This is a genomic window from Bacillus sp. 3255, assembly GCF_031456485.1.
Lineage (GTDB): Bacteria > Bacillota > Bacilli > Paenibacillales > NBRC-103111 > Paenibacillus_E.
On record NZ_JAVDUS010000020.1, the window covers coordinates 1 to 57,671 of the forward strand.

Sequence of the window (57,671 nt, forward strand, 5' to 3'; positions counted from 1 at the left end):
ACGGACACCAGCGCCGTTACTTGCATGTTTCAGCGCCAATTCGCGCCGAAATCGGCAAAATAGGCGCCCCTGTGTCCGTTAGAATCGCATCGGGCCGTTTTTCGCGCCAGTAGCTGCCGTGGTGTCCGTTAGATGTTGCGTAATGACGATACGGCTCGCAAAGTCCTTTTTTGCGCAGCCTCACCATCAAAAAATCGCCACTCACCTTGCCTGAAAGCAAAGTAAATGGCGATTTCTATGACCAGCACGCTGCCTCCACATGGATTCGAGTCAACGTTATGGTTTACGGTTTACGGTTTACGGTTTACGGTTTACGGTTTACGGTTTACGCCCTACACTCCACGCTCTACGCTCTTCGCTTCTCTACGTCACCTTCACCCTTAGCTCTCCTCCGTCCGCTCCTCGTCCCGCATTTCCTCGTAATCCGGAAACTCCAGAAATCCGATGCTTTTGAGCTCGTTCATATGGATCTCCGACAAATCCTCCAAAATGCGCATCCCGGACTCCGACAGCCGAATGAAGATGCTCCGCCCATCGTCCGGGTTAGGCACGCGGTATACGAGCTCAAGCTGCTCGCAGCGCTTAATCAATTCCACACAGGCATGCGGTGTAATCCGCAGACGTTCTGCAAGCTCCTTCGGGGTTGCGTAATCGCGTCCCGGGAACCCCATGATCGCCAGCATCAGCTGATGATACTGCGGAGTAAGCCCTTTCGCCCGCGCCGCCGACTCACTGAAATGTATAAATTTACGGAGTTGATACCGAAATAACGCTAACTTCTCATAGACCGCCTTGGGTAATCGCTCTTGTGACATACGCTGCTCCTTGTAGATCATGATATTCCATTCTATCATACGAAACGGATCGAAAGGTACGCTCTATTCAAGCATTGACAAATAGCGAGGGAACTATGAAAATGTTGAAGAACTGCACTTAGGAGGAACATATGGTCTATTTAGCCGTCTTTATCTTTATTCTTACGATTACGTTCGTAATCTGGCAGCCTAGAGGTCTTAACATCGCCTGGTCTGCCTCGGCCGGCGCCGTGCTGGCACTGCTGTGCCAGGTTGTGTCCCTGCAGGATGTCGTCACGGTGACGGGCATCGTCTGGAACGCCACGCTGGCCTTTGTCGGGATCATCCTGATCTCGCTCGTTCTCGACAGCATCGGATTTTTTGAATGGGCGGCCCTCCACATGGCGCGTATGGCCGCAGGCGACGGCAAACGCATGTTCATCTATGTCATCGTGCTCGGGGCGGCCGTTTCCGCCTTCTTCGCCAACGACGGTGCCGCGCTCATCTTAACGCCGATCGTGCTCGCCATGGTTCGCGCGCTGAAATTTCCGGACCGCATGGTCCTGCCTTTCGTCATGGCAAGCGGATTTATCGCCGATACGACGTCCATTCCGTTCGTTGTCAGCAACCTGGTTAACATCGTATCCGCCGATTTCTTCGGCATTGATTTCGCGACCTATGCCAGCCGGATGTTCGTCACAAGTCTCTTCTCGCTAGGCGCGAGCTTACTTGTGCTGTATCTGTATTTCCGCAAAGACATTCCAAGGGATTACGATAGGACTCATCTGAAAATACCCGCTACAGCCATCAAGGACATGCGGCTTTTCCGGTTATCGTGGATCATCCTGGGCATCCTGCTCGCCTCTTACTTGGCCAGCGGATTCACCCATACGCCCGTCTCCTTCATCGTCGGCTCCGCTGCCCTCGTATTTATGCTGATGGCCCGCACCAGCAAAGCCGTTCAGGCGAAGCAAATCATCAAAGACGCTCCCTGGGGGATCGTCATCTTCTCGATCGGGATGTACGTGGTCGTCTACGGTTTGAAAAATGCCGGTTTAACCGCTGCGCTCGGCGAACTGATTGATGTGATCTCGAAGCATGGCTTATGGGCCGCTTCGCTGGGGATGGGCTTCCTCGCCGCCGTTCTTTCCTCGGTGATGAACAATTTGCCGACCGTAATGATCGGTGCACTGGCGATTCATGGCACCGATACCTCTGGCATCGTACGCGAAGCGCTCATCTATGCCAATGTGATCGGCTCCGATCTGGGACCGAAAATGACGCCGATCGGATCTCTCGCGACACTGCTGTGGCTCCATGTTTTGGCCAAAAAAGGCGTGAGAATCACTTGGGGAACGTATTTCAGAATCGGCATCGTGCTGACGATCCCTACTTTGCTGATCACCCTGCTGGGATTAGCCCTGTGGTTGGAGATTATTGCCTGAGCGGCGCATGATGTTTACATTTATGTCCACACTATGAAAACCGGCTCCTTTGTTTTTCATTGCTGCATGCAGAAAGGTGGACTTTATGGTTAAGCAATTGCAAGTCATGCTCTTTATTTTTGCCGTGTACTGGGCCGTCCTGGCGATCTCGCCGACCAACCGGATCCAGTGGCTGATGGAGAACCTGCTGCTCGTCGCCGCCGTGACGCTTCTTCTATGCACATACCGAAGATTTCAATTCTCGATGATTTCCTATTGGTTTATCTTCGTGTTCCTCTGCTTCCATGCCTATGGAGCACACTATACGTACCAAGGCACGCCGTTTGACGCATGGCTGAAGGGAACTTTTCATACGCACAGAAGCTATTACGACAGAGTCGTGCATTTCTTGTTCGGCCTGTTCTGGACCTATCCGGCCCGCGAGTGGCTGACCCGCGTGACGGCGGTACGAAAGGGGATCTGGTCCTACGTCTTACCCGTGACCATCGTCTTTGGCTTCAGTTCACTCTTCGAAATCATTGAAATGATAGCGGCACTCGTTGCGGGACAAGCGGGGCAAGAGTATGTAGGCATGCAGGGCGACCCTTTCGACTCAGAAAAGGATATGGGGCTCGGTCTGGCCGGAGCCGCCCTAAGCATGTGCATACTGGGCTGGAAGCGGCACCGGGAGCCCGCGGCGGATTAGCATCAGCTTCTTGGCGCCCACAGCATGATTGAGACACCTATGACACAGACGACGGCACCGGTCCAGTCGTAAATGTCGGGTGTTTTTTTGTCGACCACCCACCCCCACAGCACGGCCAGAACGATGAATACGCCGCCATAAGCTGCATACACCCTTCCGAACGATGGGAAGGTCTGCAAGGTCGGGATGATACCGTACAGGATGAGCACGATGCTGCCCGCAATCCCATACCATAACGGCTTGGATTCCCGCAGCCAGAGCCAGACCAAATATCCTCCGCCGATTTCGGCAAGTCCGGCAGCTATGAAAATCAATATTGAAAACAACACTTGCTCGGACTCAGCTCCTTCCTTATTTCAATCTCAAGATGTCCCCAAGATCTTCTTCCCGCGCGGCTGCTGCCCGTTCGCATCCGGTTCTAGTGTAACGCCGAAGGAATCGACCTGGAAGTCGCTTCCTTTCACCGGAATACTGTACGTGAGTACGCCCGTTCCTTTCTCATCCACGCGAAGGGTTCCGCAATTATATCGCTTCCCGTTCCGGTTGAACCAGACCTGGTAAGCGGACTCTCCTTCCGTTTCATTGAGACCTTGCAAATTGATGACGACATTATGTACGTCTCCGTTCTGCAGAATCCACGCCGTACCCGAAGCGCTTGGCATCGAGCTTTCAACGGACTTTAATTGATAAGTATGCTTGATTTCAGCGGGACTGCCGAGCCCCGGATTTGCCGAAAGCACGGAATCCTTCGACCCCTGGCTCCACCAAATGCCGACGGCTAAGCCTGCGACAATCGCCGCCGTCCAGCCATATATCCACTTGTTGGAACGCTTCTTCTTCATCTTGACCGCCTCAGCCTCAGGGCGTGGCGGCACGATTGCATCCTTGACGGCCTCAGCCTTAGGGTGCGGCGCCACGATCGCATCCATCACCTGCTGCTTCAAGTCCGGCGGAACATCCACTTCTTCCATTTGGAAAGGCAGCGCCTGCCAGACCGCCTGCAATTCGCTCCATTCTTCGCGGCAGTTGACGCAAGTTCGCAGATGCCGTTCGAAAGCCGCGCGCTCAAGCTCCGTGCAGTCGCCGGTCACATAGTTGACCAAGTAACCGCAGTCTATGGTTTCATGTTCTTTCATGACGTCATCCCTCCCTCAACGATGTCAGATGCTTGCGAAGTATTTTCAAACATTGATGCAACCTGCTCTTGATCGTACCGACCGGTTCGTTCGTGCGGGTTGCGATTTCGCTCAGTGAATAGCCCTGCCAATACATCATATCGATCAACTGAATCTGACTTTCCGATAAATGCACATACGCCTCGTGAATCTGTTCCCCGATCCATTTGCGCGATAGGACCGAATCCGGATCCGGGTCATCGGAGACAAGTGCATGCTCCCACTCCCTAGGCTCATAGCGAACGACTTGCTCGAGCCGGCGCTTTTTACGCAAATAATCAATGGTCATGTTGCGCGTAACGGTGATGATCCAGTTGACGAACCCGCCCTTGCCGGGATCATAGCCTTTCTCCGTCGTCCACAGACGCGTGAACACAAGCTGAACGATTTCCCTGGCAGCCTGTTCTTCCTTCAATGATTTCAGCGCGAATGAATACACAAGCTTCGCATAACGATCATAAAGCTCTTCCAAAGCGGGCTGATGCTTACCGAGAACCAGCTTCATGAGTTCCGCGTCTGTTCGATTACGCATATTCGGCACACTCCGAGTCGTCATTAAGTTTATACGTTTACCATATCGCTCGGAGGATGTATTGGCAATAGATTTATAGAAAAACAAAGCCCCGGAAGCTGAACGTGCCAGCTCGCCGGAGCGAAGTTAGGAACTATTGCGAAGCTTTCGTTCCGCTGAATGCCGCAGGATCAACTACATACCAGACATGACCGACGTCCTGCCCAGTCGTGTCGCCCATCTTCTTATCGTCTACCCAATAGTACAGCGGGAAGCCTTTGTATGTCGTTTGCAAGCTGCCGTCCGCTCGAGTCAGCGTGCCGAAATCAGCGGAATTGACGCCGGTCGGCGCGGAGATCGCATCCGAGTAGAAGGCAGGCCATTTCTCCAGGCATTTGCCGGAACAATTGCTCACGCCCTTCGTATCCTTATCGTAATAATACAGCGTCATCCCGTTCGCATCGGTCAAATAGTTGCCAAGATCCGGCTTCGTGCCGATGGCAATCCCGCCGTTCCCCGGCTTAATGACGAACCATACTTTGCCGACGTTATCACCCGTCGTGTCTCCAGGCTGCTTATCCTTCGCAAAATAATAGAGCGGCCATCCCTTATATGTAAGCTGATCCTTACCGTCGGTACGCGTAAACTTCCCGAAGTCGGCGGCGCTGAATTCAGCCGGAACGGTAAAGCTGCTGTCATTGAAGATCGGCCATGCGCTCAAGCACGCTCCAACGCAGGAATTCACATCCGCAGCATCCTTCGTAAAATAGTACAGGGTCATGCCTTTGGTATCCGTCAAGAAGCTGCCCAGCTGATCGCTCTGCTTCAACCCCAGCGCCGGATCATCCAGCTCGCTCAGCTTGCTGGCGCTGATCCTGCCCTTGCCGCTCAAATCCGCAGCCAACGTGCGGGTCGATCCCTTCACTTGCGCCTTCAAGGCTTCAAGCGTGGCTGACGCGATATGCAGGTTCTTGAACGTCTTCACACCGGCGATCCGGGTTAACCCTTTAGTACCGGCGAAAGGAATGGTCTCGGCATATTGGAAATCAGTGCCCTGCGCGTAACCTAGCGATTCCAGCAATACTTTATAGTACTGCTGAGCCGTTATCGCAGCTAGCGGTTCGAAGGCATCGCTCCCCGTCCCTTGCCAGCCCAGATCAGGATGCGCTTTCAAATAACCGAGAACCGCTTGATTCTGCTTGGAGACCGTACCGGCATCCGCGAAATTCGCAGTACCCTGGAACGCCAGCGCCTCCGCTTCCAGCCCTTTCAACCGGAGAGACATCACGGCCGCTTGCAGTCTCGTCGTTGACTTATTCAAGTATTCCGCGGTCAGTCCGCTGCCTTCGCCTTGCAGAATGCCCAAATCGCCCGCAATATCCGCTTCGGACTTCACATTCAGCGGTTCGGCCGCAGCGGCCGACCATGCCGCTGTAGCTGCTGCGATACCCGCTAATAACAGGGATGAGATGAGTGCTTTTTTAACATTGATCATATTTATCTACGCCTCCTTCATTTTCTACTTAAGGTAACGAAGGGAACGAGCGGGCGGTTTGCCGCTTTGTGAAAAAAGTTTGAGACGCCCTCCGGCAGGGAATACTACTGAACGAATATGACGTTCGGAGGCGTATCCATATGGCCGTTTCAACCAAAGGAACATTGCTCGTGGAAGGACATGAGCTGTCGATCACTAACCCTAATAAGCTGTTGTGGCCGGAGGCCGGGATTACCAAAGCGGATTACCTCGCCAAGCTGTCCGAGCTCTCCCCTTACCTGCTGCGCTATTGCCGCAACCGGCATTTGACGACCATCCGTTTCCCGAACGGGTACGATCAGAAATCCTTTTATCAGAAGAACGCTCCTGATCCGCTTCCCGACTTCGTGAAGCTGGCGCCGCTCGACGGGATCAACTATGTCCACCTGGACTCCTTGCCAACCTTGCTGTGGCTGGGCAATTTGGCCTGCCTGGAATTCCATCCTTCCTTCCACCGGATCGGCGAGACGCTGCCTGCGGAATGGATCATCGATATCGATCCCAGCTTGGAAGAAGAGCCGCGCATTATGGAAGCTGCGCATATCATCGGTGAAGTGCTGGACTCCCTGCGCATCCAATCGATTGCCAAGACCTCCGGAGCTACCGGCGTGCAAATTTACATCCCGATCCAACACGGCTACACGTTCGAGCAGCTGCGAAAGATCGGTCATTTCATTGCGTCCTATGCCGTGAAGATGTACCCGAAGCTGTTCACCATCGAGCGGTTCAAGAAGAATCGCGGCGATAACATTTACATCGATTACCTCCAGCACTGGTACGGCAAAACGCTGTCCGCACCTTATACGCCCCGCGCCAGAAAAGACGCCTCGGTCTCCACTCCCCTGTTATGGAAAGAGGTCGAGCTGCGTCCCAGTCCGCGTGAATTCAATTTGCATACCGTCATGGACCGGCTGCGCCGGCACGGCGATCTCATCGAAGGCGTTCCTCTTCAGAATCTGGACGCTATCCTAGCCCGGCTGCAATAGCATACCGTTGTAGTAGTACCCACGACACTCCGTTAAATCAGAACAAAGGGGAGAGCAGCCGCGCGATCACTTCCTTCCCTTTCTCCAGCCTGGATCTCTGTTCAAACTCGGATAGCTTCAGCTCGTCGCAATCCTTAAGGTCCATCAGGAAGTCGGCCTCCAGCCGTTCAATCACATCTTGATTAAACATGACGGCATTCAGTTCGAAATTGCTGAAGAAGCTTCTCATATCCACATTCGCCGTCCCCACCGTCGCCATCGTGTGATCGATGAGCATGACCTTGGCGTGCATGAAGCCTTTGCGGTACAGGTAAAACTGGACCCCCGCCTGCATCAGCTCCAACAAATAGGAGCGCGAAGCGTATTGAACAATACGGGAGTCCGCCTTGTAGGGCAGGATGATGCGGACATCCACGCCGGAGATGACGGCCGTTTTGAGTGCCATCATGATGCTCGCGTCCGGAATGAAATAGGGTGTCGTCATATACACCCGCTTCTTGGCGGCAATGATCCCTGCGAAAAACATCTCCTGAATCGCATCCCAATACGCGTCAGGACCGCTTGAAATGACCTGCACCAAAGACCCTTTGGGCACATGGTGCTCGGGAAACATGGATGCGTCAACAATTCGCTGCCCGCTAACGAACAGCCAGTCGGTCATGAATGTCTGCTGCAAATAATAAACGGAGTCGCCGCACAGCTTCAAGTGCGTATCCCGCCAGAAGCCCAGCTTCGGATCGGCTCCCACATATTCGTCACCGATATTGATGCCCCCGACAAAGCCGACCAAGCCGTCGATGACGACGATTTTACGGTGATTGCGGTAGTTCATCCGTTTATCGAAGAAGGCGATCAGCGGTCTCAGGAACGGGTATACCTCAATGCCCGCTTCTTTAAATCTGTTTATGTATGCATTTGAGAGCGTATAGGAACCGATTCCATCATAAATGACTCTGACCTTGACGCCTTCTTGCGCTTTGCGGATCAATGCCTCTTGAAATCTTTTCCCCGTTTCATCATGCCTGATCGTATAAAACTCGAAGTGGATATGCCGCTTCGCCTTCTCTATCGCTTCCAGCATAGCTGTATAGGTCACATCCGCGTTGGTCAGCACTTCGACCCGGTTGTGCGGCGAAATGGACGATCCCGGAATATTGTGCAGCAGCCCGAACAAGCGGGAATCCTCGTAGAGCGGATAGACGAGCTCATTCCGAGCCTCATCTTGCCGGCTCCAGCCAACCCATTGATGCTTGATTTCCGTTACTCTACGCCGCCCTTTGCGCCGTACGATTTTGCGCTGCGTGTATTCCTTCGCCAAGAAATAGTACATGATGAATCCGATAATCGGAAAAATAAATAGAACGAACAGCCACGCCACCGTCTTGGCCGGTCGTTTGTATTCCCCAATCAGGATCGTGGCCGTCTGAAATATGAAAAGCAGCAGTATACATACAACCCAAATCATGGTTCCATCCCCTCTACCGCCACAAGGTGCGTATCGTCCCTTGTGCCTTGTCCCGTTAGCTTTTGCCAACGCCTTCTCCGCTATACTCACACGCCGCCGACAGAGGAGCGGAATAAAATTTTCCAAGTTTCGTAATAAAATCCTTCATTTCGCAGAGAATAATATTCGCATTCTTATGATCTTCATTCCGCTGCCTGGCAGGAGGTGCCAATCGCTTGGCCAAAACATCCAATCCCTTGATGAAGAGCATCCTGCGCAAGCGCCCATCCGACAAGCAGGAAGATGGCGGCAATGAATCGGCGGGTCTTCAGGATTCGCTGGATTATCATTTCATTGATGAGCTGAAGAAAACGCCGCTCTCCTTGCTCCTGGATGACAATCATGCCTTCATCAAAACCATTTTCCAGGACTGCTCCGACGTCGTCGTCCGCGAATTCGAAATCGAGCCGAACATTCCCGCGCTGCTGCTGTTCGTCGACGGGCTCACGAACACCCAACTGCTCAACGAAACGATGAAATCGCTGATGCTGCTGGGTGGCGGCGAAACCGCCATTGAACGCATCGTCGGCGCGATTCTGCCCGTGTCCCAGACGCAGGTCTCCGACAATTACGGGGACCTGCTCGTATCCGTGCTTGGCGGTGACGTCGCCCTGCTCGTAGAAGGCAACGCCAAGGCGATCCTGCTGGGCATTCGCGGAACGGAGAAACGCTCCGTCGGAGAGCCGGAGACGGAGACCGTCGTGCGCGGACCGAAGGAAGGGTTCGTGGAGAGCATCCGCACGAACACCTCGATGATCCGCAGGAAGATCAAGACGCCGAGGCTCAAGATGAAGTCCATGTGCATCGGCAAAGAAAGCAACACCAATGTCGTCGTGTGCTATATGGACGATCTGGCTACGCCCTCTCTGGTCGAGGAAGTTGTGAAGCGGCTCGAGCTGATCAAGATCGATGCCATTCTGGAGTCCGGCATGATCGAGGAGATGATTCAAGACAATGCCTACTCTCCGTTCCCGCAGATGCAGAATACGGAGCGTCCTGACGTTGTGGCCGCCGCACTTATGCAAGGACGGGTAGCCATCATTACGGACGGAACGCCGTTCGTGCTTATCGTCCCGTTCGTCTTCATTCAGACGATGCAGACGAGCGAGGACTATTATGAGCGGTTCCAGATCGGCTCGCTGCTGCGCATCCTGAGGTACGTCTTCGTTTTCTTATCGTTAACGACACCGGCACTCTATGTCGCCATCACGACGTTCCATCAAGAGCTGCTGCCGACGACGCTGATGCTCAGTGTCGCGGCCTCGCGGGAAGCCATTCCGTTTCCCGCTGTCGTCGAAGCCTTCATCATGGAGATCACATTCGAAGCGTTAAGGGAAGCGGGCATTCGGCTGCCTAAGGCGGTCGGCTCCGCCGTTTCCATCTTGGGGGCGCTCGTCGTCGGACAAGCAGCCGTCCAAGCCGGTATCGTATCAGCCCCGATGGTTATCGTCGTTTCGATCACAGGAATCGCCTCTTTCACGATTCCGCGCTTCAACGGTGCGATCGCCATTCGGATGCTGCGCTTCCCCATCCTGATGGCGGGGTCGGTATTCGGCTTCTATGGCATCTTCTTCTCGCTCATGATTCTGATCGGCCATATGGCGAATCTGCGCTCCTTCGGCGTTCCGTACTTATCGCCGATCGGACCGCTGTCCTCCGGCGATATCAAGGACGTCTTCATGCGCGCCCCATGGTGGCAGCTGGAGAAGCGCCCTGAATTCATGTCGATTCAAGACAAGCAGCGCATGGACGACAAGCTGTCCCAGCAAATTATGCAGGACGGAGGCCTAGACGGAAGCTCCATTCAGCATGTGCACCATTCCAGCGAGGAGGGCAATCAAAATGGTTCATCCTAAGCGGCTAAGCTTGCTCACCTTGATCCTCTTGCTTCTCCCATTGCTGTTGACCGGTTGTTGGGACCGGACGGAAACGAACGATATCGCCTTCGTTCTCACATCCTCCGTCGATCTGGAAGAAGACGGCAGATACCGTGTATCCTACTTGCTGCCGCTTCCCGGCTCCATGGGCGGAGCCAGCGGGGGCGGCGGAGGGACCTCGGGAGGCAAGAGCTACTACATTGATTCCGAAGTCGGAGTCACGATGCGAGAAGCGACTTCCAAACTGCAGATGCGCATGTCACGGCGCTTGTTTCTTTCCCACCGGCGGACGATTGTGATCGGAGAGGCCCTCGCCAAGAAAGGCATTGCCGTTTTATTCGATACGGTCCCCCGCACGCCCGAAAGCCGGATGACGTCTTTCTTGGTCATTACCAAAGGCAAAGGCTACGACTTGCTGAACGCCGAGCCCAAATTCGAGCGGTTCCCGGCTGAGGTCATCCGGGAGCTGACGAAATCCCGGCAATCGATGGCCACCTCGACCAAAGATATCGGCATGACGTTAAGCTTCAAGAGCGACCCGATCTTAACCTACCTGGTACGTAAGGAGTCGGAGGGTTCCAAGAAACCTTCCAGCGAGATTCAAATGATGGGTTACGGGCAGTTCAAAGGCGATCGACTCATCGGCATTTACCAGAAGAAAGAATCCCAGGGGATCATGTGGCTCCGCAATCAGGTGAAGGAGCATCTCCTGACCTTTCCGGCGGAGGGAGGCAAAGACATTTCCATCCTGGTGACCAAGGGGCAGGTACAGATCAAACCGAAGCTTCAAAGCGATAAAGTGATCTTCGATGTGATCATCGATGCGAGCGGTTCGGTTCGGGAGAACTTCTCCGTGCTGGATCTGAACAAGGCGGAGGTGATGCGGAAGGTAGAGCGGGATCTTGCCAAGCAGATCAGCGAATCCATTCAAGCTGCCGTGAAGCAGATGCAGAAGGAAGGCACGGATTCCGCGCAGCTGGGGTTAATCGTTTGGCGGAGTCACCCTAACGAATGGTATAAGCGGGTCGAAGCGAATTGGGATACTTATTTCAAAGAGGCGGAATTTCGCTTGCACGTGAACGCCTCGATACCGGAAACCGGGTTGATTAACAAAAATGTCATTGAAGAAGGGATCTGACTTGCGATATGGACGGCATCTTCATGCTCAGCTTCCTGAGCACGCTAGCCGGTTCACTGCTCATCGACCGCCGAATGCTTAGGCAAGAGACGGGCGTGATCAAACTGACCTACGGGTTATTCACCTGCATAACCTTAGGCCTCTTCATCAGCAAATATCTGCATTGGAAAATTCCAATGCCTTCGCGATTCTTCATTCATACAGTATCGCCATGGTTCGCGCGGATGATGGGCATCTGAAGGCTTAAGGATCTAATGATAAAAGGCGGTTTCATATTCCATGGATACAAAACAAGTCATTAATCAGCGGCAGTTTTCCTGGCTGGCTTCTTCGGTTATCACAAGCGGCGGGGTCCTTACCTTGCAGAACGTGCTGATCCGAATTTCCCAGATGGACTCCTGGTACAGCTACTTGCTTTCGGTTTTCTATGTATTTGGGGTTGCCAGCTTTTTCGCCTATATGACGAAGGTATATCCGCAAAAGCATATTTTCGAAATATCGAAAGAGGTGCTCGGCCGGTTCGGCGGCACGGTCATTAATTTGATCATGCTGTTTCATTTCTGGCAAATCGTCATCCGCGACATATCGTCCGTTTCGAGGTTCAGTACAACGCTGCTGCTGCATAATACGCCGCTTGAGATCTTGATCCTGCTGCCCTGTCTGCTGCTCATCTACTTCGGCAAGAGCAGCGTGGAGGTCATCGCCCGGGTGAATGACTTGTTCTACCCGCTATTCGTCATAACCGTTCTTATGATGCCGCTCTTGCTATCCAACGAATTTTATTTCCGGCTTGTGACACCGGCTATGACCATGCCCATCCAGCATGTCGCCGTCAGCTCCTTGCTCACAATCGGAAGCGCTGGAGATATCTTTATCCTTGGCGCCTTCCTGCATATGATATATAACTCCAATCAAGTCCGTTCATCCATTCGGCACGGAGCACTGCTTGGCATTTTCCTGCTGACGCTGTCCATCTTCTTAATTCTTGTCGTGCTAGGGCCCAAGATGCCGGGGAATTTCCTGTATCCCTTGTATAATCTCGTTCAAACGATTCACGTTACAGACTTCCTTGATCGTGTGGACCTCATCATCCTCATGATCTGGTATCCGACCATCTCTTGCAAAATCATCGCGATCTACATGGCGCTGCTCCTAGGAATCAGCTCCATGATGGATAAGCGCAACTACCCGACCATCAATAAGCCGGTTGCGCTGTTCATGATGATTACGACATATTTATCATTCAAAAGCACGACGGAGCTGCTGACCTTCTCGAATTACAGCGCTCCGATCATTGTGCTTGCCTACCAGCCTTTGGTCATGATTATTCTCACTGTTGCCGTTGCCCGGAAAAAGAAAAAGGATCCTTCGGCAGGCCATCTTGCCTCAGATGGACAGCCTCCCGCCGTGCGGCCGTCCCAAAAGATGGGCAAGCTCAGTCAGCGCTACTCGTATAAACAATGGCTTTGGTTTGGCAATACGCTCGTTGCGTTGGCAACCTTTTGCTTACTGACAGGGTTCATCTTCAGCAGGTATCATTCCACCATCGGAACGATCTGTGCGGTTATTTTCGCGATCTGCATGATACTCACCACGTTAACAACTTATATGGAGGTGAGTCTGCTGAAGCAAGCGGAAGCGAGTAAATAAAAAAGCACCCGTAAAACAGGTGCTTGCTGCCGATTAGACGGGTACGTTCTGATGAAGCCGGCTTTTGGCCACTTTCAGGTAACCGTACATATTCAGAAATTCACTTTCATTCGCGAACCGTAACTTGAGCGAGCCGGCCGCTTCCTGGATATATGGCCTTAAGGCCGAAGCGCCCCCTCCGATGACATAGAAGCATTGGATATCCGGGTACTTGCGCCACCGCTTTTTAATCATCTCGATCATCCGCGACGCAGCGCGGCGGAAATGCTGATCAACGATCGACCGGATGTCGACTTGGCCTTCGCCTAGCTGTTGGACGGTGAAGTCCCGGCTTTTGATCCGCTGCACGAGCTTCGCGCGGCTGGGAAATACGTAGCCGTACGCATCTTCCACATCGCGAATGATCGCGTCGAGGTACGTGGCAATCCCGATCTGCTCGCCATGGCTGAAATGGTTGTCAATCGCCATCCGCTTGATCACCGGGAAGTCGGTAGTCAAGGCGCCGATCTCGCAGACACCGATGCAGCCGTTGTATATTTCTTCGTCCTTGACTTGCAGACTGTCGTGCGTAGCCAAATGGAAAATGGCGGCGGCTCCTTCGATGGAGACTGCGACCTTGCGTACAATGACTTTGATTTTGCGGTTCCGGAATTGCGGTGTGGAGAGGAAAGTCACTTCATGCTCGCCAAGCAGCCTCTGTTCGAATAGCTGACTGTACTTAGCGAAGGCGCGGACCGGCAGACCCGTTCCCAGCGTATATTCGACTTCGTCCACATTGCCGTAGCCGCTGTTGAAGGCTTGCGCTGCAAGACCTTGATAGGCCAGTGCCGTGAGCGCAACGATCAGCGATTGATCCGAAACCGCTTTATTGTCGGTGTCTTCCAATTCCAGATTATCTTCGTGCTCCAGCGCAAGCTGTCCGACGAAGTAGCGCTGGTTTCTCTGGGCAAGTGACGGACTGTAAATCATGACATCGAGCGCTTTCCATGGGGAATCTTCTTCCTGCAAAATATGCCTTTCGTACCCCGGGGCGATTATATTCGGGATGACAAGCGGTTCCCTGGAACCATCCAATACGAGCTTGATACTGTCGTTACCAATATCAATACCTGCTAGCTTAACCATGCGTTCTCCACTCCAAATCTGAGTCTTTCCTGTAATTGTAAAGAAGATTCGATTATATCCGACACGATTCCTTCCTACTTTAGACTCATTTTATGTAGGACCATTAGGTATAAGGAAGGTTTTTGACGGAATATGACGAATGACACCATTACCAAATTAAACCACGACAAGGAGACTAGTTTGCCGTTATGAAGCTCAAATGGAAGCCAAAAAAACTGACGCTGGTCATCATTCCCGATGCCAATCAATCCGTCGTCAGGTTTCGAGTACCCCATTTATTCGCTTATACCGCTGCAGCATGTTTCGCTCTGCTGCTCCTTATTATGATAATTACATACGCCGTACACGCTCGAACCGTGCAGAAAGCCAGTGCTCTGCAGGCCAAGTTAAGCGGAGCAAGCCAGCAATGGAACGAAACGTTAACCTCCAAGGATAAAGCCATTGAAGAACTGCAGAATGAAGTGATTCAGCTCTCCCAGCAAGCCGAGCAAATGAAAACGCAAGTGGAAGAAATGAAGAAATTCGAAAATGATCTCAAATCGATTGCCGGGCTGGATGCCAGCGCAACCGGCAAAGCCGTTGCCAGTGCTGACTCGGGGCAGCCGGACAAAACCGTTCAGGAGCAGGCATCCCCTCTCGCGAGCGGTATTGGCGGTGGCCCAAACCCCGCTTCGCAGGAAGCGATAATGAAGCTTGGCGAGCAAACGTTAGCCTCCTTCACCGCCTTGCATACCGAAGTGAAAGAGCTGCAAACGAGCTTAACCGAAACGAAGCAGAAGGTTGCCGACAAACAGCACCTGCTCGCGATCACGCCGACGCTCTTCCCGACGAACACCAAGATCGTCACTTCGACGTTCGGGTATCGAACGGATCCTTTCACCCGCCGCCCGAGCTTTCATTCGGGCATTGATTTCGGCGCCAGGGAGAACGATCCCGTCTTCGCAACTGCCGATGGGAAAGTCGTCAGTACCGGCAAAGACATCTATCACGGCAATAACATCGTCATCGAGCATTCCAAGGGTTTGCGCACTTGGTATATGCATTTAAATAAAATACTCGTCAACAATGGGGAATCCGTAGCCAAAGGAAGTACGATCGGCTTGGTAGGCTCCACGGGCCGCAGCACCGGGCCACACCTTCACTATGAAGTTCTCAAAAACGGGGAAAGCATCGATCCTAAACCCTATCTTAAAGCGAATCGAAAGGATGACTAGACACCATGTTTAAAGGGAAGAAAAACCTGATAAATCCGAATACGACAGATACGTTGATTGGCGAAGGAACCACCTTCGAAGGACGCATTAAATCCGAAGCGAGCATTCGCATTGAAGGCGGCATTACTGGAGATATCGATTGCGCCGGCGACGTCATCATTGGGGAACGCGGTGTCGTGAAATCCAACATTTCCGCCAGGGATGTCATTCTGGCCGGCAATGTGCATGGCAATGTGACAACGAAGGGCAAATTAACGATTACATCAACAGGCTCCCTGTACGGCAACATTAGCGCCGCTTCCTTCATCATCGAAGAAGGCGGGCTCTTCCAGGGGAACAGCAAGATGGAAGCGGCCCAACCGGCGGCAGCTCCCCAGCCAACAGGAGATCTGGATACCATCAATCCGCCTGCGCCGGCACCCGCCGGTGGTGCTTATAAAGGCAATACTATCGCCATGTAACGAACGTATGGGATGAACTTATGGGACGAGACAGGAGCAGCATGGATGGGTACTGTTTTGAAAACGAAATGAAAACGCCCCTAGGAGATGCGATTCTTGCATGGTATAATAGTTGGACACTCATTTCTAACTGATGCAGGAGAACACGCCTATGAGAGAACAATCGATACTCTTTGATCTTGATGATACGTTAGTGCACTGCAATAAATATTTCGACGTTGTGATCGACCAATTCGTCGATCTCATGCTCACTTGGTTCGCCGGGCACGGGCTAGCCGCACAGGACATCAAACAGAAGCAGCTGCAGATCGATCTTGCGGGCATCCATATTCACGGCTTCATGCCCGATCGTTTTCCGCAATCGTTCGTTGAGACTTACCAATGGTTCAGCGAGCGGTTCAACCGGCAGAGAAGTGCCAAAGAAGAATCCTGGCTCATGCAGCTCGGCCATACGGTCTATGAGTACACGGTAGAGCCTTACCCGCAGATGAACGAAACGCTCGAGCAGCTGCAGCAGGCCGGACACCGGCTGTACCTGTACACCGGCGGCGATGCTTCGATTCAGATGAAGAAAGTCCGTGATCTGAGCCTAGACACCTACTTCCACGACAGAATCTTCGTCACCGTGCACAAAACGAAGGAATTCATGGAAACGATCATGCTCGAGCAAGGCTTCGACCGCCAACATACTTGGATGATCGGCAACTCGGTCAAAACCGATGTATTGCCAGCCCTGCATGCCGGTATCCATTCCATCCACATTCCCGTGGAGCAGGATTGGGCCTACAATACGGGAACGATTGACATAACGCCACAAGGCGCCTTCTTTCAGCTCGGCTCCTTGCAGGAAGTTCCATCGACGATTCAAACGTATATTGCCAAATAAATGAAAAAGACGATTCCCGGATGCAGATATGCAGCCTTGGGAATCGTCTTTTTGTATGGATTGGCTTGACAGAGTCGGGTGCTCTTAACAGGAAATCCTCCTGTTAATTTCGGTGAAATGAGCGGTTGGAGCGAAGTTACTGGAATTTCTCCCGTTAATCAGCCCTCTCGCCCCCTTCAAAGGGGGAATTTCGCTTGAATTAACGTGATGATTTCCAGTTAAACGTTTAGAAGCCGCGATGGAACACAGAAATAACAGGAGTTTTTCCTGCTGTTACTCAGCCGAGCCAGCTATTTAGCAGGGGCGAGTAGCCGAACCGAAAATAAACGGAAAAACTCCTGTTATTCCATTGTCCAAATAGCATGTAGGGCGAGGAGCATCCCTGCCCGCCGTGTGGTAGTCTTATGCCGCTACGTCGCGCCGGCGGAATATTTCCCAAGAAAGCAGATTAAACACAACGAAGTAGCACACGAGCACCGTAACCGAGAAGCCGAGCGACATCCCTTCCGCCAGAGGCTGACCTTCCAGATAAGGTGTCAGATCCGTGTTGGCGAACAGGAAATATTTGCCCCAAGGATAGCGAAGCAGCAGCATAGCGATGACCTGTCCGGCAAACATAATAAAAATGCTGAGCCCGATCGCCAAGGAAGCGCTTCGGAATACGGTCGAAATCATGAAAGCTAACGTGACGATCATAACGAGTTCAATCAGCTTCAGTCCGTATGTGGCGAACGTGAACCCCAGCATGCTGCTTTCATGAACTTGCCCGCCGGCATCGGCGCTCAAATGCGGTAGACCGAAATTTTGAAACCCGTAAAGAAAGCCATTCACGATAAGCGACGCAATAAACATGACAACCAATAATGTGGCGGCAAAAAGCAGCGTGGTCACATACTTGGATAGCAGAATCTTCGCCCGGCTGGCCGGACGTATCAACAGCAGCTTGATCGTCCCCCACGTGAACTCGCCGGCGACCATGTCGCCTGCAATAATGACGGTAAACAGCGTCACGAGTACGATCATCCCCGAGGCCCGCAGGGCGCCGCCCCATAACGTATTCTCCGTCGGAGGGTAGTTATGCGCCAGCCTATACTCCTGAATCGCTAACTCTTCCTTCAATTGCTGTCTGAACTTCTCCGGAATATCGTTGTTCTCAAGCTCCCTCTTGTTATGCTCGATTGTATCCGCTGCCTGGGCTTTCCAATTCTCTTGCGAGCTCGCGTCCGCCCCCGGGTGTGAAACCAGAGCGGCCAGAACGACGATCACGATAAGCAGCAGCCCCAGTATCCACGTCCGCAGCCTGCGGTAAATTTTCATCTGTTCATTCATTATTAAATTAAGCAATCGGGTCACTTCCCGTCATCTCTAAAAATTGATCCTCCAGCGATTTCTTCGCCGCACGAATCCCATACACGGCCAGCCCGGCTTCAACGAACCGTTTGTTCCAAAGCGCCGTTTCTTCGCGATCCAGCAGGAGGACCGGTCCGCCATCGGACGCTTCGGCTTGCACGGCCTGAGCGGCCGCCAGCTCCAACGCTTTGGTTTGATCGGAGGCCGACATTTCAAATGCGACATGCAGCTTGCCTTCTGTCTGGGTATACCCGTGAATCAATCTGACGTCCACAAGTTTGCCGTTCTGAATGATGGCGACCCGGTCGCACATCAGCTCCATCTCGGCCAATAGATGACTCGACACGATAACGGAGATGCCTTCCTCCCGAGTCAGTTGGCGCAAATGATCGCGCAGCTCGCGTATGCCGGCAGGATCCAGGCCGTTCGTCGGCTCATCCAGGATGAGCACGTCCGGCTTGTGGAGCAGCGCCTGGGCGATGCCTAGCCTTTGGCGCATGCCTAACGAATACGTCTTCACCTTATCGTAGATACGGTTTTCCATGCCTACGAGTTCAATAACCTCGCCGATGCGCTCAGCGCCAATACCCGGGATCATCCGCGCGTAATGGACCAGGTTGTGATACCCGCTCAAAAATTTGTACATCTCCGGATTCTCCACAATCGCGCCGACATGCCGGATCGCCTTCTCAAAGTGCGTCCGAATGGAGTATCCGCCAATCCGGATATCCCCCTCCGTAATCGCCATGAGGCCGACCATCATGCGAATGGTTGTCGTTTTGCCCGCTCCATTAGGTCCAAGAAAGCCGAAAACTTCGCCCCGTGGCACATCGAACGTTAAACCGTCAATAATCGTTTTACTGCCGATCCGCTTCGTTACATGCTCAATCTGCACAATCGGCGTTTGGGCTGCTGTCATTGTCTCACTCCTTAGGCAAGTCGTTCAAGTTACTCAAGTCATTCATTCTTTCGAGTCATACGGCGTCACGCTCACAATATGACTGCGCTCACTATAGTTTTATCCAAATCTTATGTACAATGGTCTCATACAATTTCGCCGGTAAAGGAGTTCCTCTATGATTCAAAGAAGACCTTGGCACGGTGTAGAGTGGTCATTATTCATCGTGTTGACCGGCTCCGTACTGCTTGGCCTGCTCTATGCGCTGCTCCATATGAATGAGAATGAACATAGCAACATTTTTCTTACCCTGTGTGCCCTGCTGCTTTCCTACGGCCTGCCGTTTCTGTTCTGGCGACCTAACTACATCCATACAACACTGTACCCAATTTCCGTTCTGCTGACAGGGATTCCTCTACAAATCTATCTATCTTGGATGCAAGAAGACGCTTACCTTACTATTAATTGCCCATTAATGGTCATCGGATTCCTAACCGATCGAAAAAATGCCTGGTGGGCCGCCCCGATCTCGCTCGTCGCCATGCCTGTCGCCTACTTCCTGATCCTTCACATGGGCATGGGGGTCGGCGAATTGTTCAGCGTCATCCTGAATGCCGTGCTGTTCTACGCGATCGGTTTAAGTTTACAGCGGGTGGTTACTTCAAATGAAAAGACGGAGAAGCTGCTGGCGGAGAACCAACGTCAATACCTGCTCATCCACGAGCAAAATAACGCCCTGGAGCAGTACGCCAACCAAATCGAACAGCTGACGCTGCTCGAGGAACGCAATCGGATGGCGCGCGAGCTGCACGACACGGTTGGCCATACGTTCACCTCCGTGATCATGGGCATGGATGCCGTCTCTTATCTGATCGAAGCGGCTCCCGACAATGCCAAAGAGAAGCTGGACGTTCTGCGCGGCGTTACACGCAACGGCTTGGAAGAAGTCCGTCGCAGCATTCATCAGATGGTGCCCAAAGAGGGCGATATGCTGCTCTCGCAACAATTAACGAGGCTGGCGAACGAGTTCGCCCTGCATACCGGGACGCAGATCCGGTTCACGACGGCCGGCGAAGAATACGAAATTCCGAAGCAAACCAAGCTCTCCCTCATACGCTGCTTGCAGGAATCGTTAACGAACGCCAAGCGGCACGGACGTGCCACCTCGGTCGAAGTTACGCTCAGCTACAAGGGTGACGGGGTCGGCATCCGGATCGAAGACGATGGTGTCGGGACGGACCAGCTCAAAGTCGGCTTCGGCATCAATGCGATGCAGGAGCGGATTTTCGCGCTGCAGGGCACCTTGCAGGTCAGCTCAGCCGCCGGGCAAGGGACGATCGTGGAATGCTCCATTCCCGCCAAGCGCCTGCCGTCGATTTGAGCCTTACCTGTTGGCACGCCGCTATCGCGATGCTGCCCCCTAGCTTGAATCCATGCGCTTTAGCACGGCTAGCGGGCGGTGGTACACGGTGGTACAATATGGATACACATGCTTATCATGCATAGGAGGAACCCGCGTGAGTCAAACACCGCTGAAACTGCTCCTGGTCGATGATCAGGATTTAATAAGAGAAAGCCTCCACATCGTGCTGGGGATGGACCCGGACATCGACGTCGTGGGCTTGGCCGAGAACGGCCGCATCGCCCTCCAGCAGTGCGAAGAGCATCGCCCGGATGTCGTCCTGATGGACATCCACATGCCCGTGATGGACGGCGTCGAAGCTACCCGTCAGATCAAAGCGGCTTGGCCGCAAACGCGCGTCATCATCCTGACGACTTTCCAGGAGATTACCTATGTCGTGGACGCGTTGGGCGCCGGAGCCGAGGGATATCTGCTCAAAGCGATCCATCCGAAGGATTTGGCGGCCGGCATCAAGTGGGTGCATCAAGGCGGCACCCTCATCCCGCAGGATATCGCACGCATGCTCGTTGAGCAGGCCAGAGGCGCCGCCGAACCGTCATCGCGCGATGCCGAGGCGAAGCCGGCGGGCGAGGAGGCTTCGCGCACCGACGCCTACGGGCTCAGCGAGCGCGAGGTGCAGGTGCTGCAGTGCATCGCCGACGGCCTCAACAATAAGGAAATCGCCGAGAAGCTGTTCCTCTCCGAAGGAACCGTCAAAAATTATATTTCCAGCATCTACTCCAAGATGGACGTCCGCGACCGCGTGCAAGCTTCCAAGAAGGCTCACGAGGAAGGAATGCTGTAAGACCGAAGAAGCGGTGCAGGATGAGCCCTAGCTCATCTTGCACCGCTTTTTTGGGCATATTTAGGTACCAGGTCCTTTCGACCACAACCGCACCATGGCGGAATGACACGACCTTATCTACGCTAACTCCGCTGTCCGAAGCCCCATATGGAAATACAGTACCTTATTCGTTACGCAGCACTGCATTTTGGACCTAACTCGAGGGAATAGCGAACAATATTTCCTCTCGATTACCCAAATTGCAGCTGTTTCCCTCGAATAGCGCACTGCATTTCCGCTTCTGCCAGCTCGCCCTGGCTATTCAAAGAGCCTCTCCAGGAAGCCCTTTTTCCTTTTGCGAATCTTCCGGTAGCTTTTCACTCGGGAATACGTCGGCTGCGGCTCCTCGACAGTCTGACCCTCGCCCATGAGCGTCAATGAGGTGAACGGAGCCTCATGTATCCCCTGTATGACCACCCGCTCCGCGTCTGCCTGCGCGTCCTCCTGCCTGCCCGTAACCCGATGGATGATCTGCTCATAGAGCTTGTTTTCCATCTGATGCTTCATCTGCCGCATCAAGTACTCTTCCTGCTTCGTATGGATTTCAAGGTGCTCATGAAGCTGAGCCTGCAGATCCGCCACCTGCGCTGCAAGCAGTCTGACAGCTTTCTGCAAAGCCATCACATGCCGTTCTCCGAGCGGTTCATCTGCGTCAAACTCAAGAGAGTCCTCGCCATTCTCTGCAAGCAGCGCACTCAGCTCTGCAGGCGTCATGAGCTTCTCTTTCTTCATGTGCACCCTCCATTTCCGTTTCATGCAGCCTTCCCCGGCTGCCGCTTACTTCATCCTATTGTACATGAAGTTGAAGAAATGTTCACCTTTATCTGAATCTTTTCAACTGCGGACCCGTGATGAATATCGACCACCCCATTGACTTCCATAGACGCATCCACTATCCTTGGGCTTATTCATTATTCATATTCGACTAAACCTAGGATTCGATCCTGAAGGAGTGCGCTTCCCATGCACATTGAAGCTCCGATCCGGAAGAAGCCGCGCATGCTGGAGCAGTTCCTCATTCCTTTCGCGAAGTCGCGTGCCTTCCCTTATATATGGCTCAGCCAATTGATATCCATGCTGGGCGGCTCGGTCACAACCGTTATTTTACCCATGGTCGTTTATTCCATCACCGGCTCGACGACCATGATGGGTCTGGTCATGACCGCTTACATGCTGCCCTACGTCCTCATGCTTCCCCTGTCGGGATGGATTGTAGACCGGTATGATCGCGTCAGGATCATGATGCTTACGGACATCGTTCGGTTCATCGTCATGTTGGCGATTGCAGCGCTTATCTTCACCGGGGCCTTGTCCATAACCGTGCTTTTCGGACTGGTCGCCATGTACGGTCTGATGGAAGGGCTGTTTCATCCGGCCTATTCCGCCGTGCGAGCAACAGTGTTCACAGCGGATATCCGCAATGCGGCTAACGCCCTGACCCAAATGAGCCATCAAGGCGTCCGGATTATCGGACCGGTCCTCGGCGGACTTATCGTTTCAACGGTATCCGCCAGCTACGGGTTCGGTTTGGATGCGCTAACCTATTTAATCTCCTATCTGTGCCTGCTGCTGCTTGTGAAAAAATCGTTATATAAGTTAAAATCCAAGCATGAAGCCGTCCAATCGAACGCCTCCTTCTCGTGGAAGCGGGAACTGCTGGAGGGAGTGACCATCCTCAAAGGACATCCGTGGCTTTGGATTACGATTCTGGCCTTCTGCTTCGTCAACATTTGCTACAACGGTATTATTGTCATCCTTGTTCCATGGCTGTTCAAGGTCCATCTAGGACTTGATCCGCTCATATACGGGATCGGGATCACCTGCTCAGGGGCTGGTGCCATTACCGCCGCCGTTATTTTCGGGTCGCGAACGCAGTGGCTGCACCGGGGCATATTGGCCTACGGCGCTGTCATTCTGAGCGGTGCTGCGCTGCTGGCCATGCCTTTCACAGCTTCGCCCGTTCTGCTCTCGCTGCTCATGGCGATCGAAGGCTTCGGGCTCATGATCTTCGGCCTGATCTGGGAGACCAGCCTGCAGGAGCTTGTCCCTCCGGAAGCTTTCGGGCGGGTGGTCAGTCTGGATCTGCTTGGCTCTTTCGCCCTGCTGCCGTTGAGCTATGCGCTAGTGGGCTGGATCGCCGATCAAATTGGGGGTACCATCACGATCACCCTTTTCGCCCTGCTCGGCCTAGTCATCGTAGGGGGCGTGCTGTGCGTGCCGGCAATACGGCGGTTCCAGTAACACGGCGAGAAATACAGCCATCGTTCAAACACCCTGAAAGCTGCCAAAAAACCCCAAGCCAGCAAATCTGGTTTGGGGTTTTCCTTATTTATGGTAAATTCGACGTTCCCATCAAATACCGGTCAACCTCACGGGCCGCTGCGCGCCCCTCGTTAATTGCCCAAACGACAAGGCTCTGTCCGCGGCGCATGTCGCCGGCGGCAAACACGCCTTCCACGTTTGTGGCGAATTTGCCGTACTCGGCTTTCGCATTGGAGCGCTCATCCTGGACAACGCCAAGCTGATCCAGCACCGTGTTCTCCGGTCCTGTGAAGCCCATCGCGATCAATACCAACTGCGCCGGATACACTTTCTCGCTGCCCGGCACTTCCACCGGAACGAACGCGCCTTTCTCGTTCCTCTGCCACTCGATCAGCACCGTATGCAGCTCCTTCAGATTGCCGTCCTCATCTCCCACGAATTTCTTCGTGTTAATTAAGTACGTCCGCGGATCCTCGCCCTGCACCGCCGCCGCTTCCTGCTGGCCGTAGTCGACCTTCAGCACCTTCGGCCACTCCGGCCAAGGATTGTTCGCCTGACGCGTCTCCGGCGCCTTCGGCATGATCTCGAACTGCGTCACGCTCTTGCACTTATGGCGCAAAGACGTGCCCACGCAGTCCGTTCCCGTATCGCCGCCGCCGATGACGATGACATCCTTGCCCTCCGCCGAGATGAACTCGCCATCGGCGTGCTCGGAATCCAGCAAGCTCTTCGTATTCTTGCCCAGGAATTCCATCGCCAGATGGATGCCGCGGAGCTCGCGCCCTTCGATCGGAAGGTCGCGGCCCTTAGTCGCTCCGCCGCACAGCACGATAGCGTCGAACTCTTCTTGAAGCTTCTCGATCGGATAGTTCACACCGACGTGAGCGCCGGTGATGAACGTAATCCCTTCCGCTTCAAGCAGGTCTACCCGGCGCTGGACATACGCTTTGTCCAGCTTCATATTCGGGATGCCGTACATGAGCAGTCCGCCCACGCGATCGGCGCGCTCGAAGACGGTGACCCAGTGTCCGGCTTTGTTCAGCTGCGCGGCGGCAGCGAGTCCGGAAGGCCCCGAGCCGACCACGGCCACCTTCTTCCCCGTGCGAACTTCCGGCGGCTCCGGCTTGATCCAGCCTTCGGCGAAGCCTTTGTCGATAATCGCCTTCTCAATGCTTTTGATCGTTACCGGCGTGTCCTTCAAGCCCACCGTACAGGAGCCCTCGCATGGCGCCGGGCACACGCGGCCTGTAAACTCCGGGAAGTTGTTCGTCTTGTGCAGACGATCCAACGCTTCCCGCCATTGCCCGCGATATACCAGATCATTCCACTCGGGAATGAGGTTATTCACCGGACAGCCGGCGGCCATGCCGCTAATCATGGCTCCCGTGTGGCAGAACGGAATGCCGCAATCCATACATCTAGACCCTTGCGTCTGCAATTTATCATCCGTCAGCGGCGTCGCGAATTCTTTCCAATGGCCGATTCGAGTCAGCGGTTGGGCTTCAGCCGCCACTTCACGGCGATGCTCTATAAAACCGGTTGGTTTACCCATGAACGTATAGTCCCTCCTATAAGCTTTGCTTCAGCAAAGCTTGCGTCATAAGCCTGATCTGATTCGTTAGTTTCCGCCAACACGGGAAACATCCCGCATATTCGCCTCGAAAGCAACCATGATCGCTTCCTGCTGGCCAAGTCCGGAGCGCTTCACCTTCTCGATGGCATCAAACATCCGCTTGTAGTCCTTCGGAATCACCTTCACGAACTTCCAAACGTATTCATCCCAGTGCTGAATGACGCGGTGGGCCACGCTGCTATCCGTAAATGTCGCATGATGCTGAATCATCGTTCTCAGCTCGTTCATTTCAAATGCTTCCTCTACCTGCTCAAGAAGAATCATCTCTTTGTTCACCTTGTCGGCGAAATCGCCTTTCTCATCCAGCACGTACGCGATGCCTCCGGACATCCCGGCGGCAAAGTTGCGGCCTGTGGAGCCGAGAACGACGACGCGCCCGCCTGTCATATACTCGCAGCCGTGGTCGCCGACGCCCTCGACAACCGCACGCACGCCGCTGTTTCTCACGCAGAAGCGTTCGCCCGCAATCCCCCGGATATAGGCATCGCCGTCCGTGGCGCCGTAGAACGCCGTATTCCCGATAATCACGTTCTCCTCCGGTACGAAAGAAGCCTCAGACGGCGGGAAAATAACCAGCTTGCCGCCGGATAATCCCTTGCCCACATAGTCGTTGGCGTCTCCCTCCAGGGACAGCGTCATCCCCTTCGGCACGAAAGCACCGAAGCTTTGACCGGCGGAGCCGTTAAAGTGCAGACGGATCGTATCGTGCGGCAGTCCGTCCGCGCCGTGGCGGCGCGTCACTTCGCTCCCGACAATCGTGCCGACGACACGGTTCGTGTTGGCGATCGGCAGAATCGCATGCACATGCTCCTTGCGTTCAATCGCCGGCTCGCAGAGCTCCAGCAGCTTCGTCATATCCAAGGAGTGGTCCAAGCGGTGGTCCTGCGCAATCTGGCAGAAGCGGCCCACGTCTTCGCCGACGTCCGGCTGATGCAGCAGAGGTGCAAGGTCGACGCCCTTCGCTTTCCAGTGAGCGACAGCCTGCTTGGATTCCAGCACGTCCGTGCGTCCAACCATTTCCTCGATGGTGCGGAAGCCGAGCTCGGCCATTAACTCACGCACATCCTGCGCGATGAAGGTCATGAAGTTGACGAGATGCTGCGGATCGCCGGCGAATTTCTTACGCAGCTCCGGATTCTGCGTGGCAACGCCGACCGGACATGTATCCAGGTGACACACGCGCATCATCACGCAGCCGATCGTAATCAGCGGCGTCGTCGCGAAGCCGAATTCTTCGGCGCCCAGCAGCGCAGCTACGACGACGTCGCGTCCCGTCATCAGCTTGCCGTCCGTCTCTACCGTAATCCGGCTGCGCAGATTGTTCAGCACGAGCGTCTGATGCGTCTCCGCCAGACCGAGCTCCCACGGCAGTCCGGCGTGACGGATGCTCGTCTGCGGCGACGCGCCCGTCCCCCCGTCGTAGCCGGAGATTAGCACAACGTCCGCCTTCCCCTTGGCAACGCCGGCCGCGATCGTGCCGACGCCCACTTCGGAGACGAGCTTGACGCTGATCCGGGCGCGCGGGTTGGCATTCTTGAGATCGTGGATCAGCTCAGCGAGATCCTCGATCGAATATATATCATGATGCGGCGGAGGCGAAATCAAGCCTACCCCCGGCGTAACGCCGCGAACCTCGGCCACCCAAGGGTACACCTTGGTGCCCGGGAGCTGCCCGCCCTCGCCGGGCTTCGCGCCCTGCGCCATCTTGATCTGAATCTCGTCGGCATTGACGAGATAATGGCTGGTGACGCCGAAGCGGCCCGAGGCCACCTGCTTGATTGCGCTGCGGCGCAGGTCGCCGCCCGCATCCGGCGTGAAACGCTCCGGATGCTCGCCGCCCTCGCCGGTGTTGCTCTTGCCGCCGATGCGGTTCATCGCGATCGCGATCGTCTCATGCGCTTCCTTCGAGATGGAGCCGTAGGACATGGCTCCCGTCTTGAAGCGCTTGAAGATCGACTCGACCGGCTCCACCTCATCGAGCGGAACCGGCTGGCGCCCCGCTTTGAACGTCAGCAGCCCGCGCAGCGCCATATATTTCTCATCTTCGCGCTTGATCAGCTTCGCGAAGCTCTTGTACATGGCGTAATTATTCGTGCGCACCGCCGTTTGAAGGGCATGCACCGTCTCCGGCGTATAGAGATGATCCTCCCCGTCTCTGCGCCACTGCAAGTCGCCGCCGGTATCGAGCACCTTGTCGCGCCCCTCCTGCTCCGAGAAAGCACGGTGATGGCGCTGCTCGGCTTCTTTGGCCACAACATCGAGACCTATACCGCCAACCGGGGTAAATGTCCATGTGAAATACGCATCGACCAGCTCTTGGCTGAGTCCGATCGCCTCGAAGATCTGCGCTCCCCGATAGCTTTGAATCGTGGAGATGCCCATTTTGGCAAGCACTTTCACAACGCCTTTGGTTACCGCCTTCAGGTAGTTATATGTCGCTTTATCCCGATCCACGCCGACAAGCTGATTGCGGCGGATCATATCGTCCAGCGTCTCCAAAGCGAGATACGGGTTGATTGCGCCGGCTCCATAGCCCAGCAATAAGGCAAAATGATGCACTTCGCGCGGTTCGCCCGACTCCACAATCAAGCTGACCTTCGTCCGCGTGCCTTGGCGAATCAAGTGATGGTGCAGTCCGGATGTAGCCAATAGCGCCGGAATAGGCGCCATGCGGCCGTCAACACCGCGATCGGAGAGAATGAGCAGCGCAGCGCCATCCTGAATCGCTCGATCCGCTCCGTTATAGAGCGCCTGCATCGCCGCCTCCAAGCCGGCTGCTCCTTGCCCCGCTTCGAACAGAATCGGCAGCGTGACCGTCTTGAAGCCGTCACGCTGAATATAGCGCAGCTTCGCCAACTCTTCATTCGTGATGAACGGCGTTGTCAGCCGGATCTGGCGGCAGCTTGCCGGCTCAGGCCGGATCAGGTTGCGCTCAGGTCCGATCGTCGTACCCTGCGCCGTAATAATTTCCTCGAAGTTCGCATCGATCGGCGGATTCGTCACCTGGGCAAACAATTGCTTGAAGTAGTTGTACAGCAGCTGCGGACGGTCCGACAATACGGCCAGCGGCGCATCCGTCCCCATAGAGCCGATCGGGTCTACCCCCGTCTTAGCCATAGGCTCCAGAATTTTGCGGAGCTGCTCGAACGTGTAGCCGAATGCCTGTTGGCGCTGAAGAACCGTTTCATAATCGGAACCGAGCACGATCGGGGCGTCTTCCAACTCCTCCAAAGAAATTAGATGCTCGTTCAACCAGTCGCGGTACGGCTGTTCGCCGGCGATGCCGCTTTTGATCTCCTCATCCGCGACGATACGGCCTGCTACCGTATCCACGAGCAGCATCCGGCCCGGTCTGAGGCGATCCTTGTACAGCACGCGCTCCGGCTCGATGTCCAGCACGCCGACTTCGGAAGCCAGCACGATCAGATCGTCTTTCGTCACATAATAACGCGACGGGCGCAGACCGTTGCGGTCCAGAATAGCGCCGATTTGGCTGCCGTCCGTGAACGCGATGGCCGCCGGGCCATCCCATGGCTCCATGAGCGTGCTGTGATACTCATAGAACGCCTTCTTGGCATCGTCCATCGACTCATGCTTGGACCATGGCTCAGGAACCATCATCATGGCCGCATGAGGAAGCGAACGCCCGGAGAGCATGAGAAATTCGAGCGTATTATCGAACATTTGCGAGTCCGAGCCATCCGTATCAATAATAGGAAGAATACGTTTGAAATCTTCGCCGAACAGCTCCGAATCGCACATCGCCTGACGTGCGTACATCCAGTTCACGTTGCCGCGCAACGTGTTGATTTCGCCGTTATGAATCAAATAGCGGTACGGATGCGCGCGCTCCCAGCTCGGGAACGTGTTCGTGCTGAAACGGGAGTGCACCAGCGCCAGCGCCGTAGCCACTTTCTCGTCCTGCAGCTCGACATAGTAGGCGTCGACCTGCTTGGGCGTCAACATCCCTTTATATACGATCGTTCTGCTAGACAAGCTAGAATAGTAAAATGGCGCATGCGAAAGCGACGCTTTGATAGCGTTCTCAGATAATTTACGTATGACGTACAGTTTCCGCTCGAAATCCAGGTTGCTCGTCATGCCCGCGCCTTCTCCAATAAATACCTGGCGTACATAGGGTTCTGCCGACTTCGCGGATTCTCCGAGCGAGCTGTTGTCGGTGGGAACCGTCCGCCAGCCCAGGAATTGCTGACCTTCCTCGCCGACAATGCGTTCGATGATTCTCTCGCATGCCTGGCGCTCCTCCAGATTTTGAGGCAAGTAGACCATACCTACACCATAGTGACCCGCCGCCGGGAGCTTCATATTCTCCTGCTCACAAGCCGCCTGGAGGTAAGCATCCGGAATTTGCATCAGAATCCCCGCGCCATCGCCTGTGTTCTGCTCGCTTCCTTGACCGCCGCGATGATCCAAATTGCAAAGCACACGAAGCGCCTGCTTGACGATTTCATGCGATTTCACGCCTCTAATATTCGCTACGAAGCCAATACCGCAGGCATCACGCTCGAACTGAGGGTCATACAATCCTTGCTTGGGAGGTAACCCGTTTTTGGTCATGTTGTGCAACCTTTCTTTTCTGGTTTTTGGACGCGCTTTGTCCAATGTACGCTTTAAAGTATTAAATTGTCGAAACGTGATGGCGCGCATTTCATCAAAAATAGGAGAATATAAATTGATGAAATAGTCTCAATATTTTTTATATTATATTAACACCAGAAATAGTATAGTTCAATGAAAATGTAAAGGTTTTCATTTTAATATTTTTATCATTTTTCACTAGTCTGCCCCCGCTCAAGGTCCGCCGCCGTCACCGCGATCCGCCTGCCGGCCTTCGTGACGCAATTGCCTTATTCTCCGCTTCGGCCGGCTTATCGAATGAAGGAACGCTTACTCGCCCGATATCCGCCAATACCGCATATTTTCCCTTTTTCCAGCGACCTCCACCTGCCTGGCGACGCCGCAAGCGCCAAGGCTCCGGGGGCTTGTCGTGCATGTTTTACGCATCTTTTTCATACGCTCAAGATAGCAAACTTTCTATGTTTCATGCTATGATAGCTAATGCGCTGCATTGAAACATTCATCCAGATTTCACAGCCTAGGAGGAACGCTGCTTTGAGTCTACAGCATACTTTTTCGACTGGGATGATTTGGGAGCCCCTATATCAGTGGCAAATTCCAGCCCATCCGGTTGAAGTCCAGCTTTTCCGATCGCAGCCGGTTCGCCGCTTGAAGTTCTTGCATCACTTCGGAGCTTCGGCGTTATTCTCGCCAATGACCCATTCGCGGTTCGAGCACACCATCGGCGTATGGTCGCTGATGGCTCACTTTTGCCCGGACGAACTTCATTTGCGCGTGGCGGCACTTTTGCACGATATCGGGCACCTGCCCTTCTCTCATGCGGTGGAACGAACGCTCGGTTACGACCATCACCTGCACACGGAGCGATTGATCTTGAACGGAACGATTGCCGATATTTTGACGGAGCATGGCATTTCTCCGGCAGCGATTGTGTCCATCCTGCATCAGGACAGTCCTTTAACGAATAAAACGCCCCTCATGGGTTTGGACCATTTGGACAGCTTTCTACGGGATACATATTACGCCGGCCAGCAGCAGCTGCCGCCTTCCGAGCTGGTCCGACAACTCCGCCTGCGCGGGAACTATATAGAAGCTAATGAAGAAACGGCTGCCGCACTCGTTCATGCCGTCGTGGAAGACCACCGGATATTCCTCAGTCCGCCGTTCCTTGCTATGGATGCGCTGCTGGCCAAAGCGGCCGCCCATCATTGCGAGTCCAATCCGGGCATGAGGGAGCTCCTGCCTTCCCTTGTCGACCATGAACTGATGCAAGAGCTGCTGGGAAGTACGAATCCCGTCGCCAAAGACATCATGCATGTCCTGATGTACGAGCCGCATCGCATCCAGATTATGAACGAACCGGTCAAGGGCAGTATCGAAGTGAATATTCGCAAAATATATAAAAAACAACCGCTAATCGGCGATAAACCCGCTTCCGAGGCAAGCTTCCAATGTGCCGTGAAATTGGCGGAGCTTGATTCCCTAAGCGCCACCTATTTTTTTACGATATAATCATACTTAGATCTTCAGAGGGGACTGGCCCAGCTTGGCAAAACTATATTTCCGTTATGGCACGATGAACAGCGGTAAATCCATTGAAGTACTGCGCGTGGCGCATAATTATGAAGAACAAGGCAAGAAAGTGCTGCTGTTGACATCGGTCGTAGACGACCGCTTCGGCGTCGGCAAAGTCGTCTCCCGCATCGGCATGCAGAAGAACGCCATTGTCGTAGACGACCAACTGGATATGATGGCGTTAGCGCAGAAGGAGCTCCCTAACTGCATATTGGTCGATGAGGCGCAGTTCCTTAATAAGGAGCAGGTCGCCCAGCTCATCGCGATCGTCGATGATTTGAACATTCCCGTTATCGCCTACGGACTCAGGGCTGACTTCATGGGGCAGCTCTTCGAAGGAAGCAATGCGCTGCTGGCTGCGGCCGACACGATTGAAGAAATCAAAACGGTCTGCTGGTACTGCGACAAGAAAGCGATCATGAATATGCGCTGTAAGGACGGAGAACCTATTTTCCATGGCGAACAAATTCAAATCGGCGGGAATGAAAGCTATGTTCCTGTCTGCCGCCAATGCTATGCAGGCAAACGTAAAGCAACTTTAGGCGCCTAGCTGCAGGGATTTCCTCGCAGTCAGCGTCTAAACTATCGAAATGGTTGTCAAAGAAAGGTGAGTTCCTTGCGAAAAAAACGGATTTTGCTCCTATCTGAGGGCTTCGGGAAAGGTCATACACAAGCCGCACATGCGCTGTCCGTCGAGCTGCGACAAAGCTCATCGGAAATCATCACGCGAGTGATCGAGCTTGGCGCTTTTTTGCACCCTACCATCGCACCTTGGATCTTCTCGGCATACCGCCGCACGGTGACTTCACAGCCCAAACTCTATGGTATGCTTTACCGCAATCAATATAAGAAATCGTTAAGCCGTATGGCAGGCCTTGTGCTGCACCGGATGTTTTATTCGCAAACCAAGGCAATCATCCAGCAGCTCAAACCGGATATCATCGTGTGCACGCACCCCTTCCCCAGCATCATCGTCTCCCGTCTGAAACGTGCCGGGCTTCAGGTGCCCTTGTTCACGGTCATTACGGATTACGACGTGCATGGCACATGGGTCGATCCCGCCGTGGATAAATATCTCGTCTCCACATCGCTCGTTCGGGAGCGGCTGATTGCCCGCGGCGTGCCGGAGACGCACATTGAGGTAACGGGCATCCCCGTTCATCCGAACTTTCACCTCGAACACAGCAAAGTGCAAACCCGCAAGCAATTCGGGCTTAGCGCAATGCCAACGGTCATGGTGATGGGCGGCGGCTGGGGCGTCTTCAAGAAGGAGGAGAAAGAAGAGCTGCTCTCCTATCTGGCCTCCTGGAGCAAAGATATTCAGCTTCTCATCTGTTTGGGAACGAACGAGAAGGCGCGCCGGCAGCTTATGGAGGAAGAAGCGTTCCGCCAGCCTAACATCCACCTGATCGGCTATACGAACGAAATTAATAAGCTCATGGACATTTCGGACCTGCTTATCACCAAACCCGGCGGAATGACCTGTACCGAAGCGATGGCCAAAGGGATTCCGATGCTGTTCTACAGCCCCATTCCCGGTCAGGAAGAGATGAACTGCCAATATTTCCAAGAGCAGGGCTACGGTCAAATGATTACATCGCTGGAGATGATCGATCATTGGTTCAAGCTGCTGCTTGAACAGTATCCGGAGCTGTCGCAGCGCCGGAATTCGATCCGCAAAAGTCGAAAATTCGGAGCGCAAGACTGCTCCAAAGCGATCATGCAATATCTGAAGTTATCGGAGAAGCGCCCTTATCTGCAGGCATCATCAACAACACCGCTCATACAATGGTATTAACCATGTATAGGGCGGTGATTTTTTTTGAATCCCATTCAGCGTTTTGGCAAACCGTCCATTTTCGTGTATTTGCTCGTATGGTTCGTCGGCAGTCTCTGGATGATGGCGATTCTCGGCAGCGGGGAAGTCCAAGGTAAGTTTCTGGGTATTCACTTGGAGGCTTATCGGGCTTACGCCAGCTTCGGCTTCGCGGGGGCACTCGGCGGCGCGCTTTACGGGCTGCGCATGTTTCATGAGCATTATCACGATCTTACCGTCCAATGGATGTACTGGTATTTCATGAGACCGATCCTCTGCTTCGGTTCGGCGATCATGACGATCATTCTGTTCGAAAGCGGGATCCTGCTTCTGCAGGTCGGGGACTCCATGTCAGCGCGCATATCGGTGGCTTTCCTGACCGGATACGGCTACGGCAAGTTCATGGAGAAAATCAAAGCCCTTACGACAACATTTTTCAACGGGAATGGGAATGGAAATAACGGCGGGAACGGCAATGGAAACGGGAATGGGAGCAGTGATGGAGCGCCGCCGAAGTCGTGAATTCCTTTCATGGGAATTGGAAACGCTAGGTGTACTACACCCATTAAGGAGACATCATGAAAATACTTGCAGCTTTGTGTGTTTGTTTGTTTTTGATGCAGCCCGTCGCTCTCAGCGCCGCTCCGAAGAAGGACCGCACTTATTATGAAACGCGTGGGGATATTGTGTGGGAAGTGAACACGGACGAGAAGGTGATCGCCCTGACGTTCGATGACGGACCTCACCCGAAATATACGGCGGAAATTCTCGATCTTCTGAAGCAGTATGAGGCGAAGGCCACATTTTTCGTTGTCGGCAACAAGATCAAGCTCTACCCGGATGTTCTGGAGCAAACGGCGCAGGCTGGACATGAGATTGCCAATCATACATACAGCCATGCTTATCTAAGCCGGAAGACCAACATCAAGAAAGAGCTGACCACGACGGAGGAGCTCATCGTGGAGAAGACGGGACGGCGCAGCCAATTGTTTCGTCCGCCCGGAGGCTTCTATAATGAGCGGCTGGTCTCCACTGTGAAGGATGAGGGGTACACCATGATTATGTGGAGCTGGCAATTGGATACGAAAGATTGGGATACCCCCGGGGTTCGCCGTATCGTCAACAGTGTGCTCAAAAATGTGAAGAACGGCAACATCGTACTGTTCCATGATTATATCGAAGGCCCGACCCAGACGATCGAAGCCCTCAAGGTCATTCTTCCGGAGCTACACAGCCGAGGCTACAAAATGGTCACCGTATCCGAGCTTCTGTCATATAACAAGGCTATTCCGGCCAAAATCCATTAAGACAGCACGCGCTTAGCTTTAATAAAACGGTCCTTCCAGGCACCGTCCAGCTCCGATACGGTCACGCCTATCCCCGGGCGGAACGTATGGAGCATCAGCCCGCCACCGATGTATACGGCGACATGGCCGATCCGTTCGGTGCCTTGCCTGTTTCTTCGTTTGGGCGTGGTGAAAAAGATGAGATCGCCTTCGCGCAGCTCGCCGATCGACACTTCGGTCCCCCGCTGGCTCATCTGTCTGGAATCGCGAGGCAGCTTGACCTCTTGGGTGCCGAAGAGATACTGCAAGAAGGACGAGCAGTCGAACGATTCGGTCTGCCCCGCTTTCGCACCGAATACGTAAGGGGTTCCCAGATAGTCCATCCCTTTGGCAATGAGCCGTTCGGCTTTGCGCTTCCAATCCGGCTTCTTCTCGCCCGATGCGGCCAAGAGCTCGAACCGGGCTTTGATCTTCATGATTTCTGCGGAGGGAAGATTCACTTTCTTCACATTCGCGACGGGGTCGTCTCCATCGCCGATATACTCCTTCACAGGCTTCTTCTCAGGCGGCGCCGAGCTGCTTGCGGAAGGAGCCTTTTCGGATTCCGGCGCGTTCCCGGACGGCTCCGGACTTGCAGCCGTCTCCAGAGGCGCGGCGGCAGTCGGAGCAGGCAGCGCAGTTGGCTGTGCTTTCATGGATGCCGGCACTTCCGGTAAGTGTGTAGGCATAGCGGTTTGAACCGCCTCCTTGTGCCCACTTGTCGCAGCGGATACCCTCTCTTCCATCACGGGAGAGGGGCCAAGTGGCTGGGCTGAATCATCTATCGTCGGCGGAGTCGCCTTATCCGTATTGTTCGACGGGAAGTATGCCGCGCTGAGCGTCATTTGTTCCGGGTTCTGCAAAGTAAAGCCGATCAGCACTGCAAGCGCAATCACTAGTGTAGATAACATATGCTTGGGGGCTAACATGTCTGACCTCCTGTATGTGGCAAGTATACCCATACCATTCTCGGCATGACGGCAAGGTCAGGGGGTTGACAGGCAGGAAAAAAAAGCCTTACCGTACGCAGTTCAACTGCCGGTAAGGCTTCTTGTTATTTCGGTGCATCGAAGGTATGTGCCTTCGTCCAGTTAACACCGCCGTTGCCGGTGGTATACATCACGCTTGGCTGCTCGTTGTCATTCGTAATCATCCAGCCTTGATTCGCGTCGGCCATGGCCAGCAGCAGCTCGCCGTAGCCGGTGAACGTCTCTTGGCCGTTCACCCATGTTTTGCCGCCGTCCTTCGTCCATCCGACGGAGTTCGGCTTGTCGCAAGCCGGGCACTGGCCGCCCATGAACGCGACGTCGGGGCTCACGACGTAGAGCGGACCGGGCTTCGAGCCCGTATTCTTCGGCCCTGAAGTGTCTCCCGCAGGGAAGCCGGGGGCCGGTCCGCCGCCGGCGGTGCTGTTCGCGAGCACCGTCTGCCAGGTCTTGCCTCCATCCTTGGTGTGGAACAAGGAGTACGAGGTCTGCGTCATCCCCGATTCGCCGATGAGCTCCACGCAAGCATCGTTCGCTCCGGCAGAACGGATCACGGTTCCCGTAATTCCGGCCGCGGTCTTGCGGGACATCACGCTGTTCCACGTTTTCCCGCCATCCTGGGTGCGAAGCACCTCCACGGTGTCTTTGCCCGGTTTGACGGCCCAGCCATTCTTGGCATCATGGAAATAGGCGTCTCCTGCAATGCCCTCCGGTACCGGCATCGTGCTCCAGTTAGCTCCGCCATCCACCGTATGAGCGTTGCCGCTGAACGCTTCCGCTTTGGAAATAAAATGGAAGAATGCGGTATTCGGCACTTTACCGGCGGATGCCCAATGCTGCCCGCCATCCTTCGTGCTGAGCAGCTTGCCGTCTTGTCCGACGCTCGCCCAAGCCTCTTGCCCATTCAGCGCGAACAATTGCTTGATCTCGCCGTTTCCTTCATATTGAATCTGCCACTGCTTGCCGCTATCGGTTGTATGTGCAATCCATCCTTTGCCGCCGATCCAGCCGGATTTGGCATCCGCCAAACGAACAGCCGTTACGCCGGTCATCGCAACCTTGGTTGGTTTATCGCTGGTTCCCGCAACAGGCGTTCCTGCCGGAGAAGCCTGCGGCGATTGGGTTGCAGCCGGCGTCTCCGTCGCTTGCACGGTAGGCTGCGGCGTTGCCGAAACGTCCGCGGCACCGTTCGCTGCTCCCGAGGATTTACAGCCGGTAAGAGCCAGCATGAACAGCAGGGCCACAACAGGTACATTTTTCTTCAACATGATCTTCACTCCTTGCGCTTAATAACCTTCGTCCCTCACTATTACTGACGTAATCTTTCATCAAAAAGTTGAGGCTGCCAGGCTTCTTCCTATACCCAATTTTAGTATGCCCCATCTGGGCAAATTACCCAAACGCCTCCCTGCGAAAATAGAAAGTAGGCATGACTCCTCTTCTTCATGAATACAATCCAATCAAGGAGGGGGGACTTTGATACGGAAAGGAAGAGGAATCGGCCAAAGACTTATGTGGGATAAGAAGGAATTCACGTTGATGATCATCCCTGGCGCCAACCGCCGTACCGTAAGATTCAAGCTTCCGCACAGTAGCCTGTATATTGTGCCCAGCGTGATCCTGCTCGTGCTGTTTGGTTTCTTTGTCACGATTTACTTGATGAATACGTACGCCCACCGCACTAAGGACCACATGCAGCAAGCATTCGATGGACAAGAACGGCAACTGGTTAATCAAATTACACTTAAAAATAATGAACTGGAACTGCTGCAAGCCAATTTGATTGACCTGTCTCACCAAGCGGATGAGTTTAAGGTTAAGCTCGAGGAAATTAAGAAACTCGACCATGTCCTGCAGCTGATGAGCGAGTCCGAAGAGCCGAACAGGACAAGCAAAAAGCTGTCCGCTCTAAGCGAATCGGCTGGAGGCGGACCGGATGTCGGCGGCACCGACATTCCCGTTACCTCGGAAGAGGTGTCGCAGCTGATGAGTTCTACCAGACAAGGGCTTTCCACATTGGTCGGCGATATCAACACGCTGCTGGTCAATCTCAGCGAGTCCGAGGCTCGGCTGAAGCAGGCCGACTATTTGCGCAGCATCACACCGACGCTATGGCCGGTCACGGCCCACAGCCAGACCTCGGGCTTCGGCATGCGCCGAGATCCGTTCACGGGGAAGCCCTCGATGCATACGGGGCTTGATCTCGACGGCGAGATCGGCGATCCCGTCTATGCGACGGCCGCCGGCAAAGTGACGGAGGCCGGCTTCGACAACGAGTTCGGCAACCGGATCATCCTCGATCATACCCGTGGCATCCAAACGGGTTACATGCACTTGCATAAAATTCTCGTGAAACGCGGAGAATCAGTAACGAAAGGTCAACAGATCGGACTTCTTGGCTCCACGGGCCGAAGCACAGGCTCCCACCTGCATTATGAAGTGCAGAAGAACCGCGTCCCCATTGACCCGACCCCCTATCTCATAACGAACAGAAAGGATGAACGCTAATGCTCGGAAGCTCGAAATCGAAGCGCATCGATGCCAAAACAACCGATACGCTAATCGGCGGAAGCACGATCTGTGAAGGCAAGATCATGTCCGAGGCCAGCCTCCGCATCGAGGGCCAGATGCAGGGCGACATCGAATGCGCCGGCGACATTACGATCGGCGAGAATGCCGTCGTCCACTCCAACATCCAAGCGCGCGATGTCATCGTGGCCGGCAAGGTCAAAGGCAACATCCAAACCAAAGGCAAGCTCATCGTCACCAGCTCCGGCGTGCTGGTAGGGAACATCGATGTCCGCTCCTTCGTCATTCAGGAAGGCGGAGTCTTCCAGGGCAGCAGCGCCATGCAGCTCTCGGCGGTGGGCGATAAGGCCGGCGGCAGCGGCGGCAAGGTGATCGATGCGAAAGCGCATAAGCAGCAGAAGAGCGAGCAGCAAGCGGTTTCCGGCGGCAACTAAGGAAAGAAGCTGTCCCTGGGGTCCTTTCGGACCTGAGGGGCAGCTTCTTCTACTGGTGTGAGGTCAACTAAGCGGTCCCGTTGGCCTTTTTATGATGAAAAAGAGAGATTCTTCTCGAGCTCCAGTAAGTAGGCTAAGCTTGTTGCCAGACTATCGAGCGGACTTCCCGGGCAGTAGTCCTGTTCCACAGCGAACCATTCCACGCCATGCTGCAAGCCCCACTTCAGAATCGGAGCAAAATCAATGATACCCGTACCGAGTTCAGCAAAATATTGCCGTCCGTCGGAGGTCATATCTTTCAAATGCAGGATCGGCATCCGGTAGGCATACTGGCTGATGAAGGCCAGTGGGTCCTGACCCGCCTTTTGCACCCAATACGTATCGATCTCTGGATACACGGCCGGATCTTCCAGCAAATATTCGAGCGCAAACTTTCCTTGAATGGTCGTATGAAATTCAAAATCGTGATTGTGATAACCGACCCGGTAACCCCGTCCGCCTACTTGAGCGGCAACTTGCTGCAAATCGCTTCGCACGCTGAGATAGCCCTCCGGATTCTGCAGTCCATTCGGCAGGGAATGGCAAATCAGGTCTTGGGTATCGAACAATCGGGCTTCCTCCAATACCGCTTCAAGATCGTGCTTCATCCGCTCTAAACCAACGTGCATCCCCGCTGTGCGTAGTCCGGTTTCCTTCATAACGGCGGCAATGTCTGCCGCGGGGTACCCATGCAATCCGTCGATTTGGACGGCTGCCCAGCCCATCTTTTTCAGATCCTTAAGTACACCTGGAAAGTCCTCCTTCAGCTCGTTCCTTAATGTATATAACTGGGCTGCCAGCATGTGTCTGATCATTCCGCGATCTCCTCCCTTTCCAAGTTCAGCCACGCAAGCTCGTGCGATGAGAATGTAATCTGCATAGCGTCTATGGAAGCATGCAGCTCTTCATGATTTTTCGGACCAATGATTGCACCGGTCGGAAAAGGCTGATTCAGCACATAGGCTAGAGCAATTTGAATCGGAGTGACGCCTTTGTCCGCGGCAAGCTTGGCCGCACGCCGGTAGCGCTCCCAATTGGCTTCGCTATAATAAACCCTCACCATTTCATCATGGGCCCGATTATCCGGCGTAAAAGCACCTGAGAAAAAACCTCCGGCCTGCGACGACCACGCAAGGAGCGGCAGCTGATTGCCTGTGTGCCAAGCGCAGGTCTCTGCATCCGCCGACACGCAGCCTTCCCATCGAGGCTCATTCGGCTTGGCCAAGCTGAGGTTCGGGCTGCTAAATGTAAACCCGGTTAGCTGATGGGCCGCGGCGTATTCATTCGCTTCCTGAATGCGGCGGTACGACCAGTTGGAAGCCCCGATCGCCTTGATGCGCGAAGCGCGAATGTGTTCATTCAATTCTTCCATAATCGGACCTACCGCCACATCCGGATCATCGCGGTGAAGAGCGTACAGATCGACGTAATCCGTGCCCAGCCGCTCCAGACTTTCCATGAGATCGTGGCGAATCGCTTGCGCATTCACCCTCGGGCCTGGACTACCGTCGTCATGATGAGCTCCCTTGGTGAGAATGACGACGTCTTGGCGAAGTTTCTTTTCCTCCAGCCACCGGCCGAGAATGACTTCTTTATTTCTATATTGATGAGCCGTATCAAAGGTATTGCCGCCCGCGCGCAGATAAGCATCCAGCATCAACCGCTCAGGCTCCTCCAGTTTACGCAAATCCCCCGTCCCCATCAGGATGCGGGAGATGGCCTTGTTCACACCCTGTATATGCATATAGTTCATTATGATTGCTCTCCTTCGAACGTCCGATTCGATTTCGCATGGAATGATGCGGACTCTATGTCCCTGAAGCCTTGTCGTCGGCAGCCGTCGTTTCAACAAGAAGGTCTGCAGGTTTGTTGTGACGGATAAAAGCTTCCAGCCCTTCCTTGTCCGGTGTTCCTGTACTGCCTCCATAGGCGCCAACAGACATCGCTCCGCATACATTGCCATACAGCAGGCAGGTCTCCACATTCAGCCCCGTCAAAAAGCCATACATGTAACCGGCGTTAAACGAGTCCCCTGCTCCCGTCGTATCCACGGCTTCGACCGAGAATCCGGGGCTTACCGTTCGCAGACCGTCTTTCATCGCAACGGCTCCTTGGGCTCCGAGCTTAACAACGACATGACGGCAGAACCCTGACATATAGCTTAAACTGTCTTCTACGCGAGTAAAGCCTGTATAATGAAGCGCTTCCGTTTCGTTCATCAGGAATACATCCATATAACGCATCAACTCGAAAACGCCTGCATACCATTCTCCGGTATCGTCCCAGCCTACATCGCAGGACAAAGTGACTCCCGCTTCTTTCAATTTCCGAGCCATTGCCACGAATTCGTCATGGTTGCGGCGTCCCCGATAACCGGTCACATGAACATGCCTGCCTAATGCGATCTGCTCGACATCCAGATCCCCGACTTGCAGCTCGGCGTTGGATCCTATATACGTAATGAACGAACGGTCCAGCTCAGGATTAATCGCAATCGTGATGCCTGTACGGCTCGTTTGGCTAGTCTTGATCATACTGGTATCGATACCATATTGAGTGAAATGTTCCCGTATATAATGGCCGTAGCCATCATCACCAAGAACACCGTCAAACGCGACATGCAGCCCAAGCTTAGCCAATGAGATTGTGAATAACGCCGCCCCCCCGCCAACGTGCGTCATCATTTGATCAACGAAAATTTCTTGTCCGGGCTGAGGAATTTGATTACAGCCCACTACCACGAGATCAATATTGGCATCGCCGATGACAACGACATCAAACTTTGTACTCACTCCGCACTCCCTCTTCCGCTCTGTTCTGTTCTCTGCCTATCTCTCTTCCTGATATGCCCTGCAGCTGTCCCGTACGACGAGCTTATGAACCAATATCAAATCTTCACGCGGACTTGACGCAGGATCTGAGATGTAATCGATCAGCGTATTCACCGTAATTTTGCCCATGTCCTGAATAGGCTGCTCCATCGAAGTCAACCGCGGTCGTACGAGCTCGGTCAATTGGCTTCCGTCGAATCCGATAATAGATAGATCGTCAGGCACTTTAAGCCCATGGTCATGAATACAATTCATAGCGCCTACCGCCATATCGTCGCTCACGGCAAATACAGCGGTTGGACGGGGCTCACATGCCAGCAGTTCCTTCATCATGTCGTATCCGCTTTGGATTTTATAGTCGCCAAACCGGATATAATCATTCACAATGCGAACCCGCTGATCTTTAAGGGCATTGCGATAGCCGACATAACGGTTCTGACCTGAGGTAATGTCTCTCATATCCCCGCCTATGAAGGCAATCCGCTCATGTCCGAGCTCAATTAAATACTTCGTCGCATCGTAGGCTGCCTCATAATCATCGATAATGACCGAAATGAACTTATGATCTACGGGTCTTACGCTTGAAAAAATGATCGGGATATCCAGTTTATGGATGAAGCTGCGAATGTCATCGCTTAACTTCTCATGCATAATAATGATGCCGTCTACCCGCATCTCATGAAAGACATTTAAATATTTCAGCTCTTTATCTGTATCCTCTATAATATTGCAAACCAGCAGGTTGTAATCATTCAGGCTTGCCGTCTCCTCGATGCTGCTCAAGATCGTCGAATAGAAACTTGAGGTGAGATCGGGAACGATGACACCAATCAGGTTCGTCTTCTTCCGCACCAAACTCCTCGCGATATGGCTGGGCGCATAGCCAAGCTCCTCAATTGCAAGTTTCACTTTGGCCTTCAGATCGTCCTTCACGTACTTTTCTCCGTTTAAAACCCTGGACACCGTGGTGACGGATACTCCCGCTTTTTTGGCTACATCTTTAATTTTGGGCGCCATGATTATCATCCTTCCTTACTCGCAAGCACGAACATTTTTCTGCGTTATTCGACAAAAAGGGGCTGAGAGAAAGCTCCGAATCCGCCTTCCAAATAGACGGCGATACGGATATAGCCTTCATCTCCTTTATACGTATACTTCACCTGTTTCATTCTGCCGGTTTCCTCGTGGAGTATACGGCCATCCTTGCCGATCAGCGTTACATATTTATACATCTTATCATATAATGGGCTCGACCGAAGATCATAAATAATTTGACCGTCTGTGACCCGAATGCCTTCGAAGCCATAGCCTGTTGAAACGTAAAAGCTGCCTTCGCGAATCGCGGCTAGAATGGCCTCTTTGGTATTAGAAGCCGTCAAAACCATGTTCCAGGCACGCTTCTCCTGTCCGTAAACGTGGAAATCATCATTTCCGAAGCCCCATACCTTGCGCCCTGCGGACAAAAGAAAATCCCATTTATCAAAAGCAATGTCATATTCCGGATTTCCGTCGCCGTTCACAACCTCAATGCCATTGTACCGCTGCATACGCAGCATATCCTCATGCCGCCAATAATGCGAGAAGTACCGGTTCGGATGGGCCAGAATAGATAAACCGCCATGGTCCACACATAGATCGGAAAGCCTCTGATAATTCTCGATCGAAAAGACGTTAGAATACCCGTCCATCAGCGACCTGGGAGGGTGGACCAGCAGCATGTGCGTTTGAGAGCTGCTGACCTCAATCGCCTCGAAAACAGCTCCAATCGTGTGATCCCCCTCATGTTCAGTCATCACATCATGGTCGGAAATGCCCAGAAAATCATAATCGTGATACATGCGGTACACCGTCGAAAGCGGGTGATGCCCATCACTGTTCGTCGTGTGGTTATGAAAGCTGCCTCGCAGCCATTCGCCTTGCTTGTCATAGGGATTGATTATGGTCATCGTGAATTCCTCCGTTCCTTCTATTCTTTCACCGAACCGATCATGACGCCTTCGGCAAAATATTTTTGCACAAAAGGATAGGCACAAACGATCGGTGCGATAACGACCATAATCGTTGCCATTTTCAAAGAATTTCCGGTCAGCTGCATGTTTTCCAGCATTTGATACTGCGTTGTTCCTGCCGTTTGCATAAGCGCCTCCCGGATCGCGTCCTGTCTCGTCAACATCTCCTGCATTAAGGTGGACAGCGGGCGCAGCGTCATCTTCTGTACGAAAAAAGCTCCGGTGAACCAATCGTTCCAATGCCCTACCGCAGTAAATAGCGAAATGGCGGCGATAACCGGTTTACTCAGCGGCAGCATGATGCGGTGGAAGATCCCCAGATCGTTACAGCCGTCGAGCTTCGCCGACTCCTCCAAGCTAACGCTAATCTGTTGAAAAAAGGTTCGTATGATGATAATATTCCATGCGCTGTACATGCCGGGTATAAGATATACCCAAATGGTATTGGTTAAATGTAAGCTCTTAAGCAGCATATAGTAGGGAACAATGCCCCCGCTGAACAGCATGGTAAATACGATAAGCAATGTGAAAAAGCGTGATCCCGGCATTGTCGTACGCTTCAATGCATATGCGGCCATTGCCGTTAAATAAACGCTGGATACCGTTCCGACTACCGTACGGAATATCGAAATCAGAAATGCCTGTATGATGTTAGAAGATGAGAATACTTCCTCATAGTTCTCTAGCGTCCATACTCTCGGCCAGAAGTAAATGCCTCCGCGCTCCGCATCCTTACCGGCATTAAAGGAAAGCGCAAAGATATTAAGAAATGGAATTACAATGGACAAGCAGAGCACAATGATGACGCAATAGACCCCGATCTTAAACAGCTTCTCTCCAGTGGTGAGCTTGTAGAATGTGTTGCCCATCCTTGAACCTCCTTTGAGCGTTCCATGCTCGTTGGAAGCAGGCTGCTTCCATCTTCCATGGTAATGTGGGGAAGCAGCCCGATCCTCCCAAGCATCCTAACCGTTCTAGTTCACAATGACCTTTGTTTTGGGATCCGCATTTTTCTTCATTAGCAGTTCTTCATATTTATCCAGGCCTGCCGACTTCAGCTGAGCCGTGGCCGCATCGATGATTTTCTTCGCTTCATCCAGATTTTTCGCGTAGAATGCACGGATCATGCTGTCATCGTATTTCTTCAGCGCATCCTTTAATTGCGTTTCTTGCTCGAATTCGCCTAGGAAAGCAAGCGGTTGATAACCATCGTTCAGCTTGGCATTTTTGCGTTTCTCCTCGTATCCCCACATCTCGACAATCTTGAGCGGTCCCGCATTCGCCTCCGGCGCAGCGGCGTCCCCGTACTGCATTTCATTAAAATCGGCTTGGCGGTTCAAGTCCGTGCTTCCCAGGTAGCTGCCCCAAGAGTTGCCAACGCCATCGAAGCCAAGGGCTTTCGCGGCTTTCGGATCTTTATTTTTCAGTTCAAGCACTTCTTTCTTCACGATCGGATTGCCCTTGGCATCCAGCGTATAGTCCCTTCCTTCAATCCCGTACTGCCAAAGCAGCTTGCCTTCGCGGCTTGCCAGGAAATCGGCGAGCTTGACGATATCTTGCGGATTTTTCGTCGTTTTCGGAATCGACCAGGCCATATAGCCCGTTTTGTAATCCAGCTGCATTTGGTAAGGACCATCCACGCTGTTCATGGGGCCTAGCGGGACATAGTGCGCGTCTTTATTAAATTCTAGATAGTTGTGCATATCGGCAATGATCGCGTAAGAACCGTTCAGAATGCCTTCCGTTCCGCGATTCTCTTCCATGGTATAGAACTCCGGAACCATCAATTTTTCACTCAGCAGCTTTTGCACATAGGCGACTCGTTTCATCGGATATTCCGTCTTGCTTTCGTGAACAATCTTGCCGTCTTTCGTCTGGTGAATCCGCTGCTCATCAGCTCCCCAGACCAAATCATTATACAGAGCGCCAACTTCTCTTCCGCCCCAATATCTCGGTCCGATCGGATAGACGTCCTTGCCGTTCTTATCCTTGAAACCGCCGGCTTTAATTTTCTTCGCCAGCTCATATAACTGATCCGAGGTTTGGATCGATTTGGGATCAATCCCAAGCGCATCTACGATATCTTTGCGGATATAGGGGCCGCCTACATACTTGGTTTCCTGGTAACCGCCTTCCCGCGGAATGTTCATATGGATGAAATACGACGAGCCTTTAAATTCGGGACGGAACATCACCCCATACTGCGTATCCAAAGGCAAGTATTTATCTTGCAAATACTTACTGTAGATACTGCTGTTCTTGATCAATGGGGTTAAGTCGGTGAACATCCCTTCCCGAGCGCCCTTCAGGATGACGGACATTTCTTTCCGGCCGCTATTGTTTAAGTAATAGAGGATAAAGTCCGGTAAATCGTTCGACGCAAGTCCGGCCGTTAACGCATCGATGGCGTGATCGGCTGTTACCCCTTCGAGCTGCAAGGTAATGCCTGTCATCTCTTTAAGCTTCTTGGCGATTTCCGGATTGATATCCTTAGAGAGGTCGTCGCTGTCAATGAACAGCCGGCCTTTGATCGTGCGGTCGGCGATCCATGTCGCCGGCTTTCCGGCTGCGCTTGGTTCGTTAGCCGGTTGACTATCCTTCGTAGCCGCCTGATCCACATTGTCTTGACAGCCAACAAGCAGCATGACGGAAGCCAACGAAAACAATGACCATTTCATCCATTTCTTGCTCATGAGCACTCCCCATTTCACCTATTTTTTTATGAAACCGCCAAGGTTGGCGCTTTTCAACAGACTTCATATGGTATCGCTACCATACTGACGTTTCTGAAAAACGGCGGGCTATGCGATTAGCCGCAACGACCAGAATCAGTCCGATGACGCCCTGCAGCATGCCGACTGCCGTTGCATAACCATATTGTCCGCTCTGTAGGCCAACGCTGATGACGTAGGTGTCCAGAATTTCCGAGACGTCCATGTTACCTGGCGTTCTGAGCAGATAGAGCTGGTCATAGCCGGCAGACAATATGCTGCCCAGCGATAAGATAAACAAAATCATGATGGTAGGCCTAATGCCCGGGAGCGTTATGTTCCAAATTTCGCGCCATTTGCTTGCGCCGTCAATTCTTCCGGCTTCGTACAGCTCCGGATTGATCCCCGCAATGGCCGCCAAGTAAATAATCGAATCCCATCCGACCGTCTTCCAAATATGGCTGCCGAACATGATCGGGTAGAAATAGCTTTGTTCCATTAGGAAAAAGGTGTCGCCATTACCGCCAAACGCTTTAATAGCTTCGTTCAGTAAGCCTGTATCCGGAGCCAGCACTCTTTGGATAACCCCTACGACGATCACCCAAGATAAGAAATGGGGCAGATACGCAATACTCTGGGTTATCCCCCGAAAACGCTTACTTTTAACCTCGTTAAATATAAGCGCAAGGATGATTGGAAACGGAAGGCCGAGAAATAATTTCATAGAGCTAATAATCACGGTGTTAGCGATCAGCTTGCCGCTCTCATAGCTCTCGAAGAAGGTCTTGAAATACCGGAGGCCGACCCATGGGCTGAGAAGAATGCCTTTATTGAACTGGTACTCCTTGAAAGCCAGCAGCAGGCCCCCCATCGGGATATACGAGAAAATGATAAAGAAAACAATACAAGGAAGCAGCATCAGATACATGTACTTATGCTGGATGATTCTTTTTCTTAATTCTGCATGCTTCCTCTTCGCTGCCTTGCCTGCCTTCGCTGTGGAGAGATCTGTTTGCATGGTCTAACCACCTTCCCCATCTTTGTTCACAAACACTGGTATCGATTCCATATTGATCATGCCTTCCTCTCTTAAAAAACTAGAAAAACCACATTCCATTCTGGTACCGATTCCATATTGTTCATCATGGTTCTGGTTTTTAGTATATAGCTAACTTTTCCATTTGACAATATGAATTTTTAAGCGCTTTCATGAATATAGAACGGAGACAGCAAGAGAACCGGCAGCATCCCGTAAGATACCGGCCGATTCTCTCATCATGCGCCTTATTGTCCGCTCTTTACCTCCGCCAGCATCGACAGGTCGACGAACGGGCTCAAGTCCAATTCTTCCGCCTTTATCCCCTTCAAATACCGCGCGGCAATCGACACCTTCGCCATATCCTCCATCACCTTGACGTCGACGTCGGTGGTCAGCTTCAAACGGCTGAGCGAGGCTTGAATCAAGCTCTTCTCCATTCCCTTGCCGCTGTACTGCTTCAGCTGGTTGTTGATGAGCCCGTAAGCCTCCTCCGGGCTCTTCCGTATGAACGCGATGCCGTCCATATTCGCTTTGATCGCGCCCTTGACGATATCCCGGTGCCGCTGAATGAGCTTGTCGCTCGCCACCATGATAACCGTCGGATAGTCACCGCGATTCGGCGGGATCGCCTGCCAGTCGACGACGACTTTGCCGAGTCCGGCCTTCTCGATCTGCGTCCCCCACGGCTCGGGGACGAGCGCCGCGTCAATTTCCTTCTGCCGGAAGGAAATGAGCGCGTCCGACGGAGAGCGCACGATGAGATGCGCGCTTCCCGCATCGCGTGAGATCATGATGCCTTCCTGCTGCAGCAGCATCCGCAGCGAGATTTCATTCGTATTCCCTTTGGACGGGATCGCAATCGTTTTATCCACTAAATCTTTAACCCCGTTAATTCCTGCGCCATTCCGGGCGACAAGCACCGCACCGCCGTTGTTGGAACCGGACACCACGCGGAAGTTCCCGCTCTTCAGGAAGAACGTCGTTGCCGGACCCGGGCCGACGAAGCCGATGTCGATATCGCCTGTGGCCATCGCAATCGACAAATCCGAGCCGTTATCGAAGGCGGTGACTTCGATCTTCACATCGTCGCCCCACTCCCTGGCGAAGTAGCCTTTCTCCAACGCGATGTAGGCAGCGGCGTGCGTGACATTTTTGAAGACGCCAACCCTAACCGTTGCCGGCTTGCCTGTGGCCGTCAGCTTCTCCTCGCAAGCGCTCAGCGTCGTGACAATGAACAGCAGCAGCAGCATCCATGCTATTTTTCTCATGCGACCGCTCCCTGCTTAAGATTTCGAGCCTGCGAGGCCGTAGCGCTCCAGCACTTTATCTTCCAGTTTCTTGAAGCAGAAATGGTCGGAAACCGTCCCGAGCACCGCAATGATAATGACGATGCAGAGCATCAGCGAAGTATCGCCGAGGTTCCGTCCGTCCTGCAGCAGCTGGCCGAGACCCGCCCCTTTGGCGATGAGCTCCCCGGCCACGAGAGCGCGCCAAGCGAAAGCCCAAGCCGTGCGCACCCCGTTGATCAGATGCGGGAACGATGCCGGAATCATAATCTGGACGAACAGCTTGAAGCCGCTCCCCGTTCCCATCGTCTGTGCCGCCCGCAAATAAATCGGCGGGATGTTCTTGATCCCGGTGCGGCTCGCCAGCGCCATCGTCCACGTTGCGCCCAGCGTCGTAATGAAAATAACCGATGATTCGTTAAGACCGAACCAAATGATGGCGAAAGGCAGCCAAGCGATACTCGGAATCGTCTGCAGCGACACGACTAGAAACCCTAGCGTATCGTCCAGCAGACGGTAACGTGCGAACAGGAAGCCTAGCGTCGTGCCGACTGCCAAGGAAATGACGAAGGAGACCAGCAAGCGGATCATCGAAGCGACGGACGCTTCCAGCAGTTCCCCGTGGACGAACCCGTCGTAGAAAGCTTGCAGCGTCTGGGTGACCGAAGGGAATTTCCACCCCCAATCAAACAGCCTAAATCCCGCCTCCCAAGCTATCAGAAGCAGTACCAGAAAAATCGTTCTTCTTAATGCGGTACTCATCACCCGTCTCCTCTCTGACCACCTTCTCCAGTTCATCCGCTAAGGCATCCAATGCCGCATTCTCCACATGGTGCAGCAGCGGATCCGCGATATCCCGCGGCCGCGCCGCCTGCACGGCAAACTCTTTCTTAATGGTGCCGGGACGTGTCGACATCACGACAACCCGGTCGGAGAGAATGACCGCTTCACGGATGTTATGGGTAATGAAGAGAATCGTTTTACGAGTCCGCATCCATATTTCTTCCAGTTCTTTATGCAAAATTAGACGGGTCTGCTCATCCAATGCAGCAAAAGGCTCATCCATGAGCAAAATCTCCGGATCCATCGCAAGCGCTCTGGCAATCGCCGCACGCTGCTTCATTCCCCCAGAGAGCTCATGCGGATACCGGTCCGCAAAGCGGCTGAGATGCACCGCCTTGATCTGCTCCATCGCCCGTTCATGACGCTCCTTCTTGGGGATACCCTTCTGCTTGAGGCCGAAGGCCACATTGTCCAGCACCGTCAGCCACGGGAACAAGCCGTGCTCCTGGAACACAACGACGCGGTCGGCCCCCGCTCCCGTGACCTTCTTGCCGTTCACCTCGATCGTGCCCTCACTCTGCGTGTCGAACCCTGCGACCAGATTCAGCACGGTAGATTTACCGCAGCCGGACGGTCCCAGAATCGAGATGAACTCCCCTTTTCTGATCGTCAGCGTAATGTTGTCCAGCGCCTTGTAGCTGCCTCCGACTCTCTGAACGAACGTCTTGCTGACTCCTTTGATTTCGATCAAACCGCTTCCCCTCCCCCGGGTATGTCCCGTCAGCCTTGCAACTAGAACAGCATCTTGATTCCGGCCAAGCCCAGTCCGATTATGAAGCCGCAGATGGCGCCGTTCACCCGGATCCATTGCAAATCTTTGCCGACCTTATCTTCCATCAGCTCCGTCAGCTTCTCGTTATCGAATTTGTCGAGATTTTCTTTGACAAGCTGGCCGATTTTGCTGTGATTTTTCTCCAAATAAGAAGCGATCTGATCCTGTACCCAGCTCTCGCCGCGCTGCAGCAAGGCCTCGTTCGCCTTGACCGTTGCCAGCACGTTGCGGATCACCGGCACCACATGCGCAGGAACGAAATCCGGCTGTTCCACGAAAACCAGCGCTTTCTCTTTGATGCGTGCGAGCAGCCCCGACAGCTTCGCGTCCAGCTCAAACATATCCGGCAGCTTCGCTTTGAGCGCCTCGAGCTCCGCCAAGAGCTGCGGATTCCGCTCCAGCTTGTTCAGCTCGCCCCGAATGAACGACAGCACGGCTTCCCTGCGGGGATGATGCTTCATGCGCAGCTGTTCGATGTAGGACAGCAGGAAGTTCTGAATGATGCCGCCAATCTTCTCCTCGTTGACCATGCCGATGAACGCATTCACGGCGAAAGCCATGAACCCGTTGGACTGCAGTCCCTCGAACGCTTTGAGCGCCATCGCGCCGAGCTGGTCCCGCGTTTCCGCTTTGAACGCCCAAGACTCTACTTTATCGAGGACGAAATCGAACGTTTTGCTGTCATAGCCGCCTTCAACCACCGTATCGACCAGCGTGCGAACGAGCTTGCCCGTATCGACGTCCAGCAGCGCCTGGCGCAGCTCCTCTGCGAGCAGCGGAGTTAATTTCTCAAGATCGATGGCCAGCAAGGCCTGTGTGGCGAGAGCGCTCAACCCTTTGTGCAGCGACGCGTTGTCCAGATGACCTTCCGCCAGCTCCAGCCCTTTCTCAAGGAAACGGATTTGCTGCAAGCGGGCACGGATCGTTTCTTTGGACAGCAGCTCATTCTGAACCGTGGACACGAGCGCATTCGTAATTTTCTCACGGTTCTTCGGCAGCAGGGCCGTATGCGGAATCGGAATGCCCAGCGGGTGACGGAACAGGGCGCTAACGGCGAACCAGTCCGCCAATCCGCCTACCACACCGGCTTCAAAACCGCCTTGCAGAAAGCCTCCCCACACCGTGGAGGATACGGGCAGCGTGGCCAGGAAGCCGGCTCCCATCACGCCTAAGGAGACCGTCGCTATATACTTAGCTTCTTTTTTCATTGTCATAACATCTCTTTCTGCTCCATATTCATCAACCATTCCTTCTATTTTACCACAAAATCCGACGAAAGCTGTTCTCGATCCTGAAACTGCTGAATACATTTCGGTATGGGTAGTATCGGCAGGGAATGGAATGAAGTTAAGATGCTTAGGAGGAACGTTTCCATGAGTCTAAATGAAACCATCACGCCCTGGCAGGAACATTTGTTTTGGGTGGAAATTTTGCAGGATCACGCCATTTTTGTGGACGAGGCGCTGGCCAACGAAGAGGTTCAGTGGATCACCGTCGCCAAAAGGTACATCGCCGCCTTCACCGAACTGCGGAACCGGATTTTACGAACAGACCCGTCGCTGCCGGTTTCATCGGAAACCATGATTCAGCTCTCTAAGGATATATACCCCATTGCCCACGGTTATTACCAGTTCGAAGGCCACTTGCAGCATTTACGCATTCAAAATAAAGTCGTGATCTCCATGACCCCGGTTTATTTCAACGGAACTTTGCTGGAGAACGGCGAGTACCTGCGGATTCTGCACGCTTGGATGAACGGCGTCAACTATGAGCCCCTCCCGCTCGTTGCCCTCATCGAGATGTGGATGGAGGATCAGCTGGGGCACACGGTGCTTCTGGGGAACCATCTGGATCCAACGGAAATGGAGCTGCTCAAAAGCACGCAGCAGTACGGGCAGCAGTTCTCCGCCCACATTGTCAAAAATACCGCCATGCGCGGCTTCCTCCGCTTCACGGCGCCGGGCTTCCCCGTCCAGCAGAAGTTCGCCAGACAGGTCGCCGAAACGACGATCGGCTTCTATCACGTGGTGGAGAAGGTGATCAACGACTTTCAGCATACGGAGCTGCTCAGCAAGCTGACGCTGCGGTTCCTGGAGCATCACATCCCGGAGACGTGCTATTTCCTGCGCAAGCTGGCCGCTTATAATGTGGAGATTCTGGGTCTGCCGAATTGTCCGCTCACGAAGCCTTCTTTTGAATAACAAAAAACCGTCTAGCCAATGGCTGGACGGTTTCTTTGGGCTTGATGACGTGGGACACCGGCCGCGGCTGGCCGATCATCGTTCGCCTTCCCACTCCGCGTAGAACTGCGCGAGATACTGCTCCATGAACCGGTGCCGCTCCTCCGCGAGCTGACGCGCGTAGGCCGTGTTCATCAGCTCCTTCAGCTTCAGGAGCTTCTCGTAGAAGTGATTGATCGCGGTATCGTTACCTGAGCGATACTCCGCAGCCGTCATGTGCTCTCGCACCATGACGGAAGGGTCGTGAATCGGGCGGCCCTTCCAGCCCGAATAGGCAAATACGCGCGAGATGCCCACCGCGCCTATCGCATCCAACCGGTCGGCATCCTGCACGACCTGGCCTTCCAGCGTGCGCATAGGGGGACGCGCGCCGCCCTTGAACGACATCGTGCCGATGATCTCGAGCACGTGGTCCACCGCGGCTGCCGGCGTGCCGCTGTCAGCCAGCCATGCTTCCAGCTCGCGCTGCGCGGCTGCCGGATCCGCGTTCAGCTTCTCGTCCGCGACATCGTGAAGCAGCGCCGCAAGCTCGCAGACGAACGCGTCGGCGCCTTCCCGGGCGGCGATGCGCTTCGTCGTCTGCACGACGCGGTAGATGTGCCACCAGTCGTGGCCGCTGCTATCGCGTTCCAGCTTCTCTTTCACCAGCGCTTCCGCCGCGCGTAGAATGCCCTCTTGCCGTTCGGTCATCCCATGTTCTCCTTGATGCTGATACGTCATTTCTTCTTTTTCCTCTTTCCTTCACCGGGTTTGTTTTCCGTCGATTTCTCTTCGCTCGCTTTGTTCTCGCGGGTCTTGCCTGTTGGCGTCAAGCCTTCGCCGGACTTGTCGTCCGCCGGCTTCCCCTCGCCCGCTCTGTCAATCGGTCGCTTCTGCGAATCCGCAGCGGCAGCGTCTTTATCTTTTCCCGTTGTGTATTTCTGAATGATTTTTTTGAAGTTTTTGCCGTATTTATCCTCCAGCTTGGCGCCCATATCCTGCTGCAGCTCGTGAATCACCACATCGTGCCAGAAGCTGTTCAGCAGCAGCTCCACCATGGCGGGATGCTCCGTCAGCATTGCGAGCGTCTGTTCATCGCCTCCGCGAGTGCCGACGATCGCCAGCTTGCGGTCGATTAATAGCGTGAATTTGCGCCCCTTGCGCTCGTTCCACGCCGCATCGCGCTTATGCGGGAACTGCGGAACGCTGCCCGGCAGCGGCGTATCGCCGACCGACGAGACCAAGAGACGCACGCCCTGCTCCGGCACCTTCCGCAGCTCTTCCTTCAGCAGCTGCGCCTCCTGCGCCCACAGGTCACAGAGCACTTCCTCCTTCGCCTTGCGCAGCTCCTTCCGAATGCGTTCCATCACCTTGGCGTCGCCTTCCAAGCTGTAGTATTCCGACCGGTGCGCATCCTGCTTCGGCATGTGCTCCTTCACGTAGCGGATCGATGCTTGCAGCTCCGCTTCAATGCGCTCGCCGATCTCTCCGATCGGCACGCTTTGGTAGTGCGTGGGCTCCCCATGGCTGGTGAGCACCGCGCCTTTCTCCGCCAGCTTCTGCAGCGCGGAGTAAACGTTCGAGCGCGAAACGCCAAGCTGCTTGGCGATTTCGTAGCCCGTCTGCGTGCCGCATTCGGCGAGCACGTGCAGGCACTTCGCTTCCAGATCCGTGAAGCCGAGATTTTTCAAATGCTGCAGCACATCCTCCATGCCAGCTCCCCCTTTAACATCGGTGCATTGTTGCGATATTGTATCATTCTTCCTGCAGGCGGCATTGTCCTTCTCGGCTCTTGGCTCGCGCAGCGTAAGAATGAATTTTTTTCATTGCGTTTTTTGTTGACAATGAAAATCATTATCACTTATTATGAGATTGATAATCGTTATCATTTAACTACATCGTTCCTATGGAGGGATATTCATGCCAAAAATTATTATCGTGTACGCCAGCATGTCAGGGAATACGGAGGAAATTGCTGAAGAAATCGCCGATGGCATTCGCGAAGCAGGCATTGAGCCTGTCGTGAAATCCGTTATGGACGCCAGCGGAGCGGAATTGGAGGCGTATGACGGCATTTTGCTTGGAGCTTACACGTGGGGCGACGGCGATCTGCCGGATGAATTCGAGGATTTCTACGATGAGCTGGACAGCCTGGATCTTAAAGGCCGCAAATCCGGTGCATTCGGATCAGCGGACTCGTCTTACGATCATTTCGGCAAAGCCGTAGATACGATTGAAGCTAAGCTTGCTGAACGGGGGACGGATAAAGTGTTCGACGGGATCAAAATCGAGTTGAACCCATCCAAAGAGGAAAAACAAATGTGTCGCGAGATCGGCGCGAAATTTGCTGCCGCTGTCGGTGTTACGGCTTAATACGGGCGGGCTTGCTGTTCCGCCGGGATCTCGATCTGGATCTGGATCGGGTTCGGGTTCGGGTTCGGGTTCGGGCTTGGGCTTGGCGCGATCCCCACAACTCTCCACATCCTAACGGACCATAAGGACTCTATTTGGCCAAAAAAGCTGCTTATTCCAGTCTAACGGACACCACGGACGTTATTTGGGTTAAAAACATGGTTAGCATGCATATTCGGAGCAAATAGCGCCTCCTGTGTCCGTTAGATTTTGCAATATCGTTAATCTCATCAAATAACGTCTTCCATGTCCGTTAGACATTCGCCTATAGGTGCTTCACTGATCCTCGCGGAAGCCGGAGAATTCGCCTATCGTTTCAACATATAGATCGCTTGGGGAATTACAAGCCAGAACCCGGAGACAGGCATACAGATCGCGCCTATTATGGAGAAAATGAGTATCTGCCAGCCGACGAAACGAGGAATCGGTATGCTTTGCCGAGTGGTCAACCAGCGCAGCATCCGCGCAATGTTCCATAGAAGCACCCCAAAGAACAGGAACCAGATTGCATTGGATCTGTCGATATCCCGGCCGACCGCATTCCATACTCCGGCTGCGGCGATGTCACTGACCGGCTTCCAGAACAGAATTAACCCGATCGCCGTGTGTAGATAAGCAGTCCACTCCACCATCCACCCGCTGTGTTTTTGAATCCCCATACTCATCTCCCCCTTCTCGTACAAACTTATTCCTCAACCGGGATCTGCTTCGACCGTTCTTTCTTCCGGGGCTGCTCGTCGTCCAAACGTCCAATCGCCGCATCAAGCAGCGAGCGGACTCCGAGCAGCGCCTCTTTCTCCGCTTGCCGGAAATGGGTTCTGGCTTCTTCTGGAACGAGTCTTGCCACCACGATATTCTTCACTTCCTCCAGACAGCTTACGATATCCTCAAGGTCTTGCAGGTTCGTGCGTGCGCTCATAATCGTTTCCTCCTCTTTTTTATTCCACCAGACCAAACCGGACCGTCAGTACGCCGTCCTCCAGCCGGGCCCCTTGCACTTGGCGCCCCAGCAAAACTCTCGGCAGCGCAACGATGCGCTTATAGCTTCCGACCTGCAGCGTTAACTCATCGCCTTTTTGATTCAATTGCAGCTGCTTCTTCTCGGTGAAAGGCAGCGAAATCCGAAGCTCATAGCCTGCCTCCGCTTTCTTCACTTCCTCCAGGATCCCCCGATGCAGAATGGCCCCGCAGGCCCGATCATCAAAAGCCGCAGCAGCAACACGCTCGAGCATATCCTTGCCCACCACCTCAAGGGGCATAAGCGGCACCCGCAAGATCGGAAGCGGATGGAAGCAATGCTGGATTTCTTCCTCGTACCGGTTCTGAATTTGTTTCCACTGCGCGAAATACCCGCCTGCCGCCTCTTCGGACAACACTTTATTGACGATAACCGCATCGGTGTGAAAGCCGTATAAGTTCAGGCTCGTCAAAGCTCTCCGGGCTTCCGCTATCACCATCTTCTCCGGATTGACGACCAGGCGAATGCTGGTAACCTCAGGGTCGGCGATGACCTGCTGCAGCTTCTCCAGCTGTTCGACGACTTGGCTGAAGCTATCCATCACATCGTCTCCGGGCAGTTCCAAGCCTTTGGTAACCTTCATAACCGGACGGGCCAGCTTCAGAATTTTGCGCTCGAATGGGAAAATATTGCGTACCCACCACTTGAGCAGCTGCGGGTAGCTTAGGAGCCGTAAAGTCTCTCCTGTCGGCGCGCAATCAACGATAATCGCATCGTACAGTCCGCTTTCCGCATGCTCCTTGATTCTTAGCAGAGAGAACAGCTCCTCGAAGCCCGGAAATATCATCAGCTCTTCCGAACCGATGTCATCCAAGTTGGCCCATTGCATGAAGCTCGTGAACCAACTGCGCACACTTCCCCAATGCCGCTCCGTCTCCTTCAAGCTATCGATCTCCTGCGCCCATAGCCGGTCATGGATGAGCATGGGCTCTGGCCCAAGCTGGATACCCAATGAATCCGACAGACTGTGAGCGGCATCCGTGCTCAAAACGATCGTTCGTTGGCCTTCGGCTGCCAGCCGGTAAGCTGTCGCTGCGGCGATGCTCGTTTTGCCGACGCCGCCTTTACCCGTATAGATAATAATGCGCATGACGGATCCCTCCATTAGTACGATTTCGTAGTATTTAAATAAAAAAATTACTCAATCTCAATGGATCTCAATTTCGGAGATTTCACCGGCTCCTCCGGTTCCGCGTTATGCTGTAACGCTTTGGCCACCTTCAACGAAAGACGAATAAACTGCTGTAGCTCCTCGGCTGACAGCGCGCTTTCGATCCGGCCGAACATCTTATTCATCGTGCCGAGCGCCTCTTCGGCGATCAACTCCCCATCTTCCGTCAACCGATTGACGATAATGCGCTGGTCCTGCTGCGACTTCTCTCTGTAGATGTAACCTTTGCGCACAAGCCGTTTGGCGATACTCGTCACCGTGCTGAGGGGGGCTCCCAAGAAATCTGCCATTTGGGACATCGTCAGCTGTTCATGGAACTTCAGTAGCAGCAGAGCGGCAAAATCCGAACTCGTAAGCTGCAATTCCAGGTGTGACGTGTCGGGGAACACACTAAGCGGACGCAGACCATTTTTGAAAAAAAGCTCGAACAGCTGCTGCATGGGCATCCCTTTCTTCGAATAAACTACGATATCGTATTAAATTGACTACCCCTAATTTACTACACATTCGTAGTAATTGCAAGCGGCATTTGGCTTGGCAGTCGCACAAAAAAAGGGCCGGAAACCGGCAACTACGCCAGCCCGATCCCTTCTTTTACAATGTCTCCACTTCGGCGATTTCGATATACGCCATACTCTTCAACTCATCGTATACTTCCGAAGCGTATTTACGGTCAATGAATA

The 57,671-nt window shown here is 53.6% G+C and carries 55 protein-coding genes (1 of these 55 running past the window's edge); 22 read left to right on the plus strand and 33 right to left on the minus strand.

Going from position 1 to position 57,671, the window contains the following annotated elements; translation table 11 throughout:
• Window positions 1-380: 380 nt before the first annotated feature.
• Window positions 381-815 (minus strand): MarR family winged helix-turn-helix transcriptional regulator, encoded by a 435-nt coding sequence (locus tag J2X61_RS26555; protein WP_274466974.1) that lies wholly within the window; start codon window positions 813-815, stop codon window positions 381-383.
• Between the two features lie 131 nt (window positions 816-946).
• Between J2X61_RS26555 and J2X61_RS26560 the strand changes: the two genes are divergently transcribed.
• Both J2X61_RS26560 and J2X61_RS26565 read left to right on the plus strand, forming a co-directional pair.
• Window positions 947-2,239 carry an arsenic transporter gene (locus J2X61_RS26560; protein ID WP_310192142.1) on the plus strand — a complete coding sequence of 431 codons (1,293 nt, stop codon included), beginning with the start codon at window positions 947-949 and terminating at the stop codon, window positions 2,237-2,239.
• An 85-nt stretch (window positions 2,240-2,324) separates the two neighbouring features.
• Window positions 2,325-2,924, plus strand: coding sequence for a DUF2238 domain-containing protein (locus tag J2X61_RS26565; protein WP_274466976.1), 600 nt, complete (start codon window positions 2,325-2,327; stop codon window positions 2,922-2,924).
• A 2-nt stretch (window positions 2,925-2,926) separates the two neighbouring features.
• On the opposite strand, the gene J2X61_RS26570 is transcribed toward J2X61_RS26565, so the two are convergent.
• The 4 genes from J2X61_RS26570 to J2X61_RS26585 form a co-directional block, all read right to left on the minus strand.
• The gene (locus J2X61_RS26570; RefSeq protein WP_274466977.1) at window positions 2,927-3,253 is read right to left on the minus strand and encodes a YnfA family protein; all 327 of its coding nucleotides are present in this window, start codon (window positions 3,251-3,253) and stop codon (window positions 2,927-2,929) included.
• A 33-nt stretch (window positions 3,254-3,286) separates the two neighbouring features.
• The gene (locus tag J2X61_RS26575) at window positions 3,287-4,060 is read right to left on the minus strand and encodes an anti-sigma factor (RefSeq protein WP_310192145.1); all 774 of its coding nucleotides are present in this window, start codon (window positions 4,058-4,060) and stop codon (window positions 3,287-3,289) included.
• A gap of 4 nt (window positions 4,061-4,064) precedes the next feature.
• Window positions 4,065-4,631, minus strand: a complete 567-nt coding sequence (locus J2X61_RS26580; protein WP_274466979.1) for a sigma-70 family RNA polymerase sigma factor — start codon at window positions 4,629-4,631, stop codon at window positions 4,065-4,067.
• A 133-nt stretch (window positions 4,632-4,764) separates the two neighbouring features.
• Window positions 4,765-6,105 (minus strand): hypothetical protein, encoded by a 1,341-nt coding sequence (locus tag J2X61_RS26585; protein ID WP_310192149.1) that lies wholly within the window; start codon window positions 6,103-6,105, stop codon window positions 4,765-4,767.
• A 140-nt stretch (window positions 6,106-6,245) separates the two neighbouring features.
• Between J2X61_RS26585 and ligD the strand changes: the two genes are divergently transcribed.
• Window positions 6,246-7,130 (plus strand): non-homologous end-joining DNA ligase, encoded by an 885-nt coding sequence (ligD, locus tag J2X61_RS26590; protein ID WP_274466981.1) that lies wholly within the window; start codon window positions 6,246-6,248, stop codon window positions 7,128-7,130.
• Window positions 7,131-7,167: 37 nt separating this feature from the next.
• Here the strand turns inward: ligD and cls are convergent, their stop codons facing one another.
• A complete protein-coding gene (gene cls, locus J2X61_RS26595) occupies window positions 7,168-8,595 on the minus strand; it encodes a cardiolipin synthase (protein ID WP_310192153.1) in 1,428 nt (475 codons plus the stop codon).
• Between the two features lie 239 nt (window positions 8,596-8,834).
• On the opposite strand from cls, the gene J2X61_RS26600 reads away from it, so the two are divergent.
• From J2X61_RS26600 to J2X61_RS26615, 4 genes are read left to right on the plus strand one after another with little or no spacing between them, the layout of a single operon-like run.
• A complete protein-coding gene (locus tag J2X61_RS26600) occupies window positions 8,835-10,490 on the plus strand; it encodes a spore germination protein (protein WP_396135511.1) in 1,656 nt (551 codons plus the stop codon).
• Window positions 10,477-11,649 (plus strand): Ger(x)C family spore germination protein, encoded by a 1,173-nt coding sequence (locus J2X61_RS26605; protein WP_310192159.1) that lies wholly within the window; start codon window positions 10,477-10,479, stop codon window positions 11,647-11,649. The genes J2X61_RS26600 and J2X61_RS26605 overlap by 14 nt, the downstream gene beginning before the upstream one ends.
• 8 nt (window positions 11,650-11,657) lie before the next feature.
• Window positions 11,658-11,888, plus strand: coding sequence for a hypothetical protein (locus tag J2X61_RS26610; protein ID WP_274466985.1), 231 nt, complete (start codon window positions 11,658-11,660; stop codon window positions 11,886-11,888).
• Between the two features lie 40 nt (window positions 11,889-11,928).
• Window positions 11,929-13,299 carry a GerAB/ArcD/ProY family transporter gene (locus J2X61_RS26615; RefSeq protein ID WP_274466986.1) on the plus strand — a complete coding sequence of 457 codons (1,371 nt, stop codon included), beginning with the start codon at window positions 11,929-11,931 and terminating at the stop codon, window positions 13,297-13,299.
• A 33-nt stretch (window positions 13,300-13,332) separates the two neighbouring features.
• Here J2X61_RS26615 and J2X61_RS26620 read toward each other — a convergent pair whose 3' ends face one another.
• Window positions 13,333-14,424: a ParM/StbA family protein gene (locus tag J2X61_RS26620; RefSeq protein ID WP_274466987.1), complete on the minus strand. Its 1,092-nt coding sequence runs from the start codon at window positions 14,422-14,424 to the stop codon at window positions 13,333-13,335.
• Between the two features lie 188 nt (window positions 14,425-14,612).
• On the opposite strand from J2X61_RS26620, the gene J2X61_RS26625 reads away from it, so the two are divergent.
• From J2X61_RS26625 to J2X61_RS26635, 3 genes are all read left to right on the plus strand, one after another.
• Window positions 14,613-15,638: a M23 family metallopeptidase gene (locus J2X61_RS26625; RefSeq protein ID WP_310192165.1), complete on the plus strand. Its 1,026-nt coding sequence runs from the start codon at window positions 14,613-14,615 to the stop codon at window positions 15,636-15,638.
• Between the two features lie 5 nt (window positions 15,639-15,643).
• A complete protein-coding gene (locus tag J2X61_RS26630) occupies window positions 15,644-16,099 on the plus strand; it encodes a bactofilin family protein (RefSeq protein WP_310192168.1) in 456 nt (151 codons plus the stop codon).
• A gap of 151 nt (window positions 16,100-16,250) precedes the next feature.
• The gene (locus J2X61_RS26635; RefSeq protein WP_310192171.1) at window positions 16,251-16,985 is read left to right on the plus strand and encodes an HAD family hydrolase; all 735 of its coding nucleotides are present in this window, start codon (window positions 16,251-16,253) and stop codon (window positions 16,983-16,985) included.
• 402 nt (window positions 16,986-17,387) lie between these two features.
• Here the strand turns inward: J2X61_RS26635 and J2X61_RS26640 are convergent, their stop codons facing one another.
• On the minus strand, window positions 17,388-18,314 hold the full coding sequence (locus J2X61_RS26640; RefSeq protein WP_310192174.1) for an ABC transporter permease: 927 nt from the start codon (window positions 18,312-18,314) through the stop codon (window positions 17,388-17,390).
• 7 nt (window positions 18,315-18,321) lie between these two features.
• A complete protein-coding gene (locus J2X61_RS26645) occupies window positions 18,322-19,254 on the minus strand; it encodes an ABC transporter ATP-binding protein (RefSeq protein WP_310192177.1) in 933 nt (310 codons plus the stop codon).
• A 157-nt stretch (window positions 19,255-19,411) separates the two neighbouring features.
• On the opposite strand from J2X61_RS26645, the gene J2X61_RS26650 reads away from it, so the two are divergent.
• The gene (locus tag J2X61_RS26650) at window positions 19,412-20,614 is read left to right on the plus strand and encodes a sensor histidine kinase (protein WP_310192179.1); all 1,203 of its coding nucleotides are present in this window, start codon (window positions 19,412-19,414) and stop codon (window positions 20,612-20,614) included.
• A 52-nt stretch (window positions 20,615-20,666) separates the two neighbouring features.
• Window positions 20,667-21,440 carry a response regulator gene (locus tag J2X61_RS26655; RefSeq protein WP_310192182.1) on the plus strand — a complete coding sequence of 258 codons (774 nt, stop codon included), beginning with the start codon at window positions 20,667-20,669 and terminating at the stop codon, window positions 21,438-21,440.
• A 297-nt stretch (window positions 21,441-21,737) separates the two neighbouring features.
• Here J2X61_RS26655 and J2X61_RS26660 read toward each other — a convergent pair whose 3' ends face one another.
• Window positions 21,738-22,235 carry a hypothetical protein gene (locus tag J2X61_RS26660; RefSeq protein ID WP_310192184.1) on the minus strand — a complete coding sequence of 166 codons (498 nt, stop codon included), beginning with the start codon at window positions 22,233-22,235 and terminating at the stop codon, window positions 21,738-21,740.
• A gap of 207 nt (window positions 22,236-22,442) precedes the next feature.
• Between J2X61_RS26660 and J2X61_RS26665 the strand changes: the two genes are divergently transcribed.
• Window positions 22,443-23,720: an MFS transporter gene (locus J2X61_RS26665; protein WP_396135507.1), complete on the plus strand. Its 1,278-nt coding sequence runs from the start codon at window positions 22,443-22,445 to the stop codon at window positions 23,718-23,720.
• Window positions 23,721-23,808: 88 nt separating this feature from the next.
• Here the strand turns inward: J2X61_RS26665 and J2X61_RS26670 are convergent, their stop codons facing one another.
• Together J2X61_RS26670 and gltB are read right to left on the minus strand one after the other, a co-directional pair.
• Window positions 23,809-25,293: a glutamate synthase subunit beta gene (locus J2X61_RS26670; protein WP_274466996.1), complete on the minus strand. Its 1,485-nt coding sequence runs from the start codon at window positions 25,291-25,293 to the stop codon at window positions 23,809-23,811.
• Between the two features lie 66 nt (window positions 25,294-25,359).
• A complete protein-coding gene (gene gltB / locus J2X61_RS26675; protein ID WP_310192187.1) occupies window positions 25,360-29,952 on the minus strand; it encodes a glutamate synthase large subunit in 4,593 nt (1,530 codons plus the stop codon).
• 555 nt (window positions 29,953-30,507) lie between these two features.
• On the opposite strand from gltB, the gene J2X61_RS26680 reads away from it, so the two are divergent.
• From J2X61_RS26680 to J2X61_RS26700, 5 genes are all read left to right on the plus strand, one after another.
• A complete protein-coding gene (locus J2X61_RS26680; protein ID WP_310192189.1) occupies window positions 30,508-31,485 on the plus strand; it encodes an HD domain-containing protein in 978 nt (325 codons plus the stop codon).
• A 34-nt stretch (window positions 31,486-31,519) separates the two neighbouring features.
• The gene (locus J2X61_RS26685) at window positions 31,520-32,098 is read left to right on the plus strand and encodes a thymidine kinase (RefSeq protein ID WP_274467000.1); all 579 of its coding nucleotides are present in this window, start codon (window positions 31,520-31,522) and stop codon (window positions 32,096-32,098) included.
• A 66-nt stretch (window positions 32,099-32,164) separates the two neighbouring features.
• Window positions 32,165-33,346 (plus strand): MGDG synthase family glycosyltransferase, encoded by a 1,182-nt coding sequence (locus tag J2X61_RS26690; RefSeq protein WP_310192191.1) that lies wholly within the window; start codon window positions 32,165-32,167, stop codon window positions 33,344-33,346.
• A gap of 24 nt (window positions 33,347-33,370) precedes the next feature.
• Window positions 33,371-33,886, plus strand: a complete 516-nt coding sequence (locus tag J2X61_RS26695; protein WP_274467002.1) for a hypothetical protein — start codon at window positions 33,371-33,373, stop codon at window positions 33,884-33,886.
• Window positions 33,887-33,942: 56 nt separating this feature from the next.
• Window positions 33,943-34,671, plus strand: a complete 729-nt coding sequence (locus J2X61_RS26700; RefSeq protein ID WP_274467003.1) for a polysaccharide deacetylase family protein — start codon at window positions 33,943-33,945, stop codon at window positions 34,669-34,671.
• Here the strand turns inward: J2X61_RS26700 and J2X61_RS26705 are convergent.
• Together J2X61_RS26705 and J2X61_RS26710 are read right to left on the minus strand one after the other, a co-directional pair.
• Window positions 34,668-35,618 (minus strand): C40 family peptidase, encoded by a 951-nt coding sequence (locus tag J2X61_RS26705; RefSeq protein WP_310192195.1) that lies wholly within the window; start codon window positions 35,616-35,618, stop codon window positions 34,668-34,670. The genes J2X61_RS26700 and J2X61_RS26705 overlap by 4 nt on opposite strands.
• Window positions 35,619-35,743: 125 nt before the next feature.
• Window positions 35,744-36,943 (minus strand): hypothetical protein, encoded by a 1,200-nt coding sequence (locus J2X61_RS26710; RefSeq protein ID WP_310192197.1) that lies wholly within the window; start codon window positions 36,941-36,943, stop codon window positions 35,744-35,746.
• Between the two features lie 208 nt (window positions 36,944-37,151).
• Here J2X61_RS26710 and J2X61_RS26715 point away from each other — a divergent pair, with 208 nt between their 5' ends.
• Both J2X61_RS26715 and J2X61_RS26720 read left to right on the plus strand, forming a co-directional pair.
• Window positions 37,152-38,183, plus strand: a complete 1,032-nt coding sequence (locus tag J2X61_RS26715; RefSeq protein WP_274467006.1) for a M23 family metallopeptidase — start codon at window positions 37,152-37,154, stop codon at window positions 38,181-38,183.
• The gene (locus J2X61_RS26720) at window positions 38,183-38,638 is read left to right on the plus strand and encodes a bactofilin family protein (RefSeq protein ID WP_274467007.1); all 456 of its coding nucleotides are present in this window, start codon (window positions 38,183-38,185) and stop codon (window positions 38,636-38,638) included. The genes J2X61_RS26715 and J2X61_RS26720 overlap by 1 nt, the downstream gene beginning before the upstream one ends.
• Window positions 38,639-38,727: 89 nt before the next feature.
• On the opposite strand, the gene J2X61_RS26725 is transcribed toward J2X61_RS26720, so the two are convergent.
• The 12 genes from J2X61_RS26725 to J2X61_RS26780 all read right to left on the minus strand — a co-directional run bounded on the left by J2X61_RS26725 (window position 38,728) and on the right by J2X61_RS26780 (window position 51,382).
• Complete coding sequence (locus J2X61_RS26725) at window positions 38,728-39,492, minus strand: sugar phosphate isomerase/epimerase family protein (RefSeq protein WP_274467008.1); 765 nt, start codon at window positions 39,490-39,492, stop codon at window positions 38,728-38,730.
• On the minus strand, window positions 39,489-40,430 hold the full coding sequence (locus J2X61_RS26730; protein ID WP_274467009.1) for an aldo/keto reductase: 942 nt from the start codon (window positions 40,428-40,430) through the stop codon (window positions 39,489-39,491). The genes J2X61_RS26725 and J2X61_RS26730 overlap by 4 nt, the downstream gene beginning before the upstream one ends.
• Before the next feature lie 55 nt (window positions 40,431-40,485).
• Window positions 40,486-41,469: a carbohydrate kinase family protein gene (locus J2X61_RS26735; RefSeq protein WP_310192201.1), complete on the minus strand. Its 984-nt coding sequence runs from the start codon at window positions 41,467-41,469 to the stop codon at window positions 40,486-40,488.
• A 36-nt stretch (window positions 41,470-41,505) separates the two neighbouring features.
• Window positions 41,506-42,525, minus strand: coding sequence for a LacI family DNA-binding transcriptional regulator (locus J2X61_RS26740; RefSeq protein WP_274467011.1), 1,020 nt, complete (start codon window positions 42,523-42,525; stop codon window positions 41,506-41,508).
• 44 nt (window positions 42,526-42,569) lie between these two features.
• Entirely contained in the window at window positions 42,570-43,454 is an 885-nt protein-coding gene (locus J2X61_RS26745; RefSeq protein ID WP_310192203.1) for a CehA/McbA family metallohydrolase domain-containing protein, read from the minus strand.
• 20 nt (window positions 43,455-43,474) lie between these two features.
• Complete coding sequence (locus tag J2X61_RS26750) at window positions 43,475-44,386, minus strand: carbohydrate ABC transporter permease (RefSeq protein WP_274467013.1); 912 nt, start codon at window positions 44,384-44,386, stop codon at window positions 43,475-43,477.
• 105 nt (window positions 44,387-44,491) lie between these two features.
• Entirely contained in the window at window positions 44,492-46,210 is a 1,719-nt protein-coding gene (locus J2X61_RS26755) for an extracellular solute-binding protein (protein ID WP_274467014.1), read from the minus strand.
• 76 nt (window positions 46,211-46,286) lie between these two features.
• Complete coding sequence (locus J2X61_RS26760) at window positions 46,287-47,246, minus strand: ABC transporter permease (RefSeq protein ID WP_310192204.1); 960 nt, start codon at window positions 47,244-47,246, stop codon at window positions 46,287-46,289.
• A gap of 266 nt (window positions 47,247-47,512) precedes the next feature.
• On the minus strand, window positions 47,513-48,535 hold the full coding sequence (locus J2X61_RS26765) for an ABC transporter substrate-binding protein (protein ID WP_310192207.1): 1,023 nt from the start codon (window positions 48,533-48,535) through the stop codon (window positions 47,513-47,515).
• A 15-nt stretch (window positions 48,536-48,550) separates the two neighbouring features.
• Window positions 48,551-49,315, minus strand: a complete 765-nt coding sequence (locus J2X61_RS26770; protein WP_274467018.1) for an ABC transporter permease — start codon at window positions 49,313-49,315, stop codon at window positions 48,551-48,553.
• On the minus strand, window positions 49,248-50,087 hold the full coding sequence (locus J2X61_RS26775; protein WP_274467019.1) for an ABC transporter ATP-binding protein: 840 nt from the start codon (window positions 50,085-50,087) through the stop codon (window positions 49,248-49,250). The genes J2X61_RS26770 and J2X61_RS26775 overlap by 68 nt, the downstream gene beginning before the upstream one ends.
• 41 nt (window positions 50,088-50,128) lie before the next feature.
• Window positions 50,129-51,382, minus strand: coding sequence for a DUF445 domain-containing protein (locus tag J2X61_RS26780; protein ID WP_310192209.1), 1,254 nt, complete (start codon window positions 51,380-51,382; stop codon window positions 50,129-50,131).
• A gap of 159 nt (window positions 51,383-51,541) precedes the next feature.
• Here J2X61_RS26780 and J2X61_RS26785 point away from each other — a divergent pair, with 159 nt between their 5' ends.
• Complete coding sequence (locus J2X61_RS26785) at window positions 51,542-52,369, plus strand: DUF2935 domain-containing protein (RefSeq protein WP_274467021.1); 828 nt, start codon at window positions 51,542-51,544, stop codon at window positions 52,367-52,369.
• 75 nt (window positions 52,370-52,444) lie between these two features.
• On the opposite strand, the gene J2X61_RS26790 is transcribed toward J2X61_RS26785, so the two are convergent.
• Both J2X61_RS26790 and J2X61_RS26795 read right to left on the minus strand, forming a co-directional pair.
• Window positions 52,445-53,098, minus strand: coding sequence for an HD domain-containing protein (locus tag J2X61_RS26790; RefSeq protein ID WP_310192211.1), 654 nt, complete (start codon window positions 53,096-53,098; stop codon window positions 52,445-52,447).
• A gap of 26 nt (window positions 53,099-53,124) precedes the next feature.
• Window positions 53,125-54,099 (minus strand): TrmB family transcriptional regulator, encoded by a 975-nt coding sequence (locus tag J2X61_RS26795; protein ID WP_310192214.1) that lies wholly within the window; start codon window positions 54,097-54,099, stop codon window positions 53,125-53,127.
• A gap of 208 nt (window positions 54,100-54,307) precedes the next feature.
• On the opposite strand from J2X61_RS26795, the gene J2X61_RS26800 reads away from it, so the two are divergent.
• Window positions 54,308-54,760 (plus strand): flavodoxin, encoded by a 453-nt coding sequence (locus J2X61_RS26800; protein ID WP_274467024.1) that lies wholly within the window; start codon window positions 54,308-54,310, stop codon window positions 54,758-54,760.
• A 347-nt stretch (window positions 54,761-55,107) separates the two neighbouring features.
• Here the strand turns inward: J2X61_RS26800 and J2X61_RS26805 are convergent, their stop codons facing one another.
• The 5 genes from J2X61_RS26805 to J2X61_RS26825 all read right to left on the minus strand — a co-directional run.
• The gene (locus tag J2X61_RS26805; RefSeq protein ID WP_310192217.1) at window positions 55,108-55,458 is read right to left on the minus strand and encodes a DUF6463 family protein; all 351 of its coding nucleotides are present in this window, start codon (window positions 55,456-55,458) and stop codon (window positions 55,108-55,110) included.
• A gap of 26 nt (window positions 55,459-55,484) precedes the next feature.
• Window positions 55,485-55,718, minus strand: coding sequence for a hypothetical protein (locus J2X61_RS26810; protein ID WP_310192220.1), 234 nt, complete (start codon window positions 55,716-55,718; stop codon window positions 55,485-55,487).
• 19 nt (window positions 55,719-55,737) lie between these two features.
• Window positions 55,738-56,907, minus strand: coding sequence for an ArsA family ATPase (locus J2X61_RS26815; protein WP_310192223.1), 1,170 nt, complete (start codon window positions 56,905-56,907; stop codon window positions 55,738-55,740).
• Window positions 56,908-56,954: 47 nt separating this feature from the next.
• Window positions 56,955-57,428, minus strand: coding sequence for a MarR family winged helix-turn-helix transcriptional regulator (locus tag J2X61_RS26820; protein WP_274467028.1), 474 nt, complete (start codon window positions 57,426-57,428; stop codon window positions 56,955-56,957).
• A gap of 154 nt (window positions 57,429-57,582) precedes the next feature.
• Window positions 57,583-57,671, minus strand: the 3' end of a protein-coding gene (locus J2X61_RS26825; protein WP_274467029.1) for an MgtC/SapB family protein. Its footprint extends 598 nt past the window's final position; the window shows 89 of its 687 coding nt (coding positions 599-687); its start codon lies off the right edge, out of view — the gene reads right to left on this strand; its stop codon occupies window positions 57,583-57,585.

Coding starts and splice junctions, on each gene's coding strand:
- J2X61_RS26780 (WP_310192209.1), bottom strand. CDS start 51,382: ATGACAATGAAAAAAGAAGCTAAGTATATAGCGACGGTCTCCTTAGGC.
- J2X61_RS26610 (WP_274466985.1), top strand. CDS start 11,658: ATGGACGGCATCTTCATGCTCAGCTTCCTGAGCACGCTAGCCGGTTCA.
- J2X61_RS26810 (WP_310192220.1), bottom strand. CDS start 55,718: ATGAGCGCACGCACGAACCTGCAAGACCTTGAGGATATCGTAAGCTGT.
- J2X61_RS26790 (WP_310192211.1), bottom strand. CDS start 53,098: ATGACCGAACGGCAAGAGGGCATTCTACGCGCGGCGGAAGCGCTGGTG.
- gltB (WP_310192187.1), bottom strand. CDS start 29,952: ATGACCAAAAACGGGTTACCTCCCAAGCAAGGATTGTATGACCCTCAG.
- J2X61_RS26730 (WP_274467009.1), bottom strand. CDS start 40,430: ATGAACTATATGCATATACAGGGTGTGAACAAGGCCATCTCCCGCATC.
- J2X61_RS26740 (WP_274467011.1), bottom strand. CDS start 42,525: ATGGCGCCCAAAATTAAAGATGTAGCCAAAAAAGCGGGAGTATCCGTC.
- J2X61_RS26615 (WP_274466986.1), top strand. CDS start 11,929: ATGGATACAAAACAAGTCATTAATCAGCGGCAGTTTTCCTGGCTGGCT.
- J2X61_RS26555 (WP_274466974.1), bottom strand. CDS start 815: ATGTCACAAGAGCGATTACCCAAGGCGGTCTATGAGAAGTTAGCGTTA.
- J2X61_RS26645 (WP_310192177.1), bottom strand. CDS start 19,254: ATGACAGCAGCCCAAACGCCGATTGTGCAGATTGAGCATGTAACGAAG.
- J2X61_RS26770 (WP_274467018.1), bottom strand. CDS start 49,315: ATGAGTACCGCATTAAGAAGAACGATTTTTCTGGTACTGCTTCTGATA.
- J2X61_RS26710 (WP_310192197.1), bottom strand. CDS start 36,943: ATGTTGAAGAAAAATGTACCTGTTGTGGCCCTGCTGTTCATGCTGGCT.
- J2X61_RS26605 (WP_310192159.1), top strand. CDS start 10,477: ATGGTTCATCCTAAGCGGCTAAGCTTGCTCACCTTGATCCTCTTGCTT.
- cls (WP_310192153.1), bottom strand. CDS start 8,595: ATGATTTGGGTTGTATGTATACTGCTGCTTTTCATATTTCAGACGGCC.
- J2X61_RS26705 (WP_310192195.1), bottom strand. CDS start 35,618: ATGTTAGCCCCCAAGCATATGTTATCTACACTAGTGATTGCGCTTGCA.
- J2X61_RS26700 (WP_274467003.1), top strand. CDS start 33,943: ATGAAAATACTTGCAGCTTTGTGTGTTTGTTTGTTTTTGATGCAGCCC.
- J2X61_RS26745 (WP_310192203.1), bottom strand. CDS start 43,454: ATGACCATAATCAATCCCTATGACAAGCAAGGCGAATGGCTGCGAGGC.
- J2X61_RS26720 (WP_274467007.1), top strand. CDS start 38,183: ATGCTCGGAAGCTCGAAATCGAAGCGCATCGATGCCAAAACAACCGAT.
- J2X61_RS26800 (WP_274467024.1), top strand. CDS start 54,308: ATGCCAAAAATTATTATCGTGTACGCCAGCATGTCAGGGAATACGGAG.
- J2X61_RS26620 (WP_274466987.1), bottom strand. CDS start 14,424: ATGGTTAAGCTAGCAGGTATTGATATTGGTAACGACAGTATCAAGCTC.
- J2X61_RS26630 (WP_310192168.1), top strand. CDS start 15,644: ATGTTTAAAGGGAAGAAAAACCTGATAAATCCGAATACGACAGATACG.
- J2X61_RS26805 (WP_310192217.1), bottom strand. CDS start 55,458: ATGGGGATTCAAAAACACAGCGGGTGGATGGTGGAGTGGACTGCTTAT.
- ligD (WP_274466981.1), top strand. CDS start 6,246: ATGGCCGTTTCAACCAAAGGAACATTGCTCGTGGAAGGACATGAGCTG.
- J2X61_RS26580 (WP_274466979.1), bottom strand. CDS start 4,631: ATGCGTAATCGAACAGACGCGGAACTCATGAAGCTGGTTCTCGGTAAG.
- J2X61_RS26750 (WP_274467013.1), bottom strand. CDS start 44,386: ATGGGCAACACATTCTACAAGCTCACCACTGGAGAGAAGCTGTTTAAG.
- J2X61_RS26660 (WP_310192184.1), bottom strand. CDS start 22,235: ATGAAACGGAAATGGAGGGTGCACATGAAGAAAGAGAAGCTCATGACG.
- J2X61_RS26650 (WP_310192179.1), top strand. CDS start 19,412: ATGATTCAAAGAAGACCTTGGCACGGTGTAGAGTGGTCATTATTCATC.
- J2X61_RS26785 (WP_274467021.1), top strand. CDS start 51,542: ATGAGTCTAAATGAAACCATCACGCCCTGGCAGGAACATTTGTTTTGG.
- J2X61_RS26600 (WP_396135511.1), top strand. CDS start 8,835: ATGAAGAGCATCCTGCGCAAGCGCCCATCCGACAAGCAGGAAGATGGC.
- J2X61_RS26635 (WP_310192171.1), top strand. CDS start 16,251: ATGAGAGAACAATCGATACTCTTTGATCTTGATGATACGTTAGTGCAC.
- J2X61_RS26655 (WP_310192182.1), top strand. CDS start 20,667: ATGCGCTTTAGCACGGCTAGCGGGCGGTGGTACACGGTGGTACAATAT.
- J2X61_RS26820 (WP_274467028.1), bottom strand. CDS start 57,428: ATGCAGCAGCTGTTCGAGCTTTTTTTCAAAAATGGTCTGCGTCCGCTT.
- J2X61_RS26665 (WP_396135507.1), top strand. CDS start 22,443: ATGCACATTGAAGCTCCGATCCGGAAGAAGCCGCGCATGCTGGAGCAG.
- J2X61_RS26765 (WP_310192207.1), bottom strand. CDS start 48,535: ATGAGAAAAATAGCATGGATGCTGCTGCTGCTGTTCATTGTCACGACG.
- J2X61_RS26565 (WP_274466976.1), top strand. CDS start 2,325: ATGGTTAAGCAATTGCAAGTCATGCTCTTTATTTTTGCCGTGTACTGG.
- J2X61_RS26670 (WP_274466996.1), bottom strand. CDS start 25,293: ATGGGTAAACCAACCGGTTTTATAGAGCATCGCCGTGAAGTGGCGGCT.
- J2X61_RS26760 (WP_310192204.1), bottom strand. CDS start 47,246: ATGCAAACAGATCTCTCCACAGCGAAGGCAGGCAAGGCAGCGAAGAGG.
- J2X61_RS26560 (WP_310192142.1), top strand. CDS start 947: ATGGTCTATTTAGCCGTCTTTATCTTTATTCTTACGATTACGTTCGTA.
- J2X61_RS26625 (WP_310192165.1), top strand. CDS start 14,613: ATGAAGCTCAAATGGAAGCCAAAAAAACTGACGCTGGTCATCATTCCC.
- J2X61_RS26755 (WP_274467014.1), bottom strand. CDS start 46,210: ATGAGCAAGAAATGGATGAAATGGTCATTGTTTTCGTTGGCTTCCGTC.
- J2X61_RS26725 (WP_274467008.1), bottom strand. CDS start 39,492: ATGATCAGACACATGCTGGCAGCCCAGTTATATACATTAAGGAACGAG.
- J2X61_RS26640 (WP_310192174.1), bottom strand. CDS start 18,314: ATGAATGAACAGATGAAAATTTACCGCAGGCTGCGGACGTGGATACTG.
- J2X61_RS26795 (WP_310192214.1), bottom strand. CDS start 54,099: ATGGAGGATGTGCTGCAGCATTTGAAAAATCTCGGCTTCACGGATCTG.
- J2X61_RS26575 (WP_310192145.1), bottom strand. CDS start 4,060: ATGAAAGAACATGAAACCATAGACTGCGGTTACTTGGTCAACTATGTG.
- J2X61_RS26815 (WP_310192223.1), bottom strand. CDS start 56,907: ATGCGCATTATTATCTATACGGGTAAAGGCGGCGTCGGCAAAACGAGC.
- J2X61_RS26585 (WP_310192149.1), bottom strand. CDS start 6,105: ATGATCAATGTTAAAAAAGCACTCATCTCATCCCTGTTATTAGCGGGT.